Origin of the sequence: Streptomyces candidus (genome assembly GCF_014207445.1) — a bacterium.
Taxonomy (GTDB): domain Bacteria; phylum Actinomycetota; class Actinomycetes; order Streptomycetales; family Streptomycetaceae; genus Streptomyces; species Streptomyces candidus.
Genome location: NZ_JACHEM010000008.1, coordinates 228136 through 285806, shown reverse-complemented (window position 1 = coordinate 285806; position 57671 = coordinate 228136). Strand labels below are relative to the sequence as shown.

The 57671-nt window shown below is 70.7% G+C and carries 48 protein-coding genes (2 of these 48 only partly in view); 20 read left to right on the top strand and 28 right to left on the bottom strand.

What is annotated here, in order from left to right; genetic code table 11:
• On the top strand, window positions 1-587 hold the 3' portion of the coding sequence (locus HNQ79_RS17530) for a heavy metal translocating P-type ATPase (RefSeq protein ID WP_185032038.1). Its footprint begins 1702 nt before the window's first position; the window shows 587 of its 2289 coding nt (coding positions 1703-2289); its start codon lies off the left edge, out of view; the stop codon is at window positions 585-587.
• 464 nt (window positions 588-1051) lie between these two features.
• Here HNQ79_RS17530 and HNQ79_RS17525 read toward each other — a convergent pair whose 3' ends face one another.
• The 4 genes from HNQ79_RS17525 to HNQ79_RS17510 all read right to left on the bottom strand — a co-directional run bounded on the left by HNQ79_RS17525 (window position 1052) and on the right by HNQ79_RS17510 (window position 5574).
• The gene (locus HNQ79_RS17525) at window positions 1052-2347 is read right to left on the bottom strand and encodes a citrate synthase (RefSeq protein WP_185032036.1); all 1296 of its coding nucleotides are present in this window, start codon (window positions 2345-2347) and stop codon (window positions 1052-1054) included.
• Between the two features lie 133 nt (window positions 2348-2480).
• A complete protein-coding gene (gene recD2 / locus HNQ79_RS17520) occupies window positions 2481-4826 on the bottom strand; it encodes an SF1B family DNA helicase RecD2 (protein ID WP_229923131.1) in 2346 nt (781 codons plus the stop codon).
• A gap of 155 nt (window positions 4827-4981) precedes the next feature.
• Window positions 4982-5284: a hypothetical protein gene (locus HNQ79_RS17515; protein WP_185032034.1), complete on the bottom strand. Its 303-nt coding sequence runs from the start codon at window positions 5282-5284 to the stop codon at window positions 4982-4984.
• Window positions 5281-5574 carry a hypothetical protein gene (locus tag HNQ79_RS17510; RefSeq protein WP_185032032.1) on the bottom strand — a complete coding sequence of 98 codons (294 nt, stop codon included), beginning with the start codon at window positions 5572-5574 and terminating at the stop codon, window positions 5281-5283. The genes HNQ79_RS17515 and HNQ79_RS17510 overlap by 4 nt, the downstream gene beginning before the upstream one ends.
• A 135-nt stretch (window positions 5575-5709) precedes the next feature.
• Here HNQ79_RS17510 and HNQ79_RS17505 point away from each other — a divergent pair, with 135 nt between their 5' ends.
• The 3 genes from HNQ79_RS17505 to HNQ79_RS17495 all read left to right on the top strand — a co-directional run bounded on the left by HNQ79_RS17505 (window position 5710) and on the right by HNQ79_RS17495 (window position 7593).
• Window positions 5710-6534: a helix-turn-helix domain-containing protein gene (locus HNQ79_RS17505; RefSeq protein WP_185032030.1), complete on the top strand. Its 825-nt coding sequence runs from the start codon at window positions 5710-5712 to the stop codon at window positions 6532-6534.
• Window positions 6521-6745: a DUF397 domain-containing protein gene (locus tag HNQ79_RS17500; protein WP_185032029.1), complete on the top strand. Its 225-nt coding sequence runs from the start codon at window positions 6521-6523 to the stop codon at window positions 6743-6745. Before HNQ79_RS17505 ends, HNQ79_RS17500 begins: the two co-directional genes overlap by 14 nt.
• A 305-nt stretch (window positions 6746-7050) precedes the next feature.
• Window positions 7051-7593 carry a DUF937 domain-containing protein gene (locus HNQ79_RS17495; protein WP_185032027.1) on the top strand — a complete coding sequence of 181 codons (543 nt, stop codon included), beginning with the start codon at window positions 7051-7053 and terminating at the stop codon, window positions 7591-7593.
• 196 nt (window positions 7594-7789) lie between these two features.
• Here the strand turns inward: HNQ79_RS17495 and HNQ79_RS17490 are convergent, their stop codons facing one another.
• Genes HNQ79_RS17490 through HNQ79_RS17480 form a run of 3 tightly spaced genes read right to left on the bottom strand, consistent with a single transcriptional unit; the run spans window position 7790 to window position 10934 of the window.
• Entirely contained in the window at window positions 7790-8626 is an 837-nt protein-coding gene (locus HNQ79_RS17490) for a sugar phosphate isomerase/epimerase family protein (protein WP_185032025.1), read from the bottom strand.
• Window positions 8623-9777 carry a dihydrodipicolinate synthase family protein gene (locus tag HNQ79_RS17485; RefSeq protein ID WP_185032164.1) on the bottom strand — a complete coding sequence of 385 codons (1155 nt, stop codon included), beginning with the start codon at window positions 9775-9777 and terminating at the stop codon, window positions 8623-8625. The genes HNQ79_RS17490 and HNQ79_RS17485 overlap by 4 nt, the downstream gene beginning before the upstream one ends.
• Window positions 9778-9782: 5 nt before the next feature.
• Window positions 9783-10934, bottom strand: coding sequence for a Gfo/Idh/MocA family protein (locus tag HNQ79_RS17480; protein WP_185032023.1), 1152 nt, complete (start codon window positions 10932-10934; stop codon window positions 9783-9785).
• Window positions 10935-11104: 170 nt separating this feature from the next.
• Here HNQ79_RS17480 and HNQ79_RS17475 point away from each other — a divergent pair, with 170 nt between their 5' ends.
• Both HNQ79_RS17475 and HNQ79_RS17470 read left to right on the top strand, forming a co-directional pair.
• Window positions 11105-12178 carry a LacI family DNA-binding transcriptional regulator gene (locus HNQ79_RS17475; protein ID WP_185032021.1) on the top strand — a complete coding sequence of 358 codons (1074 nt, stop codon included), beginning with the start codon at window positions 11105-11107 and terminating at the stop codon, window positions 12176-12178.
• 132 nt (window positions 12179-12310) lie between these two features.
• The gene (locus HNQ79_RS17470) at window positions 12311-14266 is read left to right on the top strand and encodes a TerD family protein (protein ID WP_185032019.1); all 1956 of its coding nucleotides are present in this window, start codon (window positions 12311-12313) and stop codon (window positions 14264-14266) included.
• 14 nt (window positions 14267-14280) lie between these two features.
• On the opposite strand, the gene HNQ79_RS17465 is transcribed toward HNQ79_RS17470, so the two are convergent.
• Both HNQ79_RS17465 and HNQ79_RS17460 read right to left on the bottom strand, forming a co-directional pair.
• Entirely contained in the window at window positions 14281-15021 is a 741-nt protein-coding gene (locus tag HNQ79_RS17465; RefSeq protein ID WP_185032017.1) for an SDR family NAD(P)-dependent oxidoreductase, read from the bottom strand.
• A 178-nt stretch (window positions 15022-15199) separates the two neighbouring features.
• Window positions 15200-16051, bottom strand: coding sequence for a substrate-binding domain-containing protein (locus HNQ79_RS17460; protein WP_185032015.1), 852 nt, complete (start codon window positions 16049-16051; stop codon window positions 15200-15202).
• 277 nt (window positions 16052-16328) lie between these two features.
• Between HNQ79_RS17460 and HNQ79_RS17455 the strand changes: the two genes are divergently transcribed.
• A complete protein-coding gene (locus HNQ79_RS17455) occupies window positions 16329-17159 on the top strand; it encodes a sugar phosphate isomerase/epimerase family protein (RefSeq protein WP_185032013.1) in 831 nt (276 codons plus the stop codon).
• A 174-nt stretch (window positions 17160-17333) separates the two neighbouring features.
• Here the strand turns inward: HNQ79_RS17455 and HNQ79_RS17450 are convergent, their stop codons facing one another.
• Window positions 17334-19175 carry a glycoside hydrolase family 3 protein gene (locus HNQ79_RS17450; protein ID WP_229923130.1) on the bottom strand — a complete coding sequence of 614 codons (1842 nt, stop codon included), beginning with the start codon at window positions 19173-19175 and terminating at the stop codon, window positions 17334-17336.
• Window positions 19176-19954: 779 nt separating this feature from the next.
• Here HNQ79_RS17450 and HNQ79_RS17445 point away from each other — a divergent pair.
• Window positions 19955-20590: a hypothetical protein gene (locus tag HNQ79_RS17445; protein ID WP_229923129.1), complete on the top strand. Its 636-nt coding sequence runs from the start codon at window positions 19955-19957 to the stop codon at window positions 20588-20590.
• A 50-nt stretch (window positions 20591-20640) separates the two neighbouring features.
• On the opposite strand, the gene HNQ79_RS17440 is transcribed toward HNQ79_RS17445, so the two are convergent.
• The 9 genes from HNQ79_RS17440 to HNQ79_RS33810 form a co-directional block, all read right to left on the bottom strand.
• Window positions 20641-22092, bottom strand: coding sequence for a S28 family serine protease (locus HNQ79_RS17440; RefSeq protein ID WP_185032009.1), 1452 nt, complete (start codon window positions 22090-22092; stop codon window positions 20641-20643).
• A 109-nt stretch (window positions 22093-22201) separates the two neighbouring features.
• A complete protein-coding gene (locus tag HNQ79_RS17435) occupies window positions 22202-22591 on the bottom strand; it encodes a hypothetical protein (RefSeq protein WP_229923128.1) in 390 nt (129 codons plus the stop codon).
• Between the two features lie 139 nt (window positions 22592-22730).
• Window positions 22731-26495, bottom strand: coding sequence for an ABC transporter ATP-binding protein (locus tag HNQ79_RS17430; RefSeq protein ID WP_185032007.1), 3765 nt, complete (start codon window positions 26493-26495; stop codon window positions 22731-22733).
• A gap of 97 nt (window positions 26496-26592) precedes the next feature.
• Window positions 26593-27597 (bottom strand): serine hydrolase, encoded by a 1005-nt coding sequence (locus HNQ79_RS17425; RefSeq protein ID WP_185032005.1) that lies wholly within the window; start codon window positions 27595-27597, stop codon window positions 26593-26595.
• Window positions 27598-27740: 143 nt separating this feature from the next.
• The gene (locus HNQ79_RS17420; protein WP_229923127.1) at window positions 27741-28544 is read right to left on the bottom strand and encodes a M48 family metallopeptidase; all 804 of its coding nucleotides are present in this window, start codon (window positions 28542-28544) and stop codon (window positions 27741-27743) included.
• A gap of 5 nt (window positions 28545-28549) precedes the next feature.
• The gene (locus HNQ79_RS17415; RefSeq protein ID WP_185032003.1) at window positions 28550-32173 is read right to left on the bottom strand and encodes a type I restriction endonuclease subunit R; all 3624 of its coding nucleotides are present in this window, start codon (window positions 32171-32173) and stop codon (window positions 28550-28552) included.
• A gap of 187 nt (window positions 32174-32360) precedes the next feature.
• On the bottom strand, window positions 32361-32705 hold the full coding sequence (locus tag HNQ79_RS17410; protein ID WP_185032001.1) for a hypothetical protein: 345 nt from the start codon (window positions 32703-32705) through the stop codon (window positions 32361-32363).
• A complete protein-coding gene (locus HNQ79_RS17405) occupies window positions 32702-32866 on the bottom strand; it encodes a hypothetical protein (protein WP_185031999.1) in 165 nt (54 codons plus the stop codon). The genes HNQ79_RS17410 and HNQ79_RS17405 overlap by 4 nt, the downstream gene beginning before the upstream one ends.
• Before the next feature lie 205 nt (window positions 32867-33071).
• The gene (locus HNQ79_RS33810) at window positions 33072-33209 is read right to left on the bottom strand and encodes a hypothetical protein (protein WP_229923126.1); all 138 of its coding nucleotides are present in this window, start codon (window positions 33207-33209) and stop codon (window positions 33072-33074) included.
• Between the two features lie 129 nt (window positions 33210-33338).
• On the opposite strand from HNQ79_RS33810, the gene HNQ79_RS17395 reads away from it, so the two are divergent.
• The 3 genes from HNQ79_RS17395 (at window position 33339) to HNQ79_RS34775 (ending at window position 34836) form a co-directional block, all read left to right on the top strand.
• A complete protein-coding gene (locus HNQ79_RS17395) occupies window positions 33339-34130 on the top strand; it encodes a helix-turn-helix domain-containing protein (RefSeq protein ID WP_185031997.1) in 792 nt (263 codons plus the stop codon).
• Window positions 34127-34348, top strand: a complete 222-nt coding sequence (locus HNQ79_RS17390) for a DUF397 domain-containing protein (protein ID WP_185031995.1) — start codon at window positions 34127-34129, stop codon at window positions 34346-34348. Before HNQ79_RS17395 ends, HNQ79_RS17390 begins: the two co-directional genes overlap by 4 nt.
• 122 nt (window positions 34349-34470) lie before the next feature.
• The gene (locus HNQ79_RS34775) at window positions 34471-34836 is read left to right on the top strand and encodes a DUF397 domain-containing protein (RefSeq protein ID WP_373312401.1); all 366 of its coding nucleotides are present in this window, start codon (window positions 34471-34473) and stop codon (window positions 34834-34836) included.
• Here HNQ79_RS34775 and HNQ79_RS17380 read toward each other — a convergent pair.
• The 7 genes from HNQ79_RS17380 to HNQ79_RS17350 form a co-directional block, all read right to left on the bottom strand.
• On the bottom strand, window positions 34755-35990 hold the full coding sequence (locus HNQ79_RS17380) for a restriction endonuclease subunit S (RefSeq protein ID WP_185031993.1): 1236 nt from the start codon (window positions 35988-35990) through the stop codon (window positions 34755-34757). The two genes, HNQ79_RS34775 and HNQ79_RS17380, sit on opposite strands and share 82 nt — an antisense overlap.
• On the bottom strand, window positions 35980-38601 hold the full coding sequence (locus tag HNQ79_RS17375) for a type I restriction-modification system subunit M (protein WP_185031991.1): 2622 nt from the start codon (window positions 38599-38601) through the stop codon (window positions 35980-35982). Before HNQ79_RS17375 ends, HNQ79_RS17380 begins: the two co-directional genes overlap by 11 nt.
• A gap of 94 nt (window positions 38602-38695) precedes the next feature.
• Window positions 38696-39367: an RloB family protein gene (locus tag HNQ79_RS17370; protein ID WP_185031989.1), complete on the bottom strand. Its 672-nt coding sequence runs from the start codon at window positions 39365-39367 to the stop codon at window positions 38696-38698.
• Window positions 39368-39371: 4 nt separating this feature from the next.
• Window positions 39372-40640 (bottom strand): AAA family ATPase, encoded by a 1269-nt coding sequence (locus HNQ79_RS17365; protein WP_185031987.1) that lies wholly within the window; start codon window positions 40638-40640, stop codon window positions 39372-39374.
• A 105-nt stretch (window positions 40641-40745) separates the two neighbouring features.
• On the bottom strand, window positions 40746-42449 hold the full coding sequence (locus HNQ79_RS17360) for a thiamine pyrophosphate-binding protein (protein ID WP_185031985.1): 1704 nt from the start codon (window positions 42447-42449) through the stop codon (window positions 40746-40748).
• A gap of 605 nt (window positions 42450-43054) precedes the next feature.
• The gene (speB, locus tag HNQ79_RS17355) at window positions 43055-44026 is read right to left on the bottom strand and encodes an agmatinase (protein ID WP_185031983.1); all 972 of its coding nucleotides are present in this window, start codon (window positions 44024-44026) and stop codon (window positions 43055-43057) included.
• A gap of 269 nt (window positions 44027-44295) precedes the next feature.
• Complete coding sequence (locus tag HNQ79_RS17350) at window positions 44296-44958, bottom strand: Uma2 family endonuclease (protein ID WP_311772300.1); 663 nt, start codon at window positions 44956-44958, stop codon at window positions 44296-44298.
• Between the two features lie 182 nt (window positions 44959-45140).
• Between HNQ79_RS17350 and HNQ79_RS17345 the strand changes: the two genes are divergently transcribed.
• From HNQ79_RS17345 to HNQ79_RS17335, 3 genes are read left to right on the top strand one after another with little or no spacing between them, the layout of a single operon-like run.
• Window positions 45141-46298 (top strand): acyl-CoA dehydrogenase family protein, encoded by a 1158-nt coding sequence (locus HNQ79_RS17345; protein ID WP_185031979.1) that lies wholly within the window; start codon window positions 45141-45143, stop codon window positions 46296-46298.
• Between the two features lie 23 nt (window positions 46299-46321).
• Entirely contained in the window at window positions 46322-47230 is a 909-nt protein-coding gene (gene tesB / locus HNQ79_RS17340; protein ID WP_185031977.1) for an acyl-CoA thioesterase II, read from the top strand.
• Window positions 47231-47262: 32 nt separating this feature from the next.
• The gene (locus tag HNQ79_RS17335; RefSeq protein ID WP_185031974.1) at window positions 47263-48240 is read left to right on the top strand and encodes a cation diffusion facilitator family transporter; all 978 of its coding nucleotides are present in this window, start codon (window positions 47263-47265) and stop codon (window positions 48238-48240) included.
• Here HNQ79_RS17335 and HNQ79_RS17330 read toward each other — a convergent pair.
• Window positions 48210-48989 (bottom strand): phosphatase, encoded by a 780-nt coding sequence (locus HNQ79_RS17330; RefSeq protein ID WP_185031972.1) that lies wholly within the window; start codon window positions 48987-48989, stop codon window positions 48210-48212. The genes HNQ79_RS17335 and HNQ79_RS17330 overlap by 31 nt on opposite strands.
• 157 nt (window positions 48990-49146) lie before the next feature.
• The gene (locus HNQ79_RS17325) at window positions 49147-49764 is read right to left on the bottom strand and encodes an SACE_7040 family transcriptional regulator (protein ID WP_185031970.1); all 618 of its coding nucleotides are present in this window, start codon (window positions 49762-49764) and stop codon (window positions 49147-49149) included.
• A gap of 333 nt (window positions 49765-50097) precedes the next feature.
• Here HNQ79_RS17325 and HNQ79_RS17320 point away from each other — a divergent pair, with 333 nt between their 5' ends.
• From HNQ79_RS17320 to HNQ79_RS17295, 6 genes are all read left to right on the top strand, one after another.
• Window positions 50098-51726 carry a carboxyl transferase domain-containing protein gene (locus HNQ79_RS17320; protein ID WP_185031968.1) on the top strand — a complete coding sequence of 543 codons (1629 nt, stop codon included), beginning with the start codon at window positions 50098-50100 and terminating at the stop codon, window positions 51724-51726.
• A gap of 6 nt (window positions 51727-51732) precedes the next feature.
• Window positions 51733-53706 (top strand): acetyl-CoA carboxylase biotin carboxylase subunit, encoded by a 1974-nt coding sequence (locus HNQ79_RS17315; RefSeq protein ID WP_185031966.1) that lies wholly within the window; start codon window positions 51733-51735, stop codon window positions 53704-53706.
• Window positions 53707-53720: 14 nt separating this feature from the next.
• Entirely contained in the window at window positions 53721-54644 is a 924-nt protein-coding gene (locus tag HNQ79_RS17310; RefSeq protein ID WP_185032157.1) for a hydroxymethylglutaryl-CoA lyase, read from the top strand.
• A gap of 8 nt (window positions 54645-54652) precedes the next feature.
• Window positions 54653-55807: an acyl-CoA dehydrogenase family protein gene (locus HNQ79_RS17305; protein ID WP_185031964.1), complete on the top strand. Its 1155-nt coding sequence runs from the start codon at window positions 54653-54655 to the stop codon at window positions 55805-55807.
• A gap of 137 nt (window positions 55808-55944) precedes the next feature.
• Entirely contained in the window at window positions 55945-56976 is a 1032-nt protein-coding gene (locus HNQ79_RS17300) for an ABC transporter substrate-binding protein (RefSeq protein WP_185031962.1), read from the top strand.
• Between the two features lie 215 nt (window positions 56977-57191).
• Window positions 57192-57671: the 5' portion of a siderophore-interacting protein gene (locus tag HNQ79_RS17295; protein WP_185032155.1), read on the top strand. Its footprint extends 351 nt past the window's final position; only the first 480 of its 831 coding nucleotides appear in the window; it begins with the start codon at window positions 57192-57194; its stop codon lies off the right edge, out of view.

The window sequence follows — 57671 nt, the reverse complement described above, 5'->3', positions numbered from 1 at the left end:
CCGTCACGGTCGCCTGGGACGGCGAGGCGCGCGGGGTGCTTGCCGTCGCGGACACCGTGAAGGCCACCAGCGCGGAAGCGGTGCGCCGGCTGCGCGCGCTCGGCCTCACCCCGGTACTGCTGACCGGCGACAACCACGCGGTCGCCCGCGCCGTCGCCGCCGAGGTCGGCATCGACGCCGCCGACGTGCACGCGGGGGTACGGCCCGAGGACAAGGCCGCCATGATCACCCGGCTGCGGGCAGCGGGCCGTACGGTCGCGATGGTCGGCGACGGCGTGAACGACGCGGCGGCCCTCGCCACCGCCGACCTGGGCCTCGCGATGGGCACCGGCACGGACGCGGCGATCGAGGCCGGGGACCTGACGCTGGTACGCGGGGACCTGCGGGCGGCTGCGGACGCGATCCGGCTCGCCCGGCGCACCCTGGCCACCATCAAGGGCAACCTGTTCTGGGCCTTCGGCTACAACGTGGCCGCGCTGCCGCTGGCCGCCGCCGGGCTGCTCAACCCGATGATCGCCGGATTCGCGATGGCTTTTTCGTCCGTCTTCGTAGTGACAAACAGCCTTCGGCTACGTACCTTCACATGATGTACACGAGCAACCGCGAGAACACCTGAACAACCGCACGGACACCGCCTCCGGGAGCCCGTACCGAGTGACACGGATCACTTCACTCGGGGGGTAACCATCGGCGGGGGTCGTGAGTCTAGGAAGCGATGCCAAGAACGTCTTGGGGGACGTTCGAGCACGGGGCGTCTTGGGGGACGTCCCGGGCAAGCGTTGGCCGGGACACGTACGGCGGGGAGCTTTGAGCGGCCCTCCCGTTCGGTACGCGTCCCGGCGAACCGCGCGGAACGGGAACCGCAGGAGCAGTTCGAGCGTTGCGCGAGCAGGCACACAGACCTCTGGCGGCGAAAGCCGGCAGACGCCCGGTAGGGATCCCGTGGGGGGAATCCGAACCGGGGAAACAGAGAAGCGCCCCGTATCGCCGACCCGTGGGGGGATCGACGGCGGGGCGCTTTTCGCTGCGCTCAGGAACGCGTGACCGAAGGTCAGCGGCCCTCGACCGGCACGAAGTCGCGAAGGACCTCGCCCGTGTAGATCTGGCGCGGGCGGCCGATGCGCGAACCCGGCTCCTTGATCATCTCGTGCCACTGGGCGATCCAGCCGGGCAGCCGGCCGATCGCGAAGAGCACGGTGAACATGTCGGTGGGGAAGCCCATCGCCCGGTAGATCAGACCCGTGTAGAAGTCGACGTTCGGGTAGAGGTTGCGCGAGACGAAGTAGTCGTCGGAGAGCGCGTGCTCCTCCAGCTTCAGCGCGATGTCCAGCAGCTCGTCGGACTTGCCGAGCGCCGAGAGGACGTCGTGCGCCGCAGCCTTGATGATCTTGGCGCGGGGGTCGAAGGACTTGTACACCCGGTGGCCGAAGCCCATCAGGCGGACGCCGTCCTCCTTGTTCTTCACCTTCTGGATGAAGGCGTCGACGTCGCCGCCGTCGGCCTGGATCGCTTCGAGCATCTCCAGGACGGACGCGTTGGCGCCGCCGTGCAGCGGGCCCCACAGGGCGCTGATGCCGGCGGAGATCGAGGCGAACATGTTCGCCTGCGAGGAGCCGACAAGGCGCACGGTGGAGGTGGAGCAGTTCTGCTCGTGGTCCGCGTGCAGGATGAGCAGCTTCTCCAGCGCGGAGACGACGACCGGGTCCGGCACGTACTCCTGGGCGGGGACCGAGAAGGTCATGCGCAGGAAGTTCTCGACGTACCCCAGGTCGTTGCGGGGGTAGACGAAGGGGTGCCCGATGGACTTCTTGTACGCGTACGCCGCGATCGTCGGCAGCTTCGCCAGCAGACGGATCGTCGACAGGTGGCGCTGCTGCTCGTCGAACGGGTTGTGGCTGTCCTGGTAGAACGTGGACAGCGCCGAGACGACCGAGGACAGCATCGCCATCGGGTGCGCGTCGCGCGGGAAGCCGTCGAAGAACCGCTTGACGTCTTCGTGCAGCAGCGTGTGCTGGGTGATCTCGTTCCGGAAGTCCGACAGTTCGTCGTCCTTCGGCAGCTCGCCGTTGATCAGCAGGTAGGCGGTCTCCAGGAAACTGCTCTGCTCGGCCAGCTGCTCAATGGGGTACCCGCGGTAGCGCAGGATGCCCTGCTCGCCGTCGAGGTAGGTGATGGCGGACTTGTAGGCGGCTGTGTTGCCGTATCCGCTATCGAGGGTCACCAGACCGGTCTGGGCCCGGAGCTTCCCGATGTCGAAGCCCGTGTCGCCGACGGTGCTGTCGATCACCGGGTAGGTGTACTCGCCATCGCCGTACCGCAGTACTACAGAGTTGTCGCTCTCGCTCACGTCATCCCTCACCGACGTAGTGCCTCTTCTTCGAGGTGCCCTGACTGTCTCTACCATCCCCCACTTGGCTCAGCAGAGTGCACTCGGGGTCGGCCATCAGGCCCATTCGCGGCACTGAGTGCCGCCAACCTGCTCATCCTGCCCCCTTCGCCCCGGTTCCGGAACCCCCAGGTGATGTTTCCCACCGATGGCCCCCGCCCGGTTGCCGGGGCTGCGGTACGTGGGTTCCGCCCGCGAGCCGGTGATCGAGTGCGGTGCACCGCCGACCTGCCGAAACGGTGCGTACCGCCTGTCCGATGGCCTTGCGCGACCCCACGAGGACGACGAGCTTCTTCGCCCGGGTGACGGCCGTGTAGAGCAGGTTCCGCTGGAGCATCATCCAGGCGCCCGTGGTGACCGGGATCACCACGGCCGGATATTCACTCCCCTGGGAGCGGTGGATGGTGACGGCGTACGCGTGCGCCAGCTCGTCCAGCTCGTCGAAGTCGTACGGGACCTCCTCGTCCTCGTCGGTCCGTACGGTGAGCGTCTGCTCGACGAGGTCGAGGGCGGTGACCACCCCCACCGTGCCGTTGAAGACGCCGTTCTCGCCCTTGTCGTAGTTGTTGCGGATCTGGGTGACCTTGTCGCCGACCCGGAAGGTCCGTCCGCCGAACCGCTTCTCGGGGAGATCGGGGCGGGCCGGGGTGATGGCCTGTTGCAGCAGCCCGTTGAGGTTCCCCGCGCCGGCCGGGCCCCGGTGCATGGGGGCCAGCACCTGTACGTCCGTCCGCGGGTTCAGGCCGAACTTCTGCGGAATGCGGCGGGCCGCCACGTCCACCGTCAGCCGTCCCGCCTCCTCGGTGTCGTCCTCCACGAAGAGGAAGAAGTCGCTCAGCCCCTGGGTGATCGGATGCGAACCGGAGTTGATCCGGTGGGCGTTGGTCACCACGCCGGACTTCTGCGCCTGCCGGAAGATCTGCGTCAGCCGTACGTGCGGTACGGGCCCACCGTCGGCGAGCAGGTCCCGCAGCACCTCCCCCGCCCCGACGGAGGGCAGCTGGTCCACGTCCCCCACCAGGAGGAGGTGGGCGCCGGGCGCCACCGCCTTCACCAGCTTGTTGGCGAGCAGCAGGTCCAGCATCGACGCCTCGTCGACCACCACCAGGTCGGCGTCCAGCGGCCGGTCCCTGTCGTACGCGGCGTCCCCGCCGGGCTTCAGCTCCAGCAGCCGGTGGACGGTGGACGCCTCCGCCCCGGTCAGCTCGGACAGCCGCTTGGCCGCCCGCCCGGTCGGCGCGGCCAGCACCACCTTGGCCTTCTTCGCCCGCGCCAGCTCCACCACGGACCGTACGGTGAACGATTTTCCGCAGCCCGGCCCGCCGGTGAGCACGGCCACCTTCTCCGTCAGCGCCAGCTTCACCGCGGCCTCCTGCCCGGGGGCGAGGGACGCCCCGGTCCGCTTCGCGAGCCAGCCGAGCGCCTTCCCCCACTCCACGTCCCGGAAGGCGGGCATCCGGTCCTCGTCGGTGCGCAGGAGCCGCAACACCTGACCGGCCAGAGAGAGTTCGGCACGGTGGAAGGGAACAAGGTAGACGGCGGTGACGGGCTCACCGTCCGGTCCCTCGGGGCCGGGCACCTTCTCCCGTACGACCCCCTCCGGGTCCTCCGCCAGCTCGGCCAGGCAGTCGATGACCAGCCCCGTGTCCACCTGAAGCAGCTTCACCGCGTCGCTGATCAACTGTTCCTCGGGGAGGAAGCAGTGCCCCTGGTCGGTGGACTGCGACAGCGCGTACTGAAGCCCCGCCTTCACCCGGTCCGGGCTGTCGTGCGGGATGCCGACGGCCTGCGCGATGCGGTCGGCGGTAAGGAAGCCGATGCCCCAGACATCGGCGGCGAGGCGGTACGGCTCGTTCTTCACGACGGAGATGGAGGCGTCCCCGTACTTCTTGTAGATCCGCACCGCGATGGAGGTGGAGACCCCGACGCTCTGGAGGAAGATCATCACCTCCTTGATGGCCTTCTGCTCCTCCCAGGCGGCGGCGATCATCTTCGTCCGCTTGGGCCCGAGCCCCGGCACCTCGACGAGACGCTTCGGCTCCTGCTCGATGATGTCGAGGGTGTCGACGCCGAAATGGGTGGTGATCCGGTCAGCCATCACCGGCCCGATCCCCTTGATCAACCCGGAACCGAGGTAGCGCCTGATGCCCTGGATGGTGGCGGGCAGCACGGTCGTGTAGTTGTCCACGTGGAACTGCTTGCCGTACTGCGCGTGGGAGCCCCAACGCCCCTCCATCCGCAGCGACTCACCCGGCTGCGCACCGAGCAGCGCGCCGACGACGGTCAGCAGGTCACCCGCCCCGGAGCCGCGCCCGGTGTCCACCCGGCCGACCGTGTACCCGGTCTCCTCGTTGGCGTAGGTGATCCGCTCCAGGACCCCTTCGAGCACCGCCCCACCCGCCGCTGCGCCGGGCGCTGCCCCACCCCCTGTACTGGTCATGATCCGACCGTACCGCCGGGGTGTGACAGCGGGGGCGGGCTGTGGACAACAGTCTCACCCGCTTGCGGTGGCCGCAGGGGGTCCTTCACGGTCGCGCGCCACAGCCTCCATGAGGCGCTGGGCGCCGTTCGCTCCGCTTTCCTCCGTGACGCGCCCTATGGGCGATCATCGCGGCAAGGCGGAGGCGCCGTGCGCGCCCCTCTGCTCTCGGCGACTCGTACGACGTCACGGAGCGACTCGGACAGCCGGCCCGCCAGGAAGCGCAGCTCGGCCTGGGTGACGCGTCGCTCGACGAGCATGTCTTCGGCGTGCCGGAGGAGGTCGCCCGCCATGCCGAGCTGGATGCTTTCGATGGTGTCCGCGACGCGGGAGACGGGGCCCAGGGCGTCGTCGGTGTGCACGTAACAGGGCTTGCCCCCGTCACCGGTCCACGGCAGCAGCCGCCAGGAGCCGCTCACCGGACGGGCCCCGGCTCGCGGGAGTCGTGGACAGCGCTGCCCGACGCGCCGCTCGGCCCGCCGACGTACGGGCAGGAGTACGGGAAGGCGTACGCGTACACGGGCGGCTGCGGGAGCGGCGGCTCCGCGCAGCAGCACTCCGGGACGGACGACGGCGGGAGCGGCTGCGGCTGCTGGTAGGGGTGGGGCTCCGGCCGGGCCTGCGGCTGGGGCTGGAATTGCGCCTGGGGGTGCCGCTGCGGTTGCGGGCGGCGCAGTCGCCCGAGGAGGCGGGCGAGGAGGTGCTTCATGGCGGCCTTTCCTTACGTCCCCGAGGTGCGGGGAACACGTTCTGTGGCGAATCACTCACAGCGTGCGTCGGCCTCTTCTACGCTGCTAGGGGTCAGAGCTTGACAAGGTCCCCGTCAGGTCCGGGAGTTGAGGCAGTGGACAAGAAGGACAAGCCGAGGTCACCACGGGAGAAGTACGGCGAGGAGCTCAAACTCCGGCGGACAGTGGCCGGGTTGACCCAGGAAGCACTGGGCGAGATGGTCGTGTGCTCCCCGACGCTGATCAGCCATTACGAGTCGGGGCGCCGGCTTCCCAGCTCCGAGGACGCCCGGCGGATCGACCGGGCGTTGGGTACGGACGGGTTCTTCGAGCGGTGGCTTGAGGATTTGGAAGCGAAGTACGCCGACCACTTCGCCGGAGTGGTCGAGCTGGAAAAACTGGCCTCCGCGATACGCCAGTTCGCGCTCTCGCTCGTGCCGGGACTGCTCCAGACCGAGGATTACGCGCGGGCGCTTTTCCGTTCGTACCGCCCGAACCACACGGCGGAGGAACTTGACAAAGAAGTTGTCATTCGAACGGAGCGTGCCCGGGTATTGGACGGGCCGGGCTCGCCGGAACTGTGGACGCTGCTCGACGAAGCTGTACTCCGCCGCCAGGTGGGCGGACCGGAAGTCATGGCTCGGCAGCTCCACAAGATCGCGGACATGGCGGAGGCGGGTCGGATTCGCCTGCACGTCCTGCCGTTCGGAGCAGGGGCGCACTCTCTCCTGGAGAGTCTGCTCACCATGATGGCGTTCGAGGACGGGGCACCCGTGGCGTACGTCGAAGGTCTCTACACCGGGCACTTGATGGATGAACCGGCCCTGGTGAGCGCCTGCCAGACGGCCTACGATCTCGCACTGAGCGACGCCCTGTCGCACCGAGAGTCAGTGGCCCTCGTCCGGGCAGCAGCAGAGGAACACGCACATGATCAGCAATGAGCGCACCGTCTCCGACGCCTCCACCCTCACCGGTTGGTACAAGTCCAGCTTCAGTGGCGGTGGGCAGGGCGAGTGCCTGGAGGTAGCCCGGGGCTACGGCGACGTACCCGTGCGCGACAGCAAGGCACCCCAGGGGCCCGCGCTGCGCTTCGCCCGGGACGGTTGGGCCTCGTTCGTCAGGGCGCTGAACGAAGGGCAGATCGCCAGCTGAACCGCAGCAGCACCCGGGCCCCGTCGGACTTGACGGGGCCCTCGTCAGGTTTCGCGCCGTAACCGCTGCCCTGCCACCACACCGGTAAAAGCCAAAGGACCCGGTCCGTCGACCGGGCCCCCCAGCGTCCCCTCCCCCTACACAGGCTTCCGCGCATCCCCCCGGATCCCCTCCCCCGGAAGCCCTGATGCCACGTATGACCCGTCAAGGGGCGGAAGGGTTGTACGGCGGAATGAAAAAGTTCTGGCCGTCCGGGAAGCGCTCAGAAGGTGCCGACATTTGGGCGCGGACGTAGCGTTTCCGACATGAACAACGACTCCTTCCAGCAGGAAGTGCTCAACGAGCTGGGTGACGACAAGCTCTCCGAGATCGCCGGCGTGCTCGGCACGGACGCGGCGGGTGCGCAGAACGTCGTCACTTCGACGGCCGACGCCTTCGCGGGCGGACTCGCCCAGAAGGCGGAGACCGCCACTCCGGAGGAGGCCGAAGAGGTGAAGGCCGCCTTCGCCGAGGCGGCCGAACCGCCGCTCCAGGGCGTCGCCACGCTCGGCGGCGGCATGGGTGGGCTGCTCGGCGGCGGCATGATGGCCGGCGTGCTCGGCAAGCTCGCCAGGCCGGTCGCCAACGCGGTGGCGAAGAAGACCGGCCTTCCGGCGGCGGGCGTCACCCGGGCCATCGAGATCGCCTTGCCCGTGGTGGTGGCCGTACTGACCAAGCGGGCCACGCAGCGCGGGAATCCCGGCACCCCGACGGCCGGCGCGGCTCCGGGAAGCGCGGGTGGCACGGGCAACGCCGGGGGCGGCCTGGGCGACCTGCTGGGCCAGATCCTGGGCGGTGGCAGGAAGTAGGTCGCCGCCGCAGGCAGGACGGGGCTCGGGTGCGGCTGCGTACCTGCCCGGACCGGCTGGTCGGAGCACGTGCCCGGACCCGATGGTCGCAGCACGTGCCCGGGCCGGCCGGTCACCACGCGCTCCCGGACCGCCCGGCCACCACGCGCTCCCCGACCGCCCGGTCAGAGCACGCGCCCGGGCCCGCCGGTCAGCGTCACAGCACGTGCCGCCGGTACCTCTCCACCACCTCCGCCAGGGCCTCCGCCCCATCCCGCGCCCACAACTCCTCGTTGAAGATCTCGACCTCCACCGGGCCCCCGAAGCCGGTCGCGTCGACCTGTTCGCGGAAGCCGCGGAGGTCGATGCTGCCGTCGCCCAACTGGCCCCGGCCCAGCAGCACTCCGGCCGGGAGTGGGGTGATCCAGTCGGCGACCTGGAAGGCGTGGATGCGGCCGCCGGCCCCCGCGCGCACGATCTGCGCGGGCGCCAGGTCGTCCCACCAGAGGTGGTATGTGTCGACGACCACGCCCACCTCGGCGGCCGGGAAGCGTTCGGCGAGGTCGAGCGCCTGGCCGAGGGTGGAGACCACGCAGCGGTCGGCCGCGAACATCGGGTGCAGCGGTTCGATCGCGAGCCGCACCCCTCGCTCCCGCGCGTACGGTCCCAGGACGGCCAGTGCGTCGGCGATCCGTTCCCTGGCCCCCACCAGGTCCTTGTCGCCGGGCGGGAGTCCGCCCGAGACCAGGACGAGGGTGTCCGTGCCGAGGGTGGCCGCCTCGTCGATAGCCGTGCGGTTGTCGGCGAGCGCGCGCTCGCGTCCGGTCCGGTCGGGCGCAGTGAGGAAGCCACCCCGGCAGAGGCTGGTGACGGTGAGGCCGTGGTCGCGCATCAGCTTGGCCGCGCGTTCGGTTCCGTACTCCTGGACGGGGGCCCGCCAGAGGCCCACCGCACCGATCCCGGCCGCCGTGCAGCCCTCGGCGAGTTCCGGGAGCGACCACTGCTTGAGGGTCTCCTGATTGATGCTCAGGCGGGAGAGGTCACCGGTCGTCACTGGGCTACTCCGTTCACGTCCAGCAGTGCCCGCATCCGGGTCGCCGCGAGGCCGGGGTCGAGGAACAGGCCGACACCGTCCGCCAGTTGGTAGGCGCGCGCCAGGTGCGGCAGGGAGCGGGCCGACTGGAGGCCGCCGACCATGGTGAAGTGGGACTGGTGGCCGGCCAGCCAGGCGAGCAGGACCACGCCCGTCTTGTAGAAGCGGGTCGGCGTCTCGAAGAGGTGGCGGGAGAGTTCGACGGTCGGGTCGAGGAGCTTGCGGAACCCTTCGCGGTCCCCCGTGTCCAGGACCCGTACGGCCTCCGCCGCCAGCGGGCCGAGCGGGTCGAAGATGCCCAGCAGGGCGTGCGAGAAGCCCTGTGCGTCGCCTGCGATCAGTTCCGGGTAGTTGAAGTCGTCGCCGGTGTAGCAGCGGACGCCCTCGGGGAGGCGGCGGCGCAGGTCGATCTCGCGCTGGGCGTCGAGGAGGGAAACCTTGATGCCGTCGATCCTGTCGGAGTGGGCGGCGACGACTTCGAGGAAGGTTTCGGTCGCCGCGTCCAGGTCGGACGTCCCCCAGTAGCCCTCCAGCGCGGGGTCGAACATCGGGCCGAGCCAGTGCAGGACGACGGGCTCGGTGGCCTGGCGGAGCAGGTGGCCGTAGGTGGCGAGGTAGTCCTCGGGTCCCGAAGCCGCTGCCGCCAGGGCGCGCGAGGCCATCAGGATGGCCTGTGCGCCGGTCTCCTCGACCAGGGCGAGCTGCTCCTCGTACGCGGCGGTGACCGCCGCCAGGTCGTGCTCGCCGGGCGTGAGTTGGTCCGTACCCACACCGCACGCGATCGTTCCGCCGACCGCCTTCGCCTCGGCGGCCGAGCGGCGGATGAGTTCGGCCGCGCCCGCCCAGTCCAGGCCCATGCCGCGCTGTGCGGTGTCCATGGCCTCGGCGACGCCCAGGCCGTGCGACCACAGGTGGCGGCGGAAGGCGAGCGTGGAGTCCCAGTCGACGGCGGCCGGGGAGTCCGGTGAGGTGTCGGCGTACGGGTCGGCGACCACGTGGGCGGCCGAGAAGACCGTACGGGAGACGAGGGGGGCGCCCCCGGCGACGTACGAGGAGGGCTCGGTGCGCGGGGTGTAGGAGTACGTTCCGCCGCCCGCGACCGGCAGGGTCAGCGCGCTCACAGGGTCAGCTCCGGAACGTCGTAGCGGCGGCCCTCGGCCGAGGACTTGAGGCCCAGCTCGGCGAGCTGCACGCCCCGCGCGCCCGCGAGGAGGTCCCAGGTGTACGACTCGTCCAGGACGACGTGGCGCAGGAACAGCTCCCACTGGGCTTTGAAGCCGTTGTCGAAGACCGCGTTGTCCGGGACCTCCTGCCACTGGTCGCGGAAGGACTCGGTGACCGGGAGGTCGGGGTTCCAGACCGGCTTGGGGGTGGCCGAACGGTGCTGGACGCGGCAGTTGCGCAGCCCCGCGACGGCGGAACCGTGCGTGCCGTCGACCTGGAACTCGACCAGCTCGTCGCGGTTGACCCGTACCGCCCAGGAGGAGTTGATCTGCGCGACGGCACCGCCCTCCAGCTGGAAGATGCCGTACGCGGAGTCGTCGGCGGTGGCCGGGTAGGGCTTGCCCTCCTCGTCCCAGCGCTGCGGGACGTGCGTGGCGACGTGCGCGCTGACGGTGGTGACGCGGCCGAACAGTTCGTGCAGGACGTACTCCCAGTGCGGGAACATGTCGACGACGATGCCGCCGCCGTCCTCGGCCCGGTAGTTCCAGGACGGGCGCTGCGCCTCCTGCCAGTCGCCCTCGAAGACCCAGTAGCCGAACTCGCCCCGCACGGACAGGATTTCACCGAAGAAGCCGCCGTCGATCAGGCGCTTCAGCTTGACCAGGCCGGGGAGGAAGATCTTGTCCTGGACGACGCCGTTCTTGACGCCGGCGGCGCGGGCGAGGCGCGCCAGTTCCAGTGCGCCGTCGACGCCGGTGGCGGTCGGCTTCTCGGTGTAGAGGTGCTTGCCGGCGGCGATCGCCTGCTTCAGGGCGCTCTCGCGGGCGGAGGTCACCTGGGCGTCGAAGTAGATGTCGACCGACTCGTCGGCGAGGACGGCGGAGAGGTCGGTGGACCACTCCCCGATCCCGTGCCGTTCGGCCATCGCGCGCAGCGCGTGCTCGCGGCGGCCGACGAGGACCGGCTCGGGCCACAGGAGGGTGCCGTCGCCGAGGTCGAGGCCGCCCTGCTCGCGGAGGGCCAGGATGGAGCGCAGCAGGTGCTGGCGGTAGCCCATCCGTCCGGTGACGCCGTTCATGGCGATCCGCACTGTCTTGCGTGTCACGTCAGTTCCTCCGTACAGGCCGTACTCGGCGTGGCTCGCCGGGCGCCGCTGGGCGATCCGCACTGGCGAAGCACTCTTAGAAAGCGCTTTCTATGCGCTATGAAGCATGAAGCTAGCCTGAGCACCGCAGGACGAACAAGACCTGGAGCCCCCTGAATGAGGACAGCCGAATGACAGTGACGTTGGCGGACGTGGCACACCGGGCACAGGTGTCCCCGGCCACGGTCTCCCGGGTGCTCAACGGCAACTACCCGGTGGCGGCGGCCACTCGGGAGCGTGTGCTGCGCGCGGTGAAGGACCTCGACTACGTCGTGAACGGCCCGGCCAGCGCGCTGGCCGCCTCGACGTCCTCCCTGGTGGGCATCCTGGTCAACGACATCGCCGACCCCTTTTTCGGCATCATGGCGAGCGCCGCGCAGGCACAGATCAGCGGCGCGGAGGGCACCCCGGGGGCGATCGGCGGCGAGAAGCTCGCCGTGGTCTGCAACACCGGCGGCTCGCCGGAACGGGAACTGACCTACCTCACCCTCCTCCAGCGCCAGCGCGCGGCGGCGGTGATCCTCACCGGCGGCGCGATCGAGGACCCCGACCACTCGGCGGCGGTCGCGGCGAAGCTCGCCAGACTCGCGGAGGCGGGCACCCGGATCGTGCTGTGCGGGAGGCCGCCGCTGCCGCCCTCGGCGGGATCCCCCGTCACCGCCACCCTCTCCTTCGACAACCGCGCCGGGGCCCGCCGCCTCACCGGGCACCTGCTCGCCCTCGGCCACACCCGCATCGGTTACGTCGCGGGCCCCGCCGAGCGCACCACGACCCGCCACCGCCTGGAGGGCCACCGCGCGGCCCTCGCCGCAGCGGGCGTCGCCGACGATCCCGCCCGCACCCTGCACGGCGCCTTCGACCGCGCCTCCGGCATCGCCGCCGCCACGCGACTGCTCGACGCCGAACCCGGCCTGACGGCCGTCGTCGCCGCCAACGACACCATCGCCCTGGGCGTCTGCACCGCCGCCCGCGCCCGTGGCCTGCGCGTCCCCGAGGACCTCTCGGTCGCGGGCTTCGACGACCTCCCGTCGGCGACGGACACGGTCCCGGCCCTCACGACCGTACGACTGCCACTGATCGAGGCGGGCGCCCGGGCGGGCCTGCTGGCGGTCACCCGGGAGACGTCCCACGGCCCGGACGGCGTGGAGACGGTCCCGGCGGAGCTGGTGGTACGGGGGTCCACGGGGGCGATTCGTGGAGCCTGACGCCGGGGACAGGGCAGGCGTCGACATGGACCGACCGGCCGGAGAAGTCCGATGGAAGAGACACAGTGGAGAAAGGCGGACGAAACGGCATTCCGCTTGAGGCGGCCCCTTCTCCACTTCATCCTTCTCCCCATGACCTTCACCTCTCCCCCCTCTCTCGGTGCACTCCATTTGCCGGATCTGCCGGACTACCTGCACGAGTGGGCACTGGTGGACGTTGAGACCTCGGGGCTGACTGCCCGCCGCGACCGGGTGCTGTCGGTCGCGGTGATCACCTTGGGCCCCGACGGGGAGCAGACCGACGAGTTCTCCACCCTGCTCAACCCCGGCTGCGACCCGGGGAGGGTCGACATTCACGGCCTGACTCCGGAGCGACTGTCCGGAGCTCCGACGTTCAATCAAGTCGCGGAGCGGATCGCGGCGATGCTCCAGGGCCGGGTGATGGTCGCGCACAACGCCCAGTTCGACTACGAGTTCCTGGCGCACGAGTTCGCCAGGGCCGGGCTGTCGCTGCCGGTCGCCCGGCGCCTGTGCACACTGTCCCTCAACCGGCAGTTGGACCCGCCCACCACCGACCTCAGGCTCGGGACGCTCTCCACCCACTACGGCCTTCCCCAACTGCGCGCCCATGACGCCCTCGACGACACCCGGACGCTGGTCGGAATCCTGCGGGCGTCGCTGGCCGAGGCTGCGCACCTGGACGTCCCGCTGCCCTTGGTGCCCTGTCCTCCCCGACAGGACGCGCAGTTCACCCCGAAGCCACCCAAGGCGTCGTGCGCCTACCGCAACCCCGGCCGGGTCACGCAGGGCGGGCCGCTGGTGCAGGGCATGAAGGTCGCCGTCACCGGCGACACCGACACCGGACGCACGGAGCTGCTGGCCCGGGCGGTAACCGCAGGACTGAACGTGATGGGCTCGGTCAGCAAGCACACCAGCGCCCTCGTCACGAACGACAGTGCCACCGGTTCCGCGAAGGCTCGCCGCGCGCTCGCCGAGGGCGTTCCGGTCATCGACGAGCGCTCCTTCCTGCGGATGCTGGGCGATGTACGGCCGGGCACACCGCACGACGCACCGGCAGCGGTGCCGGGCCCCGCGCCGGAGACCGCCGTCCTCGCCCCCGCTTCGGGAACGGCCCTCTCCTCCGCGCCCGAGCCGGAGTGGGAGATCGCTCCTGCGCAGGGCGGCTCCGCATCCGCCCCTGTGCCCGCCCAGGCGTCCGCTTCTGCAGCGGGCTCCTCGCAGCCCCGCGGTGCTGGCCGGCCCGCGAAGGCGGCCAGGCTCCCGAGGCCCACCGGGCCTCTCTCCGGCCGGCGCGTCCTGGTCCTCGGCGGCTCGCACCCGGAGGCGGCCTCGTACCGGATCCGAGTGGTCGAACTCGGCGGCTCGGCCGCCGTGAACCTTTCCGCGAGCGTCACTGATGTCGTCGTGCTTCCCGGCGGCCATCAGGATCGCCGGATGGGACGGATTGCCCAACTCGCCGTTCCCGCACACGAACCGGACTGGCTGGACGGAACGGTCGCCCCGTACGAACCCGGAGCGTTCCACCGTCCGCACGCACCGCAGACCGTGCCGCGGGGCGGTGTGACGGACCTGCCCGCGCTCAGGGCGGGGACGCCGCTCTCCGTCACCGCCACGTGGGGGTCGCGCACGGCGTGCGCGATCGACGTCGTCGCCTTCGTCCTGGACGACGACGAGCAGGTCTCCTTCGACGAGGACTTCGTCTTCTACGGCGCCCCGGAAAACCCGGCAGGGACGGTGCGCTTGTTCACCGGCGGTCCCGCCGAACAGACCGTCACCATCGATCTGGCGGCCTTGCCTCCGGCCGCCCGTCGGGTGGTCGTGGCAGCCGCCGTCGACGGCGAGGACACCTTCGGTGACGTGGGTCCGCTCCAGGTCGCGGCGTCGTGGGGCAACGTGGAGGCGCCCCTCGCACGTGCCACGCTGGACGCCGCGACCACCGAACGGACCTTGCTGTTAGCGGAGTTCTACCTCCGGGCAGGACAATGGCGATTCCGGGCCGTGGGCCAGGGATACGACCACGGCCTCGAAGGCCTGGCGCGGGGCTACGGCGTCGACGTGGCCGACTGACCCTTCCTGCGGGCCTACCGTCCCCCCGCCACCCGAAGCACCGTCCCCGACGTGTACGAGGCCTCCGGAGAGAGCAGCCAGGCGATGGCGGCGGCGATCTCGGAGGCTTCGCCGGCGCGGCGCAGGGGGAGGTCGGGGGCCATGCGGGCGGGGCGGTCGGGGTCGCCCATCGCGGCGTGCATGTCGGTGTCGACGAGGCCGGGGGCGACGGCGTTGACACGGATGCCGTCGGGGCCGAGTTCCTTGGAGAGACCGACGGTGAGAGCGTCGACGGCGGCCTTGGAGGCGGCGTAGTGGACGTACTCGCCGGGGCTGCCGAGGGTGGCCGCACCGGACGAGATGTTGACGATGGCGCCGCCGCCGGCCGCCGTCATGTCGCGGGCGGCGCGGCGGCAGCACAGCAGGGTGCCGAAGACGTTGACGTCCAGGACACGGCGTAGGTCCTCGGTGGTGGCGTCGGCGAGGGGGCTGAGCCTGCCGGTGACGCCCGCGTTGTTGACCAGGCCGGTGAGCGGGCCGAGTTCGGCGGCGACGGTGTCGAAGAGCCGGTCGACGTCCGCCTCGACGGAGGTGTCCGCGCGGACGGCGAGGCAGCGGACGCCGGTTGCCCGGACCGCCGCCGCGCTCTGCTCGGCGGCGGCCTCGTCCCGTACGTAGGCGAGTGCGATGTCGTGACCGTCGGCGGCGAGGCGCAGGCAGGTGGCGGCTCCGATGCCTCGGCTGCCACCGGTGACGAGGGTGATCGGACGGGCCACGTGCTGCCTCCTGGTGGAGTGGATTCCGGTGCGACGCACGGGGTGACGCATGCGGTGTGCGACGCACGGGGTGCGTGTGCGGTGCGCTGCGCGTGCGACGCGGGGGCGGTCCGCGTCGTCGCGCGGCGCGCTCCGGACATGATCCAACAGGAGGCGACCGGGTCTGCCGGGAGGGTGTTCAGCCCTGAAGTGCCTGCGTGATGCCGGTGTAGAAGAGGGTGTGGGAGGTGGCGCTCGCCGGGAGCTCGGGGTTCCAGGGCAGGATGCGGACGCCGTCGCCGAGCAGGGCAGGGTCGAGGAGCGCCGCGTTCGCCCGTACGTCGGCGAGGACCAGCCGGGGGCCGAGCGCGGCAGCCGTCGGCCAGTCCACGGTCGCCCAGTTCGCGCCGCCCTCCGGCGGCGGGCTCAGCAGGGGCACCCCGAGGGCGGTGAGGGCGCGCAGGTCCGGCCAGGTGTGCGGGCGGGCGAGGTGCACCTCGGTACCGCTCGCCGGGGACAGGGCGAGCAGGGGCGGGGCCGCAGGACCGGCGAGCGACTTGAGCTTGGCCTGTGCGTCGGCGAGCTGGTAGGCGGACTCCGGGGGTTCCGCGCCGCCGAGGCTGTGCGCGAGGGCGCCGAAGGCTTCCCGTACGTCGGCCAGGGAGCGGCTCTGACCGACGTCGATCACGACGACCGGGATCTGCTCCTCCAGGTGCTTGACCGCGTCGGGTTCCATGCCGTAGACCGCGCCGCCGCCGTAGGTGACGGCGACGAGGAGGTCGGCGCCGGAGGCGAGGATCCCGTCCGGGTCGAGGGAGGCGCCCGCGCCGAAGTAGGTCAGGCCGTCGAGCGGCAGGGAGCCGCATTTGGCGGGGTCGGGGGCGGGGCCGTCGTGGTGGGAGCCGAAGATTCCGTGCGGGCGCAGGCCGTGGTCCCAGAGGGACGCGCCTGCCTGGAGGTACGCGGCGATACGGGTGGGGCGGTCGGCGGCGGACGCCAACTGGCCGCGGGAGTCGGTGAATTGCCAGGCGCCGGAGGTTTCGGAAGTCATGGGCGTGTCCTGCCCCGTACGGCAGTCCCCTACTCTGCCCCCGCGCCTCCGCCGGCCGAGCGGCCGGGGGCGGGACCGGGCCCGGCGGACGGCGGGGCGCCCGCGGTGGTTTTCGGCCGGAACCGGGTACCGGAAGGGGGCGCCCCGGAACCGGCGGCCCGGCCCCGGCCGGCCCCGCCGCACCCGAGGCCGTACGCACCACCGCAGGACGAGCCGTACGCACCACCGCAGGAACAGCCGTATCCACCACGGCAGGAACAGAAGGAGTTGTCGCCCAGTGAAGCTGGCCTTTTCCACCCTCGGCGTCCCCGGCATGCCGATGTCCGACGTCGCCGCGCTCGCCGTGGGCGCCGGTTTCCAGGGCGTCGAGCTGCGCGCCCACCCCGAGGAGCCGGTGCATCCGGGGATCGGGCCACAGGCGCGCGCGGCGACCGCTGCGACGTTCGCCGACGTGGGGATCGAGATCCTCGCCGTCGCCGGGTACGCGAAGGTCGCCGTCCCGGGCGAGGACGAACCGGTGCTGGCGGAGGTCCGGGGCCTGCTGGAACTGGCGCGGGACCTGGGCGCTCCGTACGTACGGGTCTTCCCCGGCGCCGGGGACGCGCGGGACGTCGCGGAGAACGCCTCCGCCGGCGGCTGCGAGAGCGGCGACGACCGGGCCGCGCGGCGGCTGGGCGCGGCGGCGGAGATCGCCGAGGAGTACGGCGTGCGCATCCTCCTGGAGACCCACGACTCGCACCGCACCGGCGTGGACGCGGCCCGTGTCGTGGCCGCCGTCGGCCACAAGAACGTCGGCGTCCTGTGGGACGTCATGCACACCTGGCTCGGCGGTGAGGACCCCGCCACCTCCCACGGCGTGCTCGCCCCGTACCTCGGTTACGTGCAGTGCAAGGACATCGCGTCGGCCGACGACACGACTCCGCTCCCCCTCGGCGCCGGGGTGCTGCCGCTCGCCGAGTGCCTCTCCCTCCTCACCCCGAACGACTGGGTGTGCTGGGAGTACGAGAAGCGCTGGTACCCGGGGGCGGCGGAGCTGCCGGGTCTGCTGGCGGCGGGACGGGAACACCTGGCCCTGCTGGCTTCCGCCAAAGGCTCCTCGGCCCGCTGAACCGGAACCGGGCCAGCGGGCCGAGGAGCGTGAAGGGGGCCACCGGGGAGGCGGGGTGGCGGCTGAGCAGGAACCCCCACGCCCCGAAGCCGAAGACGGTGACCACCCAGGCCACGTAGAGGGCCCCGCCGTCCCGCGCCTCCCCCGTCCTCGGCCCTGAGCCCGTCCCCCGCCTCAGTACCCCAGCCCGTGCCCCACGGGGAACAGCACCGTCCCCGGGTCGTCCGCCCTGTGCACCGGGACGGGCAGTCGTCCCGTCGGGCGGATCCGTCCCGCCAGTACGCGTGCCGCGGCTCGCGTCTCGACGTCCGTCCAGGAGTACGCGGCGAGGTGGGCGCGCGCGCCGAGGCCCGTGGTGCGGGCCACGTCGTAGGGGTTCTGGATCGCGATCGTCGTCACGGGGACGCCCGTCGCCGCGAGTTCGGCCACCAGGGTCCGCTGGGTGCTCGTGGCCGACACGTTGCGGGTGGTCACGACGACCGCGTTCGCGCCCGCCCGCGCCGCGGCGACCGCTTCGTCGATCTTCGCTCGGGTGGGGGCGGGGCCGGTGGGCAGCGCCGTCGCGGTGAAGCCGAGCCCGGTGAGCTCGGCGGCCAGGACGGCGGTGGGCGGGCCCGTCGTGCCGGTCGGGGAGGCCGGGTCGACGCCGACGACGAGCACCCGCCGGTGGCGGCGGGGGGACAGGGGCAGCAGCCCGCCCTCGTTCACCAGGAGGGTCGTCGTCGCGTCGGCGATCCGGTCGGCGGCGGCCAGGTGGCGGCGGGTGCCCACGGTGCGGTCGACGGCGCGGCGGGTCACGTACGGCTGGTCGAAGAGCCCGCGCTTCGCCTTGAGCCGGAGGATGCGCAGCAGGGACTCGTCGATCCTTGCCTCGGTGAGTTCCCCGCCCCTGACCGCCGCGAGGACCGCGTTCCAGGCCACGTCCAGGTTCGGCGGGTTGAGGAGCTGGTCGCATCCCGCCTTCAGCGCCAGCACCGGCACCCGGTCGTCGCCGTATTTCGTGCGGACGCCCTCCATGCTGAGCGAGTCGGTCACGACGACGCCCTGGAAGCCCAGTTCCTCCCGGAGGATCCCGGTGAGGATGGGGCGGGACAGCGTCGCGGGGTCCTCCGCCGGGTCGAGTGCGGGGACGACGATGTGGGCCGTCATGATCGAGTCGATGCCGGCGGCGACGGCGGCGCGGAAGGGCGGCGCGTCGAGCGCCTGCCACTCCTCCCGCGTGTGGTCGATGTGCGGGAGTTTGTGGTGGCTGTCGTCCTTGGTGTCGCCGTGCCCCGGGAAGTGCTTGGCCGTCGCGACGACTCTGGCGGACTGGTAGCCCCGCACCTGGGCGGCGACGAGGGCGGCCACCGACGACGGCTCGGAGCCGAAGGAGCGGACGCCGATGACCGGGTTGCCGGGGTCGACGTTGACGTCCGCGTCGGGGGCGTAGTTCTGCCGGATGCCGAGGGCGGCGAGTTCGGCACCGGCGATACGGGCGGCTTCGCGGGCGTCACGGGTGCCGCGCCGGAACGCGCCCGCGCCGAGCGCCATCGCGCCGGGCAGCAGGGTGGCGGGTCTGCCCACCCGCGCGACGATGCCGTGCTCCTGGTCGGTGGAGGTCAGGAGCGGGATGCGGGTGCGGTCGGCGAGGGCGGCCTGCTGGATGCCGTTGGAGAGGTCGGCGATCTGGTGCGGGTCGCGGGTGTTGTGCGCCCACGCGAAGTAGATGATGCCGCCGACGTGGTACTTCGCGATCAGCTCGGCGGCGGTACGGACGCCGATCTCCTTGAGGTTGGCGTCGACGTCCGCCTGGTCGGGGGCGGTCGCGGAGTGTCCGTACACCCGCATCACGAAGAGCTGGCCGACCTTTTCCTCCAGGGTCATGGAGGCGATGAGGTGGCGGAGGCGGTCGGCGGTGGGCCGGTCGGCCGCCGCGGCGGGGCCGACGGTGCCTCCGGTGACGGCGACGGCCGCCGCGGCGGCGCTCGCGGTGAGGAGGGTGCGGCGGGAGGGAGCGGAGGTGCGGTCCGGCACGGGTACCCCTTCGTGAAGCCCTTGAAGGAAACTTCCAGCGGGGTCACACTGGCTCGAAAGTAAGTACCCGTCAATAACCGTGCAGAGCGTGGTGCGGGGACTTTCCGGGAGTGGGGGCCGGGGGGGAGGGGGCCGCCACCGGCGCATATGGAGGGGGCGCGCCGGTGGCGGCGTACTGCCGGCCGCGGACGGTTGGAGAGGGGAGTCAGCGAACGCAGCCAGCAGCGAGGGCCGACACCGCCCTGCGGAGACTCTCCGGCGGTACGGCAATGGGACGACGCGGGACGCGAGCGGGTTCCCGGGTCCTCCGGGAAAGTCGCCGCTTCTCGCACATTGGTGCGAGTGCGAGGGATGGGCCGGGCGGGGTGGGTGAGGCGGTCGTGCGCGCCGCAGGAGGGGCGGCGTGTTCCCCCTTACGGCGGAACCGACCCCGCGCACCTGGCGTACGCCCCCGGGGCCGGGCCAGTCCGGGCGAAGCGTCGGGGGGGCGGCACGTGAGCGAGAACAGGGCCGGGGGCGAAGGCGGGGGCCGGGCCGGGGCGGCCGGGAACACGGGCATGGGCCCGCCCGGGAGCAGGAGCGGGAGCACGGGCACGCCCGGAGGCAGCGCCGGGGGCACAGGCGTGGGCTCACCCCGGAGCGGGAGCACGGGCGCGCCCGGAAGCAGCGCCGGGAGCACAGGCGTGGGCTCACCCCGGAGCGGGAGCACGGGCGCGCCCGGAAGCAGCGCCGGGAGCACAAGCCAGGGCGAGGGTGGCCCGCCCGGGAGCCGGCGTCGGGTGCGGCAGGGGCTGCGGGTGCTGGGGGTCGGCCTGTGGGCGGCCGGACTGCTGGCAGCCGGTTGCCAGGGGGGTGACGGGGGCGGGGAAGCGGGCGGGGTCGGTCGGGGTTCCGGGCAGGCCGGCGGCCTGGTGCCCACCGCGCCCTCCGGGTACGGGGACGTCTTCCTCGGCGTCGGCGAGTGTGCTTCGTACGGGGCCGCGCCCCGCGAGGTGCCGTGCAACAGCGAGCGGGCCGCCGCACGGGTGACCGAGCGCCACAACGGCGAGAGCGGCGACGGGCGGGCGTGTCCGGCCACCACCGACTTCGTCCTGCACCTCTCGGAGTCACGGCCCAGCAGCGACGAGAACGGCGACGGCGTCGTCCCGCGCGGCTACGCCTGCATGCGCAACCTCCAGGCCCCGCACCCCGGCGACCCCGGTGGTGGCGGCGGCCCGCACACGGTCGTCGGGGACTGCGTGTACGAGGCGGGCGGCGGCCGGGTGAAGGAGACGGCGTGCGACGGTTCGGGCGACCGCTCCCCCGCGTTCCGGGTGGAACGGTCGGTCGGCACACGCGCCCAGTGCCCGCCCGCCACCCGGCTGTACGTACAGCTGGGCGGCGGGCGGCCGGTCGGGTGCGCCCGGCCGGTGTGAGGTCCGGTGCGCAGCCGGCCGGGCGTCAACGGGCGTGCGCACCGGTCACGTTACGGTCGCAGGCCGTGCTCCCTGTTCACCTCGACCCGGTCCAGCCTCGCGTCGTACGCCGTCAGCCGCTTCGCCTTCGCCGGGTCGGCCTGGACGGCGGCCGGGGCGACTCCCGCCCACTTCTGGATCCGGGCGACGGCCGCCGCCTGCTGGTCCGCGGGGAGTCCGGCGACGCGTGCGCCGTGGTTGGCGCCCGGCACGGTGTAGACGTGGTTGTCGTTGCGGGCGCCGCGCGCGGGGGCGAAGCGTTCGCTGCCCCACGGGTCGTTCTGCCCGTACACGAACATCATCTGCCGCGCCTCGCGTCGCACCCAGCCGTCGATGTCGCGCATCGCGCCGTCCTGCCACTTCATCGGGATGTCGCGCGGCACGTACACGCGCGGCTGGAAGTAGTCCGGGCCCCACTTCAACAGGCCCTTGAGATGCGGGTACTTGTACTGCGGCGCGCCGAGCTGGGTGCCTGCCTGGTAGTAGTACGGCGTGTACGTGGCGAGGTCCTGGTCGCTGGAGGAGCTGAAGCCGGACTTCGCGTCGATGTAGTCGAAGATCTGGTCGTCGGTGGCGGTCTTCGCCTCGGGAACATCGGCGCACTCCTGCTCCGAGCTGTACTGCCAGAAGCCCCAGACGAAGTCGAGGACGGTGTTCTCGAAGCCCTTCTCGACGCTGCCGATGGTCTTGAAGGTGGAGCCGTTCTCCTTGGCGAGGGCCTCCGCCTTGGCCAGCAGCGGCTTGCGGCGCACCAGGGCCTCGCGCTGGAGGTTGTTGAGGCGGTCGCGGCACTCGCGGGTCGAGACGGTGCGGAAGAAACGGTCGTACGCGCGGTCCTCCTCGTTGCGGGCGTCGTTGGGGGCGACGTACGCGACGACGCCGTCCATGTCGCGCGGGTGGAAGCGCTCGTAGTAGGTGGCGGTCATGCCGCCCTTGGAGCCGCCGGTGGACAGCCACTTCTTGGAGTAGATCGACTTCAGTGCGGTGAAGACGCGGTGCTGGTCGTCGGCGGCCTGCTTGATGTCCAGCTTGGACCAGTCGGCGGGTGCGGGGCGCGAAGGGGTGAAGTACCGGTATTCCAGGGAGACCTGGTTGCCGTCGACGAGCGCGGTGGGCTCGGACCGGCCGGGCCTGGTCGAGAGGTGGTAGCCGCTGGTGAAGAAGACGGTGGGGCGGGACACGTCCTTGTGCAGGATGCTCAGCCGCTGCTGGAAGGTGCCGCGCCAGGGGTGGCGGTGGTCGATCGGCTGCGTGTAGTTGAGGACGAAGTAGCGGTAGCCGTCGTAGGGCTTCTCCTCGACGAGGGACATGCCCTTGATGGCCAGGATGCGGTCCTTGATGTCGGTCGCGACGGGGGCCTGGGCAGCCGCCGCGTCGGGTTCCGCGGCGAGGGCCGGGCTCACCGCACCTATGGTGCCCACAAGAACCGCTCCCGCGAGCATCCCTCTGAAGGTCTTGCGCATTCGCCACTCCCCTTGCCTGTCAGCACACGGACAACAGGGGTGAACCTAGCGCTCCCCAATCCCCTTTGTCAGCAGAGGATTTGGGCATTTTCGCAAGAGGGCGACCGGTTCAGCACAGGATCCATCCGGAAGAGGCCCCCTTGGCCCCCACCGAACCCGTCACCCGTACGCACCGGTTGACCGCGAACACCTTCACCGGTCCCGCGTGGCGGGTGTACACGCCGGAGTCGACGGCGGCCCTGCTCCCCCGCGCCTGGATGGTGACGCGCATCTTCTGCCGTACGCCTGCCCGCTTGGCGACCGTCTGGGCGCACACGTACTGGCGGGCCTTGTGGACGCGGATCTCCCCCGTCGCGAAGCCGTACGTCTTGACCCGCGCCCCCGCGCAGGCTCCGGCCGCCGCCTCGGCGTGCCCGACGGCCGGGCCTCCGAGGACCAGCACTCCGGCCGCCGTCGCCACCGCGAGCGCGTTGAGCAGCCTGCGTTTCATCAGTTCCATCGGCTTCATCCCTGCCCCGCCCGCCCCATCGAACACACTCGCCCATTCCCCCGCCGGGATCGTATGTGCGTACGACGCGTGCTGGCCACGCGTCGGTTGCAGAGTGCACCCGGCTCACGGGGCGGGGGCAGGCCGGCGGTCAGACCGCCGCCGGCTCGTCCTCCCCCACGAAGGTCCGCCACAGCCGGGCGTACTTCCCGTCCAGCGCGAGCAGCTCGTCGTGCGTGCCGTCCTCGGCGACCCGCCCCCGGTCCATGACCACGACACGGTCGGCACGGGCGGCCGTGGTCAGCCGGTGGGCGACGACCAGGGTGGTACGGCGGCCCGCGATCCGGTCGGTGGCCTGGTTGACCTGGGCTTCGGAGGCCAGGTCGAGCGCCGCGGTCGCCTCGTCGAGCAGCAGCACGTCCGGGTCGACCAGTTCGGCGCGGGCGAGCGCGATGAGCTGCCGCTGACCGGCGGAGAGGTTGCGTCCGCGTTCGGTGACGGCGTGCAGGTAGCCGCCGTCCAGGGTCGCGATCATGTCGTGCGCGCCGACCGCGCGGGCCGCCGCCTCCACCTCCGCGTCCGTGGCGTCCGCCCGCCCGTAGGCGATGGCGTCCCGTACCGTGCCCGCGAAGAGGTAGGCCTCCTGCGGGACGACGCCCAGGCGGTGGCGGTAGGCGGTCATGTCGAGGTCGCGCAGGTCGGTGCCGTCGACGGTGACCCGGCCGCTCGTCGGGTCGTAGAAGCGGGCCACCAGCTTGACGAGGGTGGACTTGCCCGCGCCGGTCTCGCCGACGAACGCGACGGTCTGACCGGCCGGAATGCGCAGGGAGATGCCGGTGAGGGCCTCCTCCGGCTTGTCGGCGGAGCCGTACGCGAACGACACGTCCTCGAAGGCGATCTCGCCGCGCAGCGACGGCACGTCCTTCGGCGAGTCCGCGCGCACGGTGGACGTCGGTTCCCGCAGCAGTTCCTGGATCCGCCGCAGGGAGACGGTCGCCTGCTGGTAGCCGTCGAAGACCTGGGAGAGCTGCTGGACGGGGGCGAAGAACAGGTCGATGTAGAGGAGGTACGCGACGAGCGCACCGGCGGTCAGCGTCCCCGCCTCGATCCGCCCCGCGCCGACGATCATCACGGCGGCGGCGGCCACCGAGGAGAGGAACTGCACGAACGGGAAGTAGACCGAGATCAGCCACTGGCCGCGCACCCGCGCCTGCCGGTAGCTGCGGCTGTTGGCGGTGAACCGCTCGCGGCCCGCCTTCTCCCGCCCGAAGGCCTGCACGATGCGCAGTCCGGCCACCGACTCCTGGAGGTCGGCGTTGACGACGCCGACCCGGTCGCGGGCCAGCTCGTACGCCTGGACGCTCTTCCTGCGGAAGAAGTACGTGCCGATGACCAGCAGCGGCAGCGTCGCGAAGACGACAAGCGCGAGTTCCCCGTCGATGACCACGAGCGCCGCCATCACGCCGAAGAAGGTGACGACGGAGACGAACGCGGTGACCAGGCCCGTCTGGAGGAACGTGGACAGGGCGTCGACGTCGGTCGTCATCCGGGTCATGATGCGCCCGGTCAGCTCCCGTTCGTAGTAGTCGAGTCCGAGCCGCTGGAGCTGGGCGAAGATCTTCATCCGGAGCGAGTAGAGGACCCGTTCGCCGGTCCGCCCGGTCATCCGGGCCTCGCTGATCTGCGCACCCCACTGCACGAGGACGGCGAGCAGCGCGAGGCCCGCGGCCGTCCACACCGCGCCGAGCGCGAGCTGGGTGACACCCTCGTCGATGCCGTGCCGGATCAGCAACGGCAGGAGCAGGCCCATACCGGCGTCGACGGCGACCAGGCCCAGGCTGACCAGCAGCGGGAGGCCGAAGCCGCGCAGCAGCCTGCGCAGGCCGTAGGAGTCCTCGGGGGCGGCGGCCCGTGCCTCGTCGATGTCCGGCACGCCGTCGGCCGGGGGCAGCGCGGCGACCTGGGCGAGCAGTTCGGGGGTGGCGGGCATGCCGGGCGCGTGGTCGGTGGCGGACGTGGCCGTGCCCGTCCTGGCGGGGTCGGACTCGTCGCGTATCCACAGGTCGGGGGTGATGCCGCGCTCGGCGTCGAACTCGGCGTCCAGTTCGGCCTGTACCGACCGGTCGTCCTCGACGGGAGCGGCGGGGAGCGTGTGGCCGGGCGAGACGCCGCCCAGTTCGTCGGGGTCGGTGAGCAGCCGGCGGTAGAGGGCGGAGCGGCGCTCCAGCTCCGCGTGGGTGCCGATGTCGGAGAGCCGGCCTCCGTCGAGGACGGCGATGCGGTCGGCGAGGTTCAGGGTGGAGCGGCGGTGGGCGATGAGGAGCGTCGTGCGGCCCGCCATCACGCTCCTGAGCGCCTCGTGGATCTCGTGCTCGACGCGGGCGTCGACGGCGGAGGTGGCGTCGTCGAGAACGAGCAGCCGGGGGTCGGTGAGGATGGCGCGCGCCAAGGAGAGCCGTTGCCGCTGGCCGCCGGAGAGGGTGAGGCCCTGTTCGCCGACCTTGGTGTCGTACCCGTCGGGGAGTTCTTCGATGAACCCGTCGGCCTGGGCCGCGCGTGCGGCGGCGCGTATCTGCTCGTCGGTGGCGTCGGGGAGGCCGTAGGAGAGGTTGGCGCGGACGGTGTCGGAGAAGAGGAAGCTGTCTTCCGGTACGAGCCCGATGGCGGCCCGCAGCGAGGAGAGGGTCAGCTCGCGGACGTCGTGGCCGCCGACCAGCACGGCCCCGTGCGACACGTCGTAGAACCGGGGCAGCAGCAGCGAGACGGTCGACTTGCCGCTTCCGGAGGACCCGACGACGGCGACGGTCTCGCCCTCGCGGATCTCCAGCGAGAACCCGTCCAGGACGGGGCGGTCAGCCTCGTACCCGAAGCTCACGTCGTCGAACTCGACGGTGGCGGGGGCGTTGGCCGGGAGTTCCTTGGTGCCGTCCGCGATGGCCGGCTCGGTGTCGATGAGTTCCAGGACGCGTTCCACGCCGGCCCGCGCCTGCTGGCCCACGGTCAGCACCATGGCGAGCATGCGCACCGGGCCGACGAGCTGGGCGAGGTAGGTGGAGAACGCGACGAAGGTGCCCAGGGTGATCTGCCCCCGGGTGGCGAGCCAGCCGCCGAGCGCCAGCATGGCGACCTGGCCGAGGGCGGGGACGGCCTGGAGGGCGGGGGTGTAGCGGGAGTTCAGCCTGACGGTGCGCAGCCGGCCGGCGAAGAGGCGGCGCGAGACTTCGCGCAGCTTCCCCATCTCCTGCTCCTCCTGCCCGAAGCCCTTCACGACGCGGACGCCGGAGACCGCCCCGTCGACGACTCCGGCGACGGCGGCGGCCTGGCCCTGGGCGTACCAGGTGGCGGGGAACAAGCGCTTCTTGCTCAGCCGGGCGATGAACCACAGGGCGGGGGCGACGGCGAGCGCGACCAGGGTGAGCAGCGGGGACAGCCACGCCATGATGCCGAGGGAGATGACGAACAGCAGGATGTTCCCGATGGTCATCGGGAGCATGAACAGCAGGCCCTGGATCAGCTGGAGGTCGCTGGTGGCGCGCCCCACGACCTGTCCGGTGGACAGCTCGTCCTGGCGGCGGCCGTCGAGGCGGGTGATCGTTCCGTACATCTCGGTACGGAGGTCGTGCTGCACGTCGAGGGCGAGCTTGCCCCCGTAGTAGCGGCGGACGTACGTGAGGACGTAGACGACGACGGCGGCCGCGATCAGCAGTCCGGTCCACACCGCGAGCGACCTGGTGCCCTTTCCGATCACGTCGTCGATGACGATCTTCGTGATGAGCGGGACGAGGGCCATGACGGCCATGCCGCCGAGGGAGGAGCCGAGGGCGAGCAGGACGTTGGTGCGGTAGCGCCAGGCGTAGCCGATCAGCCGGCGGGCCCAGCCCGGTTCTCGTACGGTCCTCTGGTCTTGCTCTGCCACGTGCTGCCTCCCGGTCGTTCCGTGTCCCACCGGAAGGCAACAACGTCGCGAACTGCGGATTTCATCCCACCGCAACGGGGCGCGCGGGAGTGGGGACCTAGCGCGCGGTGGTCCCCGGCGCGCGCTGCGGACCGTCGGCCGGCCCGTTCTCCGGCAACGGCGGCATCACTTCCTGCGGTACGGCGGGCGGGACGACGACCTGCGGCGCGGACTCCCGGAGCGTGCTGCTCGTGGCGGCCGGGTTGAGATCGCGGTGCACGGCCCTGGATACGGCCTGGATGGTGTCCACGCCCTGCTGCATGTTCTGGTTGCCGTGCGTGAGCACCGTGATCGTGTAGTCGTGGCCAAGGCCGGTGAAGGCGCCCAGGGAGTGCACCCGCCAGCCGTTCGTGGCGCGCGACAGCCACCCGTTCTTGACGTGCACCTTGCTCCGTGCCGGGGCCCCGGCGGGGGTGCCCCAGCGCTGGCCGGACACGACGGCGGCCATCCGGTCCAGGATGTACGCGCGCGAGCTGTCCTTCAGGACGTTGTTGCGCAGGGTGATCGTGCCGAGGAGCTTGGACTGCTCGGAGGCGTTGATCCGGGTGAGCCCCCAGTAGCCGTTCGCTCCCGGCTTGGTCCCCGTCATCCCCGCGGCCTTGAGGAAACCGTTGATCTTCCCTACGCCGAGCTGCTTCCACAGGGTGGTGGTGGCGTTGTTGTCGGACTTGGTGATCATGGCGGTGACGAGGTCGCGTTCACGGGCGGTCAGCGCCCGGTTGGTCTTCTGCGCGTCCCACAGCAGGGCGGCGAGGACGGTGACCTTGACGATGCTGGCGGAGTCGTAGGAGTTCCAGGCGCGCAGCGAGCAGTAGGTGCGGCTGGAGTGCTCGTACACGGCGACCGAGACGGTGCCGGGGCGACCCCGCAGGGCGGCGGTGATGTCGTTCTTGAGCTTGGTGGCCAGCCCTGCCTTGTTCGAGCTGCACGCCACCTGGGGTGCGGCGGCCGTGGCGGGGGTGGCGGCGGCCAGCGGAAGGAGAACTCCGGTGGCGAGCGCGGCGGCGGTGACGCCTCTAGCTATCCGGTTCTTGCGTGTGGTGCGTACGGCGCGTGCGGTCATGTCCCCGTGTCCCGTCCCCTAAGAACCAGTGATGCGGAAGCGCACTGTCGGCGCTTCCGCATCAGATGACTCAACAGGAAGGGAAAAGTTGTACGGATTCTGTGTACGCGTTCGGTAACAGGTGTACGCACGTCCGCCGGTGGTCAGGGAGCAGCGACTTCTCCCATCCACATACGCCGCCCCAGCTCGTCGAGCTCCCTGCGGCGTTCCTCGTACTCCGGCAAGGCAGTACCGAGCAGCCTCCAGAAGTCCGAGCGATGTCCGGGAACCCGGACGTGTGCCAGCTCGTGGGCAACCACGTAGTCCACGAGGTGCATCGGCAACTGGAAGAGCGGCCACCCGAGGCTCATCCGCCCCCGTCCTCCGGCAGTCCCGGGCCGGTACGAACCCCAGCGCTCACCCAGGTCCCTGACGTCCAGCTCCGGCTCGTCAACCCCCATCCGTGCGGCCCACGGCTGGAGCCTGCCGCCCACCCACGCGCGGCCGGCCCTGGTGTACCAGCCGACGAGAGCGGCTCTGCCCAGTTCCGGGTCGGCGGCCTGGCTCCGCCCCATCACCAGGCGGCCCGCCACCAGCCGCACCATGCCGTCCCGCACCTCTCCCTCGGCGACCGTCAGCCGGTACGTCCGCCCCAGGTACCGGAAGACTTCGCCGTCCACGAGCCGCTTGGCCGGATTCAGCGGGCGGGTCCGTTCCCGCACCCCGACCTTCGACACCACCCACGCCCGGTGTGCCCGTACGAAGTCCTCGGCGTCCGCCACGCCCCCTCCGGCAGGCGAGTGCAGGGTCAGCCCGGCATCCGACTCAACGGTCAGCGCGAACCGCTTCCGGCGCGTGCTGGCCCGCACCCGCAGCGAGAGGTCTCCCACGCTCAGGAGATCACCGTCGACCAGCATGGCGGGCGAGCGGGACTCAGGGCTGGCAGGGGGTTCGGCGGGTGAAGTCACCCGCCCTATTCTCCCCGGGCCCGGCGTAGAAACTGCTGCCGGTTGTTCTGGGCATACCCGGCGAGTCGCTCCGCGATGTTCTTCAACGGAGACCAGTCGCCCGAGGCGGGCAGCAGCCCACCAGCCAGCAGTTCCCGTTGGATTCCCCCGGCGAGGATGTGCAGGTCCTGGCTTTGCCCCTGGTAAGAGGCCGAGGAAATGGTGCGCGCTGCACTGTCACACACGGGGCCGATCAACGGCCGGATGTCACCGCCGCGCAGGCTGACGCCGTTGTTCTCGTCCAGCAGGCTGGCGACCAGCCGGTACACCCGCTGCTCCAGCGGAGAGAGCCCGGCAAGCGCCGGGTCCTCCTCTTCCTCCTGCCTGGCCTCGGCGATCAGCGTGCTGAACTGCTCGATCTGCTCCTCGAAGCGGCCGGGGATCTCCTGGAGGATCTCCTCCAGACGCTGGGACAGCCGCTCGTACTTCCCCGGGTCCTCCTGCTTGACCCGTTCCTCCAGGTGGAAGCGCAGGGCGTGTCCCATCTCGGCGGCGGCCTCCTGCGGCGGCAGGGCACGCACCACGTCGTCGAAGGCCGTGGCGGTGAGGGAGACGGGCGGGATGACCTGCTCGATCTCCGGTCCCTCCAGGTGGTCGACGATCATCTCCCGGACCTTGCGGCCGTACTGACGCATGGTGAAGGTGCCACCGGGCGCATCCCGGTGGAGGCGTCGTACGCGCTTCTGGAGCAGGCCCCAGCGGCGGGCGTCGGCAACGTACGGGAGCGCCTTCTCGTGCGGGAGCGAGCGTTCCAGGACGGCGAGGAATTCGTGCAGCAGGTTGTCGTAGTCGAAGCGTGCGACCTCGTCGAGAGATTCGGCTGCGGCGTGCAGCTGGGTGACGTCGTCGAGGATCTCGTCCGTGAACCCCCGGGCGAGCAGGAAGTCCCGTACCTCCTCCGCCGCCGGAGCGAGGCCGCCGATCTCCTCGGCCAGGCTGCGCATGGTGTCGTTGACGTCGGCGTTCCGGTAGTCGGCGAGCGCGCTGGAGAGGTGCTCGAAGACGCCGTAGTAGTCGACGACGTAACCGACCTTCTTGCCCGGCGCCGGCCGGTTGACCCGGGCGACGGCCTGGAGGAGTTCGGCGTCCCTGATCGGGCGGTCGAGATAGAGCACCTGCTCGCGGGGGGCATCGAAACCGGTGAGCAGCATCGACTTCACGATGAGGAAGGCGATCGGGCTCTCGGGATGCACGGGGTCGGGGAGGGACGAGGCCTTCGTATCCAGCTGCTGCGGCTGCTCGCTCTGTTGGGACTCGTCGGCGGGCGCGTCCGACCACGGGAAGTAGGCCCCGTCGTCGTCGGGCTCCGGCGGGTCCTGGGCGGGCGGGTTGAAGGGGGTGGTGGCGACCCATTCGGGCTCGGGCTCCAGGTGGGGCATGGCCTCCTGGAAGCGAGCGATGTACGCCTTCTGCCGGTTCGCCTCGGTCCAGTGCAGCCACTTGCGAGCTTTGCGTTCGGAGCCCGCGGAAATGACGGGCACGAAGTCCATACGACGCAACAGGGCCCGGTACTGGTGTGCCTGGTAGAGGTAGCGAAGCCTGCGCGGCAGCTCCTCCATCGGGGTCCCCCGGACCGACTCCGGGTCGAAGGAGGCGAGCTCCTCCAGCAGCGCGTCGCGAGCGTCCCGCAGGGCATGGTGGTACGCCACCGCGGCCTTCCGGCTGACCGCCGCCACCTGAGCCTTGAAGCCGCCGCCGGACAGCACCGAACACACGTAGTGCTCCAGCATGTCCGCGGCCTTCTTCTGGATCATCGGCCACGACTCGGCGACGTCCCGCCCACTGGGCCAGCGCTTCATGAGCGCGGCGCGTTCCTCGGGCGTGCGGTCGCGGATCAGGTCCTCGAAGTCGCGGTCCAGACCGTCCTTGTCCCGAACCTTGCCCTCGCCGGTCCGCCCCTCGTACCGGATGCGTACGACGACCCCGTCGTGCTCGGCGTCCTCCATGCGGTACGTGTCGAGGAAGCCCTTGTCGTCACCGCCGCTGAAGATGCGCCGGGTGTCCTCCTCTTTGCCGGTGACGATCGGCGTGCCGGTGAAACCGATCTTCGCGGCGCGGGGGATCGCCTTGCGCAGGGCCGCGTGCAGGGACTTGGTGTGCGAGCGGTGGGCCTCGTCGACGAGGACGAGGATGTCGGACGAGGTGTTGCACTCGGGGAAGTTCACCACCGGCGGCTCGCTCTCCGCCTGCTTCCCCCTCCCCTGCTCCTTGCTCTTGCGGGCGCTCTCGGCCTCCCGGTACTCCCCCGCCAGGTCGCGCTCGTCACCGCCCTCCTTAGCGTCCCCGGTGAAGGCGAATCCGCGCCCGTACTTCTGGATCATCGCGAAGACGACCCGCCGCCCGCCCTCGCTCAGCAGCCCCTCCATCTGCGTGCCGGTCTCGGCGGTCTCTACGTCGGACTCGCTGAGCCGGAGGGTGGCCGAAAGCTGGTCCTGGAGCTGGGTGCGGTCGGTGACGACCACCACCGTGAACTCGCTCAGCAGGTGGTGCAGATGAACCCGGCGCACCAGAAACGTCATGGTCAGGCTCTTGCCGGAACCCTGCGTGTGCCAGATGACACCACCGCGCTCGTCCTCCTCGACCGCCCCGCCCCGCACGCGCCCGGTGAGCAGCTTGCGTACGGCCTTCTCGGCGGCCCGGTACTGCTGGTGACGGGCGACGACCTTGACGGTACGGGAGGCGCCGGTCGAGGTCTCGACCGGCAGCGGGATGATGTAGTGCCGTACGACGTTCAGCAGCGCGGCGGGCCGCAGCACCACCCCGACCAGCTTGTGCTGCTCCGTCAGCTTCGCGGGCTCCTTGCCCTGCGGCGGCTCGTCCATCAGCCCGGCGGCACGCAGCTCACGCTGCAGCGTGCTCTCGTTCTCCGGCTCGATGCTGCGCCACGGGTGGAAGTGCTCGGGGGTGGAGCTGACGGTGCCCAGGTGCGCGGTCTCGCCGGTCGCGGCGACCAGGAGCTGAACGGTCCGGAAGAGTTCGGGCACGCCGCCCGGGACGAAGAGCTCGGTGCCCTTCCGCTCGTCGTCGTCGATCGGGTCGCCGGCGTAGTGCCGGAGGTCGAGGACGGCGTCACGGACGGGCTCGGCGAGGTCGGGGCTCTTGCACTCGACGGCGACGAGGGGGATGCCGTTCACGAAGAGGACGACGTCGAGTATCGACGGGTCCCCGGAACGGTTCTTCACTCTCAGCTGGTCGACGACGACGAAGCTGTTGAGGCCGATCTTGTCCGGGTGCCATTCCACGAGCTGGATGGTGGCGGAGGCTCCACCGTGCCCGGCGGAGGGGGCGGACAGGAGGACTCCGCTGAGCAGGAGGTCGGTGACGGCGAAGTTCGCGTCCCCAATGCCTTTGCCGAGGGAGACCCCGCAGAGCTCGCCGATGGTGCGCCCGACGTCGCTGTCGTCCATCCACGGCTGACCGTCGGACGCCCGGATATTGATACGGCGCAGGGCTTCCCCGAGCCGGTCGGCGAGCACTGGCCGCGCGACGTCGAGCGTGCCGATCTCGCTGCCGGGGACATGGGTCCACCCCATGGCCTTGAGCTGCGCGACGAACGGCCGCTCCACCTCGTCCCGCTCCACCTGCGCCATTGCCGTCCCCGTGCCTCTCGCCTGCCGTGTACCCGCGCGCGTTCCCGCTCAGTTGATCCATTCTGCGCCTCGGGCGGGAGGAGGGGGAGGGTTCAGGTCACACGGGGCATGCGGAAACCCGGGGACGTGCCCGGACATTTTCGGGTACGTCCCCGGGGGGCGGGGGTGCGTGGAGTGGCGGCTTGGGTCAGACCTCCAGCTCGGGGCGGTCGTCTCCGTCCTCCTGCGGTACGGGGATGCGCGCACCCCGGCTCACCGCGATGCGCCGCACGTCGCGCAGGGACTGGGCCATGCAAGCGGCCAGGAACTGGAGCTGTACGGCGGTGGCCTTGCGGTCCGCGAGGAGGTCGGCGGCGTGGTCGAGGAGTTCGGCGGACATGGTGAGCTGGACGCTCTCGATGTCGTCGGCCATGCGGGAGATGTGCCCGGTGCCGGAGCCGTTGCTGTCGCCGAGGAGATAGCAGGGTTTGCCCTCGGGGCCGACCCAGGGGAGCAGACGGCGGGCGCGGCGGGGGTGGTCGTCGGTCCTCATGCGGTTACCTCGCGGCCGTGGATGATGCGCGGGCCGATGTCGATTCCGTACAGGGCGAGGAGGAGTGCGAAGCGGCGGGCGCGCTGGCGGCGGGCTTCGTCGCTCCGGCTCCGGATCGGGGGCCGGAGAGCCGACCGGGCGAGACGGGAGATAGTGTTCAAATTGTCCTCAACACTTGCCAGTTGATGGCCACGCCCCTGGACGCTCGCTACGTCGCGGGGGTACGTACGTGCGGGGCCGGTCCTTCGGGGCGCTGGGGTGCTCTACGCGCTCGCGCCCTTGGCGATGACGGCGGTGAGCGCGCGGGCGACGGGCGGAGATCTGGCCGAGTTCAATGAGACCGTGCGAGGGAAAGCCCCCGGGGGATCACGGGTTGACGTCCATGGCCGGGAACTGAATCCCGGCCGCGCGGAGGGCACGGGCCAACTCGTCGCGTGCGGCCTCGGCTTCACCGCGCCTTCCGGCCTCCGCGCCCTGTGCGCCCCGGTCTGCTTCTCGCGCCATTTCCTTCACCCTGGCCTTTCGCCTGGACCGCTCTCGTTGTGTAGCGATCCACTCACAGCTTGAGACGAGGCGGGCTACGCTCGCTAGGGGGTCAAGGGTGACGAGGCTTTTCGCGCACGGGAGTTGACCATGAGCAACATCTATGGGGATTGGTTGAAGGAACAACGCGAGGCGGCCGGCCTGACGCAGCAGCAGCTGGCGGACCTGGCAGTCATGACGCGTTCGCACATCTCGCACATCGAGGCGGGGCGGCGGATTCCGTCGAAGGAGGACGCGAGGCGCCTGGACAAGGCGCTGGGTACGGGAAATGTGCTGACTAGCTTCCTGCCGCAGGACGATGCGGCGGTCGCCGACTACTTCGAGGCCGCTCGACAGCTCGAACAACAGGCAACTGCAATCCGCGAGTTCGGGCTCTCGCTTGTTCCTGGCATCCTCCAGACAGAGAGGTACATGCGCGCCGTTCTGAACACGGCGTACCCCCCTCGGAGTGAAGCAGAGTGTGACAGGCTCGTTGTCACACGGCTTGAGCGGGCAAACATCCTCACGGATTCGGTGTCACCCGTAGTGTGGGCCCTGCTCGACCAGGCAGTACTGGCCCGTCCCGCCGGCGGCCCCGCTGTCATGGCAGAACAGCTCATGCACATCGTGCACTTGGCGGAGATCCGTCGAGTGCGAGTCCATATCCTACCGTGTGGGCTAGGCGCTCACCCGCTCCAGCACAGCATGCTGTCGCTGATGTGGTTCGAGGACCAGCCCCCAGTGGCCTACTCCGAGGCCTTGGGCACAGGCAAGCTGCACGACGCTCCAGCCGTGGTCGAATGGCTCCAAGGCGCATACGATCTTGCGCTTGGCGATGCCCTGCCACTACAAGAGTCACTCGCCCTCATGAGGGCGACGGCAAAGGACTACGGACACCCATGACTGAGCACACCATCCGGGACGCTGCCGCCCTGAGCGGCTGGCGCAAGTCGTCTTATAGCAGCAACGAAGGGGGCAGTTGCGTCGAGGTATCGGATGGCTACCACTCAGGCGTGCCCGTCCGTGACTCGAAGGCCCCCCAAGGGCCAGCTCTGGTCTTCCCGGCCACTGGGTGGACTTCATTCATCACAGCAGTCAAGAGCGGCGAGCTCTCCGCCTGAACAACTCACAACACTGAGCAACCGGCCCCTGCTGCACCGGCGGGGGCCTTCATCGTGTCCGGATTGGCTCTGTGTACGACGAGGCGTGCGACCGTGAGAGCAGCGAAGGGAGTAGGGACACCATGAATGAACTCACCGTCGGGGCCATCTCGCCCCAGGCCAGGTGGCGCAAATCTTCCTACAGCGGTTCGGAAGCGGACAGTTGCATCGAGGTGCTGGACGGTTGCCCGGCAGGCGCTCCCGTCCGCGCCTCAAAGCTCCCGCAGGGCCAGTCCTGCTCTTCCCTTGGGCCCCCTGGTCCTCGTTCGTCACAGCAGTCAGGACCGGCACCTTCCCCACCTGATCCGACTCCCCCCGATCGGCCTCTGTCGTGCGACAGAGGCCGTGTCACATCCCCGGCAACCGATCAGACCCTGCCGCTCAACAGGTCATCCACAAGCCCAAGCTTAAGAATCCGCAGCTTGTCCAACTCCTCTTGCTCCAGCTGAATCTGCGAATCGCAAACCCGCAAGGACTCGATGACTCGTCGCTGCTCGCCAATAGAGGGGCACGGAATCGGCATCTCCTTGACCTGCGATGAACTGACAGAGGCGAGATTGGTTGTTTGTTTCGCATTGCGCAGAAAATACCCACGCCCGTCAGTCGAAGCGAGATACGAGGCGAGGAACTCAGGAATCAACTTGAGCTCATTGCACCGCACCCGGAAAACATGGTTCTGATGCAAGCATGGCTTAATGCGACCATCCCAAACCCCTCCGCGCCCAAGCTTATCGAGATCCCCTCCCTCCGTTAGCAGAACATCACCGACCTGCAACAGAAACCTTTTAAGTTCCACAGGAGTGACTCGCACAGTCTTCATCTCTTGGGTAGAGATATGACCGTCCTGCACATTGGCCACCCTGAGATATGGGACATCAATCCCGCCTGCACCGGCGACTACACCTCCTAGAGCGATACCTCCACCGACGTGAGCAACGGCCATGAGCGGAATCTTCCGCCAGCCACCCTCTTCCTCGCTGATACCGGCAGGGGCAAATGCAGAATCCAGAACACCCCGTCGAATATTGAGGAGTTTCACGATCGATTTCTCGATGAGACCCTCACAGTTAGACACAGTTCTAATTGCATCAACGATGCGCCGCTGTTCCGTGAGCGACGGAAGAGGAACGGGCTGCTCCAGATAGTCACTGAACCTGAGGTTCACGAGCCCTGTGGTTTGTTGCTGATATCGCCAGATATCAGCAGACCTGTAGACCGTCGTAAGGTAGTGCGTCAGATATTCCGAATCGATGACTTTCGGATCCGGCCGCAAAGTTCGAAAGAAATTCGAACTTGCATACACGGCACCGTCGGTATTCCGGTTGAATAGAGCCACTCGCCCCACCGGAGTCCCGGGACCACCACCTGACGCTTCCACCAGCAAGTCACCAGGAATCAACCGCTTACGCTGAAGGTCTCCATCAGTAAAGATACGCGAGGCCGGGGCAGCCGATCCGAAACCACCTTTCCCATCGATATTGGTTGCCCGCAGGACAAGGACGTTGCCCACGCGAGCATCCGATGGAGAGTCACCCCAAGCGCCGCTGAAATGACCAACCAGAACCGAAGAGAGGGGAACTTGCAGCCGCGCTTTATTCACCATAGCCGAGCCCTTTCAGGAAATCGGCCATTTCGGCCGCAGCTACCTCGCGAGCAAGCGTGATTTCCTGGAAAGAGCTGCAATATTTACCTTCCCATACCGCATATGAATTAGCCAAGTCGGCCCTACGGCGCGCTACATGGCCGTTCAATTTTGAGGCTAGGTCATCCCTTTCGAGCCCCAACACCACCCGCCGCTCCCCCGCCGCATCCAGCGCCCCCCGCGCCCGGAACAGCCTCGGCAGCAGCTCCTCCCCCAACTGCGGCTGGTCCCCGTCCTTCTTGCCCCGCTCGAACCAGAAGTCCGCCTCAAGCCGCTTGATGACCGCGTTCGCTTTCGCCCGGTCCCTCTTCACCTGCGCCAGCTCGGCCAGTTGCTCGATGCTCAGCTCGACCACTTCGCGTGTGACAGCGTCCTCGTCACCTTCGTCCGAGCCATCGTCCGGCCCCTCGCCGCCCTCCGACGCCTCCGGCTCCGCGTTCAGCTCCTTCCAGCGTGCGTCCAGCTCGGCCTTCCGGGCGTCGGCCGCCGCCAGCTCCTCCAGGAAGTCCGGAGCGATCGCCGCGACCACCTTGTGGTCGTACGCCTGACGGCGCTCCGCCCCGCTCCTCTTCCGCAGCTTTTTCGACTTCGGGTCCTGCTCCGGGGCCAGCATGGTGTCGACGTTCTCGACCCAGCCGTCCACCACTCCCCCGAACCCGTTCTCCGACAGCGCCAGCAAGTCGTACTTGGCCTCGTACCACCAGCCGGCCACCGCTCCCGCCAACGCGTACCGGTCCAACAGGCCCACCCTGCCCAGCCGTTCCACGAACGACTCGATCAGCGAACCCCGCACCGCCATCAGCGCCGCTTTGCGCTCCGACGGGGTCAGCGCAGCCAGCCGCTCCGGCGTCGCCGCCACTGCCTCCAGCTGCCGCGCCTCCGCCTCCCACCACGCGTCGAACGCCGCCCGCAGCTCGTCCTCACGAGGGCGCGCCAGCTCAGCCAGCCGCGCCGCGTCCGGGCGCTCGCCCTCCGGCAGGAAGTCCACGTAGTCCGGGTCCACGGGGTCCCGCTCGGCGAACAGGTCGGTCACCACCAGCCCGTACGCGTCCAGCAGTTCCTTCTTCGCCTCGATCTCCGCGCGCGGAACACCACCCACCAAGTGCGCCCGCACATCCTGCGGCTCCGGCGGCGGCGTGTTGTCCACGTACCGGCGGATGTTGAGGTTGTCGTCGTTGTCGCGGAGTTCCTCGCGCGAGACGGCCCGCGAGAAGCCGGGGATTTCCGCGTAGTCACGGAAAGTGGAAGTGATCTTCTCCGCGTGCTCAGGTAGCAGCACATTCTGCGCGGATTCCTTGTGGAATTCCCGGTCCGCGTTGATGAACAGCACCTTGTTCTTACGGCGCTCTTCCTTCAGCCCCGGCGGCCTCAGCACCAGAATGCAGGCCGGGATTCCCGTCCCGTAAAAGAGGTTCGGGGCGAGGCCGATGACCGCCTCGATGGCATCGTCGTCCAGCAGATTCGTACGGATCGTCTGCTCACCGCCCCCACGGAAGAGGACTCCGTGCGGCATGACCGTGATCGTCATGCCGCCCCGCCCTTCCCGCTTCGTCTCCCACAGCATGTGCTGGAGGAACATCAGGTCGGCCTTGCCGCGCTCGCTCGTCTCCCCGTACTTCGTGCGCTCCGACTTGTAGTCGAGTTCGTCGAGTACGTAGTCCATCGAGAACGGCGGATTACTGAGCACCCCGTCGAACCGGTCCGCGTCCGAACTCGGCACATGCGTCGGCGAAGCCAGGGTGTCGCCCGTGGTCAGGTCGAAGCGCCGCACACCGTGCAGCACCATGTTCATCGTCGACATGATCCACGAGCCGCTGTTCGCATCCTGGCCCGCGAAGAACATGTCCGACGTGTCCCCGCCGTGCTCCTCCACGTACTCCTTCGCGTGGATGAGCATGCCGCCCGAACCGACGCACGGGTCGTAGATCCGCATGCCCTGCTTGGGACCGAGCAGCTCGACCATCATGCGGACCACCGCACGCGGGGTGTAGAACTCGCCGCCCTTGCGGCCGGCCGAGTCCGCGAACTCCTTGATCAGGTACTCGTACGCGGCACCGATCAGGTCCGGGAACTCGAAGTCGTTCGTACGCAGCCGGATACGGCCGAAGTGGGCGATGAGCAGCTTCAGCCGCTGGTCGGCCAGCTTCGCCGCACCCGCCGCAGCTCCGGAGCCGCCGATGCGGTTGAAGTCGAGATGGTCGAAGAGGCCCTTGAGCTTGGCGTTCTGGGACTCCAGGGCCTGGAGCGCCGGCCGCAGCCGATCCTCGGTGATGTTGTGGGTGGCGGAGGAGATCAGTTCCCAGCGCGCTTCCGACGGAACGAAAAGCACATCCGCGGGGTACGTGGACTCCTGCTCCAGGTAGCCGTCCAGGATCTCGGCCGGGATGCCCAGTTCCTTGACCGCCTGCTCACGGGCCACCTCCCGCGCGGCCTCGAACTCGTCATTCGCCCGCTTCAGGAAAAGCAGGCCGAAGATGTAGTCCTTGTACTCGGAGGCGTCCATCGTGCCCCGGAGGATGTCCGCAGCGGCGAACAGATGCCGCTCCAGCTGCGCGAGCGTGAGCTTTGCCAACGGTACCGACTCCCTACGACCCTGGAATGACGTAGGAACCTTACGGCCGTCGGCGGCGGGACCGAAATTGCGGGAGCGAACAGAATCGGCACGATCAGTACGTGGTGATTCGGAGCCCCTTCTCGATGAATTCCGGCATATCGGTGTACGGGTCGCGGCGCGAACGCGGCACGTGGGGCTTGTGCTGCGCGTTCATCTTGTGCGCACGGTCCCTGGCCTTCGTGTAGCTGCCCTTGGGGATCTCTTCGGGCTGCACGATCTTGATGTTCGCCGAGGTCTGCACGAACGGCAGCAGCCTCTCCGCCTCATCGCACACTCCGGAGAACTGAGTACTCAGCACAGGCTTGTGGTGGAGCAGCCGCCACACCTCGAAGCACGGATGGGAGAAGGCCACATGAAGCCCGGCGGCCTCGCCCTCGTCGATCGCCTTCTGAACGTGCTCGTGCTGGTCCCGGTCAAAGAGGACCCAGACTTCGGGCAGAGGGGTCTTGTTCTTCTTCGCCGCGCGAGTCTCCTCCCGCAGTGTCCTCTCGGCAGCTTCCACGAGCGTGATCGGCTTGCGGTCGGGACCGGTCGCCTTGCGGTTCGAGATGTGTACGTCGATGGCCGGGGCGGGGAGTTCCTTGTCGGCGAGCCGTCGCTGCCAGATGATGTCGATGTAGGAGGGTTCGGTCGCCTTGCCCTCGGTGAAGACGTAGACGACCGCCTTGCGCTTCGCCCCGTACGACTTCTTGCCCAGCTCTTCCTTGCCCCTCGTCCGCGCCACCTGCTTAGACCCGCCCCTTCTCGTGCACGTGTTCCTTCTCCCGCGCGCCCAGCAGGCGCCGGGTGATCTGCCCCTCCAGGAGGGCGGGGACTCCGCCGAAGGCACCGGCCAGATAGGACCGCATCAGGTCCTCGCCCTCCCCGGGCTCGGCGGCGGTCAGCGGGTAGATCTCGGTCGCGCCGTCGCGGTCCTTCTCCGTCAGCCAGACCTGTTCGGGGTCGAGCAGCCGCTCGCCGCTCGGGGTGGCCAGGACGGAGGGGTCGTGCGAGGTGAAGACCAGTTGTGCGCCCTCGGGGTTGGCCTGCGGATCGTTGAAGAGCCGGACCACCTCGGCGGCGAACCGCGGGTGCAGGCTCGCATCGAGTTCGTCCACGAGCAGGACCGCCCCCTCGTCGAGGGCGAGGAGCATCGGCCCGAGGAGCGCGAACCACGACCGGGTGCCCAGGGACTCGTTGCGCCAGTCGAGGGCAGTTTCTCCGGCGGCGGTGCGGTGGGTGAGGCGGACCGTCGGCCTGCTCTCGCCCTCGCGGACGGCCTGTGCGTCGGTGATGCCCAGGTCGGCGACCCTCAGCAGTTCACGGATACGGCCCGCGCGGCGCCCTGACAGTTCGTCCGTGGTGAACCGCTCGCGCTCGGCCCGCTCGGTCTCCGGGTCGATCTTCCACAAGTTGCGGCGGAACCAGTGGAAGAGCGGGGAGAGTTGGGGGTGGTTGTCCGTACCCGCCGTGGACAGGAGCAGGGCGTTTGCGCGCGTGCGCCGTACGAGCTGTGCACGGTCCTTGACCCGGCTGCCGGGCCAGTCGTACACCTCGGTGCGCGACGCATCGCGGTCCAGCCACACCTGGCGGTGGCCCCGGGGGTAGCTGTGGATCCACTCGGCTTCGATGCGCTCGGAGCCCAGCTCGAATCCGTACGTCCAGCGCACCGAGTCGATGACGAGGTCGACCTCGAAGAAACTCGGCTCCCGCTGGGCCTTCTCGTCGAATGCGAAGGGCTTGCGCGGAACACCGTCGTAGGACGCCCAGCGCGCGTAGGAGTTGAGGACAGCCGTGCGCATGTCCGTCATGGCTGACAGCACACTCGATTTGCCCGAGGCGTTCGCCCCGAAAATACCGATCAGAGGGAGCACTCCGGCGGTCTTGCCGCCCGCCAGTTCCAGCGGACGCACCGCATCGCCCGGCTCGCTCGCGGGATCAATCTCAGGGACGACGAATGACAGCTCCTGCTCGTCGCGCAGGGACCGTACGTTCGCCGCGCGGAACCTCAGCAGCATGCTGTCCTCCTCTCGCGGCACAGAGTAACCGCACGCACAGACATTCGCTTCCCCCGGCCACCGGGCCCACACCTCGTCGTGGACGGCCAGGAGCACGAGCCTCGCTCAGTCACTCCGGTCCCCGCTGAGGTGAGTGGGCGCGAACATCTTCAGTACGGCTGGAAGCACGACGACTGACGGCCCTGGCGCCTTGAGCGCCGCCGCCAGGTCGGCGGCCAGCGTCTCCGGTGTCGTACGGACCCCTGGCACGCCGAAGGATTCGGCGAGGGCGGCGAAGTCGGGGCGGGCGAGGTCGGTGCCCGTGGTGTCCTCGTACGTCTCGCTCATGTACGCGCGGAGGATGCCGTAGCCGCCGTCGTCCACGATCAGCCAGGTGACGGGCAGTCCGTGCTGACGGGCGGTGGCGAGCTCCGCGATCGAGTACATCGCGCCCCCGTCACCGGAGACGGCGAGGACGGGGGTGTCCGGGTCGGCGACGGCAGCGCCCAGGGCGGCGGGGAAGGCGTATCCCAGTCCCCCGGCGCCCTGGGCGGAGTGCATGGTGTTGGGTCGGGCGGGGTCGAAGGCGGACCAGGCCCAGTACGTCAGGATCGTCATGTCCCAGAAGCTGGGGGACGCGGCGGGCAGGGCCTCCCGGATCGAGGCGAGGAGCTGCTGTTCGGCATCCAGTCCCTGGGCGTCGATGCGCGCGCGGATCCGGCCGAGCACCTCCCGTACCGCCGCGGCGGCGCCCTCGTCTGGCCGGTCCTCCTCGATCGTCTCAAGAAGCGCGGTGAGCGCCGGCCGGGCATCGGCGTGGATGCCCAGCGCCGGGTGGTTGGACTCCAGCTTGCCGAGGTCGGCGTCGATCTGGATGATCCGGCCGCGCGGGGCGAACGTTCCGTAATTGCTGCTCAGCTCGCCGAGCCCGGAGCCGACGACGAGCAGGACGTCGGCCTCCTCCAGGAAATCCGTCATGTGCCGGTCCTCCAGCCAGGACTGGAGGGAGAGCGGGTGGTGCCAGGGGAAGGCGCCCTTGCCGCCGAAGGTGGTGACGACGGGGGCGTTCAGCCGCTCGGCGAGCTGCTTCAGCTTCTTCGACGCGTCGGAGCGTACGACGCCGCCTCCCGCGACGATCACCGGGCGGGTGGCGGTCGACAGCAAGTGGGCTGCCACGGCGGTGAGTTCGGGGCGCGGGGGCAGGTCGTGCGGGGTGGCGTCGGGCGCGAGCACGACCGGAATCTGTGTCTCCGCCTCCAGTACGTCCTGCGGGATCTCGATCCAGACCGGACCGTGCGGGGCGCTCAGGGCGGACTCCCAGGCCGCCGCGATCGCGGACGGGATCTGGGACTGAGTGCGCGCGAGGTGCACGGACTTGACCACGTCCCGGAACGACGCCTGCTGGTCGCGCAGCTCGTGGAGGTGCCCGTGCCTGCCACCGCCCAGGCCCGCGGCCGGGACCTGGCTGGAGATCGCCAGGACCGGGGCGGATGCGGCCGCGGCCTCCTGGAGGGCGGGGAGGGAGGTCAGCGCGCCGGGCCCGGTGGAGAGGAAGAGGGGGGCGGCCTCGCCGGTGACGCGGCCGTAGCCGTCGGCGGCGAACCCGGCGTTGTTCTCGACGCGCAGGCCGACGTACGACAGCTGCGACCGCCGCAGCGCGTCGAACAGCGCGAGGGCGTGCTGCCCCGGGAGCCCGAAGACGGTGGTCGCCCCGAGCCCCCGCAGCGTCTCCACCACCAGATCCCCACCGGTACGCCCGGCGGGCGGGGCCAGGGCGGCGACGGTCTGGGCGGGGGTGGGCCGCAGGGGGAGGTCGTGATCGTGGGTCATGGGTCCAGCTTCGCGCATGCGGGGGTGCCGGGCGTCCGGGCGGTCGCCTTCGGCTGTGGGCGGCACCTCAGCCCTGGGCGGCCTCTTCAGCCATGGGCGGCACATTCCAGCCCGTCCGGCGTTTGAGGACGCGCGGCGGAGCCGTGCACCGGGCGCAGCCCGGGACGCCTGCCCCCACCGGCGCGAGCTGCGAAGCGTCTTTGCCCCGCGGCGAGCGGCTTAGGTGGAGGGGCGGGGAGGGGCCTTCTCTGCGAAGCGGCCCACCGGTCCGCAGGGTGCGGGTGCGGTCGCGAGCGTGCGGGCGCGAGGTGGTGCGGTCGCGAAAGGGTGCGCTTCGCGCGGGGGCCGCCCCCTTGCCCACCCGTCCCGCCCCCGGGGGGCGGCCCCGCTACCCAAGGAGGCGGGGGTGACGGGTGGGAAGGGGCGGCCCCCGCTACCCAAGGGGGCTGGGCAGGGGGCAGTCAGGGGCGCGGGGAACTGCGCGGCCAGCCACGGCGCACCCGCACGCAGAAATCCCCGCCCGGACGGGCACCCCGGGGGCACCACCCCGCCGCCCAAGGGGACTACGGAGGATGGGGCCCGCCCCCGCCCCGCACGGGAACCGCTCAGCCCCGCTCAGCCGCAATCTGCCGCGACATGATCGTCGTCAGCTCGTACGCCGTGTGGGACGCGGCGACCGAGGTGATCTCCGCGTGGTCGTAGGCCGGGGCGACCTCGACCACGTCGGCGGAGACCAGGTTGCAGGAGGACAGGCCACGGATGATCTCCAGCAGCTCGCGGGAGGTGAGCCCGCCGGCCTCCGGCGTACCGGTGCCCGGCGCGTGCGCGGGGTCCAGTACGTCGATGTCGATCGAGATGTACAGCGGCCGGTCCCCGATGCGCTGGCGCAGCTGGTCGGCGACCTCATCGACGCCGCGCCGCATGACGTCGGCGGACGTCACGATGCCGAAGCCCATCTTCTCGTCGTCCCGCAGGTCCTGCTTGCCGTACAGCGGACCGCGCGTACCGACGTGCGACAGCGCCTCGGTGTCGAGGATGCCCTCCTCGACCGCCCGCCGGAACGGCGTGCCGTGCGTGTACTCCGCTCCGAAGTACGTGTCCCACGTGTCGAGGTGCGCGTCGAAGTGCAGCAGCGCCACCGGACCGTGCTTCTTCGCCACCGAACGCAGCAGCGGCAGCGCGATGGTGTGGTCGCCGCCGAGCGTCATCATCCGCGCACCCGACCCCAGCAGGTCGTCGGCGGCGGCCTCGATGGTGTCGACGGCCTCGTTGATGTTGAACGGGTTCGCCGCGATGTCACCGGCGTCGGCGACCTGGGCGAGCGCGAAGGGGGAGGCGTCCTGTGCAGGGTTGTACGGACGCAGCAGCCGGGAGGCCTCGCGGATCGCGTTGCCGCCGAAGCGCGCGCCGGGCCGGTAGGAGACCCCGGTGTCGAAGGGCACGCCGACGACCGCGACATCCGTACGTCCGCCGACCTCGTCCAGACGCGGCAGCCGGGCGAACGTCGCCGGTCCGGCGTACCGGGGGATGCGGGACGAGTCGACGGGGCCGCGGGGCTCGGAGGAGGGAGTGTTCATACGGTCGAGCGTAGGCAGGGCTGCGGATTCCGCACATGTACGGATGCGATGAAGCGGGGCGCGGTTTTGGCCGCACCGGACAGATCGACACCGACGGGCCCGCCCGAATCACCCCCGGACCCGCACCGCGGCCCCACCGCAACGGTCCGCCCCCCGGGCCCGCAGCGCAGCCCCACCGCAGCGGTTCGCCTCCGGACCCGCAGCGCAGCCCCCCACCCCGGAGGCCAACGGCTCGGCTCGCACCCCGCCCCGCGCCGCCGCCCCGTCCCTCAGAACTGCAGCAGCGCGTCGAGGTCGATCTCCACCGGGAAGGGCACGGACGTCCTCAGCGTCCCCTGGTGCACGGGCATCTCGGGGCTCGGTGCGTACACACCCGCCCCGTGATGCCGCCAGAACTCGTACACCGCCGGCCTGCCGCCCTCGCCACGCTCGACCCGCCAGTAGTACGGGACCCCGACGGCCGCGTACGTGCCGGGCTTGCGGAACCTGTCGTCCGAGCGCGAACCGTGCGAGACGACCTCGACCGCGAGGGCGAGCCTCCCGATGGGGACGCACTCCAGGACCAGCGGGTCGAGCCCCCGGTGGTCGTAGACGACGACGTCGGGCCGGGGCACATTGCCCTCGTCGAGCAGGACGCAGCGCTGCACCCCGGCGGCGTACGGCTGGGTCCGCGCCTGCCGCAGCGCGAAGGCCAGTCCGTCCCGCACCATGTCGTGCCACTGGTCCGTCATTCCCCGCGGCATGATCGCCCCGTCGACGAGGTCCCAGTCGAACGGCAACCGGAGGTCCCGGACCTGGCCGTATGTCCAGCCGTCCGGCGGCGTGAGCATCCAGTTCTCGGTGTTGGCCCGTTCGCACTGCGCTTTCCGTGCTGCTTCTGCGGCCATCGCTGCTCCCTGGGAGGGGACGGTGTCGGAGTCCGTGGCGCTCACGGCCCCGTACGACGTTACCGCCGCCCGCACGGGTGACGCCTGGTGTGGGCGGTGCGCCCCCCGTGTGGTCCCCCCAACACCCCTCTCCTCTGGACACCCCCATAACCGACCGGTAACTTTTGCCAGACAGCTGAGCAAGCGCTTAGCGCCGCCGCTCCCCGAGCTCCGAAGGAGGCGTTCCCGTGCGCCGTACCGTATTCAACGAGGACCACGAGGCGTTCCGGGACACCATCCGGGCCTTCATCGAGGCCGAGGTCGTCCCCGTGTACGACGAGTGGTTCGCCGCGGGTCAGGCGCCGCGCGAGTTCTACTACAAGCTCGGCGAGCTGGGCGTCTTCGGCATCAACGTGCCCGAGGAGTTCGGCGGCGCGGGCCTGGACACGCACAAGTTCGAAGCGGTGCTGTACGAGGAGACCGCGCGCGCGGGCGTCACCTTCGGCGGCTCCGGGGTGCACGTGCTCCTCGCCCTCCCGTACCTCAAGATGCTCGCCACCGACGAGCAGAAGAAGCGCTACCTGGAGAAGTTCGTCTCCGGCGAGGAGATGTGGGCGCTCGCCATGACGGAGCCGGGCACCGGCTCGGACGTCGCGGGCATGAAGACCACCGCGAAGCTCTCCGAGGACGGCACGCACTACGTCCTCAACGGCGCGAAGACCTTCATCACGGGTGGCGTGCACGCGGACCGCGTGATCGTCTGCGCCCGTACCTCCGCCCCGCGCGAGGACGACCGCCGCTTCGGCATCTCCCTGTTCGCCGTGGACACCAAGTCCGAGGGCTACTCCATCGGCCGCAAGCTGGACAAGCTGGGCCTGCGCACCTCCGACACCGCCGAGCTGGCGTTCGTCGACGTGAAGGTGCCGGTGGAGGACCTGCTGGGCGAGGAGAACAAGGGCTTCGGCTACCTGGGCCACAATCTGGCGTCCGAGCGCTGGGGCATCGCGTTCGGCGCGTACGCCCAGGCGAAGGCGGCCGTCCGCTTCGCCAAGCAGTACGTGCAGGAGCGCACCGTCTTCGGCAAGCCGGTCGCCGCGTTCCAGAACACCAAGTTCGAGCTGGCAGCCTGCCAGGCCGAGGTGGACGCCGCGGAGGCGGTCGCCGACCGCGCCCTGGAGGCGCTGGACGCCGGTGAGCTGACGGCCGCGGAGGCCGCGTCGGCGAAGCTGTTCACCACCGAGGTCGCACACCGCGTGATCGACAAGTGCCTCCAGCTGCACGGCGGTTACGGCTTCATGAACGAGTACCCGATCGCCCGCCTGTACGCCGACAACCGCGTGAACCGGATCTACGGCGGCACCAGCGAGGTCATGAAGATGATCATTGCCAAGGACATGGGCCTGTAGCACTCACCTGCTACAACTCGACCATGTCGCACTCATCTCCCGGGGGACACCCCCCGCACCCCCGAGAGGCACTTGACGCCCTGCTCGATCTGCTCGACCTGGAGCAGATCGAGCAGGACATCTTCCGGGGCGTGAGCCGCTCGGCGGTCGTCCCCCGCGTCTTCGGCGGCCAGGTCGCCGCGCAGGCCCTGGTCGCCGCCGGCCGGACGGTCCCAGCGGACCGGCTCCCGCACTCGCTGCACGCGTACTTCCTGCGCGCGGGCGACCCGGCCGCACCGATCGTCTACACCGTCGACCGGATCCGCGACGGCCGCTCCTTCACCACGCGCCGGGTCGTCGCCGTGCAGCACGGGCACCCGGTCTTCCACCTCTCGGCGTCCTTCCAGACGTACGAGGAGGGCCTGGAGCACCAGGCGGCGATGCCCGCCGCCCCGGACCCGGAGGCCCTGCCCACCTCGGCCCAGACCCTGCCCCGGTACGCGGACCGCTTCCTCGACCCGAGCGCCGCCGACCGCATCCTGGAGGCCCGTGCGGCGATCGACCTGCGGTACGTCGGCCCGCCCCCGTACGCCACGGCCGGTGAGCCCCGCGAGCCCCGCTCCCAGGTGTGGTTCCGTACCAACGGCAAGCTCGCCGACGACCCCCTGCTGCACGTCTGCCTCGCCACGTACGTCTCCGACATGACCCTCCTGGACTCCGTCCTGCTGGCGCACGGCCGGGGCGGCTGGGCGACGGGCGACGTGGTCGGGGCGTCGCTGGACCACGCGATGTGGTTCCACCGCCCGTTCCGCGCGGACGAGTGGCTGCTCTACGACCAGGAGTCGCCCTCCGCGTCGGGCGGCCGGGGCCTGGGCCAGGCCCGCATCTACACCCAGGACGGCCGGCTCGCGATCTCCGTCATCCAGGAGGGCGTGGTGCGGGTCCCGCGCTGAACCTTTCGCCCGCCCCGTATTACGGTCCATACATGAGCGAAAAGGGCGAGGAACCCCCTGCGGGCGAAAAGAGCGGCGAGAGCACCTTCACGGTCGTCGTCGCGGCGGTCGCCAACCTCGGCATCGCCGTCGCGAAGGCGGTCGCGGGCGCGATCAGCGGTTCGAGCGCGATGCTGTCGGAGGCGGCCCACTCGGTGGCCGACACCGTCACCGAACTCCTCCTGCTCACCGCGCTCAAACGCAGCGGCAAACCCGCCGACGCCAGGCACCCGCTGGGGCACGGCCCGGAGCGGTACATCTGGGCGATGCTCGCCTCCGTCGCCACCTTCGTCGGCGGCGCGGTCTTCTCGGTCTACGACGGCATCCACACCCTCACCCACGGTGAGGAGCTCGGGAACCCGCTTGTCTCCTACATCGTCCTGGCCGTCGCCTTCCTCCTGGAGGCGTACTCGCTGCGCACCGGCGTCAAGCAGGTCCGGGGCGAGGCCGCCCGGCTGGGCGTTCCCGCCGGCCGCTACTTCCGGCTCACCCCGGACACGGCCGTCAAGGCGGTCGTCATGGAGGACTCGGCGGCCCTGGCCGGTCTGCTGCTGGCGGCGGCCGGCCTGGGAATGGGCCAGCTCACCGGTTCCGGCGTGTGGGACGGCCTCGCCTCCGTGCTCATCGGACTGCTCCTGGTGTACGTGGCATGGGTGCTGGGCCGCAGCAACGCCCAGCTCCTCATCGGCCGCGCCCTGCCGGCCGAGATGCGCGCGGGGGTACGGGAGGAACTCCTCTCCGTCCCGCACATCGAGGACGTCCTCGACCTCACCACCCTCATCCAGGGCCCGTCGGAGGTCCTCGTCGCCGCGAAGATCGACTTCCGGGACGTCTCCTCCGCCGCCGAGGTCGAATGGGCCTGCGAAGAGGCCGAACAGCAACTCCGCGAGCGCTACCCGGCCATCACCCGCGTCTACCTCGACCCGACCCCCCGCCGGGGTCAGAGCAGGCCGGCCGCGTCCAGCAGGTAGTCCGTCATCGGCTCGTAGTAGTACGGGTCGACGACGTGGTCGTCGAGCGGAATGGTCACCGCCATGACCCCCTCCGCCTCCCCGAGGAACAGCGCCGGGTCGTTGCAGTCCGCGTAGCCGATCGAATCGACCCCGCGCTGCGCGGCGCACCCCGCCCACCCGTGGTCGGCGAACACCAGGTCGGGCAGGGCCTCGCCGTTGCGCTCCAGCCCGTCCAGGATCGCGGTCATCGGCGCGGGCGAGTGCGTGTGCCACAGGGTCGCTCCCCGTTCAAAGACCGCCACGTCCGCGAACTGCACCACGAACCCCTCGTCGGCGGTCAGCCCGCCGGGAATCCGCACCACGTCGCACCCGGCCGCCCGCAGCGCCCGCGCGGTCGCCCCGTGCACGTTCAGCAGCGAGCCGGGGTGCCCGGTCGCGAACAGCACCCGCTGCCGGTCGTCCACCGCCTTGCGCAGCCGCGCCGCCGCCCGGTCCAGCGCGTCGACGGTCAGCTCGGGGTCGATGGTGTCCTGCCCGTGCCGGTGCTCCGGGTCGTCACTCACCCCGCACCGCTCGGCCATCACGGCGAGCACGTCCTGCTCGTCCGCCCACCGGTCCCCCAGCTCGATCCCGAGCCAGTAGTGGCGGTCACCGTTCGCGAGCTTGCGGTAGTGGGAGAGGTTGTTGTCGCGCGGGGTGGCCACGTCCCCGGCGATACGCGTACGGACGAGATGGTCGACGAGGGCGGCGCGGCTGAGTATCGGCATGCGTTCCATTCTGCCGGGCGCGCGCGGGGACGGGCCGGGAGTTCCGGCGGGTGGACGAAACGGCGCACGGGCGGCAACGGCCCCGGCATGGCCGCTTCCCTCGGCCCGACCCCCTCGGCGCCCCCGGGCCGGCGCGCCGCGGTCACCCGCTCCCCGCTCAGGCGCCCGGCACGCCCAGCGCCCCGAACGCCCCGTGGGCCAGCCGGCGCAGCAGTGCCTCCGTCGCACCCCGGCCCGGGAGGCCCGAGCCCAGGTGGGGGGTGGAGTTGAGCAGGCCGAAGACGGCGTGGACGGCGGCGCGGGCTTCGGACTCGGGGGTGGCGGGGTGCAGATCGCGGACCGTGGCGACCCACAACTCCACGTACTGGCGCTGGAGTTGTCGCACCCGGTGCCGGTCGTCGTCGCGCAGGCGGTCGAGTTCGCGGTCGTGCAGGGTGATGAGGGGGCGGTCGTCGAGGGCGAAGTCGATGTGGCCGTCGACGAGGGCGGCGAGGAGGGTGTCGGGGTCTCCCGCCGAGGCCTCCACCCGGGCCCGACCGCCCTCCAGGAGGCGTTCGCTGATGCCGACCAGGAGTTCCGCGAGCATCGCGTCCTTGCCGGCGAAGTGGCGGTAGAGGCCGGGTCCGCTGATGCCGACCGCCGCGCCTATCTCGTCGACGCCCACCCCGTGGAAGCCGCGCTCGGCGAAGAGGCGCGCGGCTTCCCTGAGGATCTGCTCGCGGCGGGTCGGGGCCGCGACCCGCGACGTTCCGCCGGGGGCGGCTCGGGTGCTCATGGGGGCATTCTAGACCGTGCGGTTAGCGCTCGTTAACTCGTGCGTCATCCGGTCGCGGGGAGGCGGCGGCCGGTCCGCGCCACAGGGTGAACGTGCGCAGCAGCCACTCGTCCGCTCACGGACATCCGATGATCATGACGGGTCCACCCCTTTCCCCGGCACCCGCCCCGCCCCTCCCGCCAACTCCCCCTCCGCCCGCCCCGGCCACCCCTGGACAGGGCCGTTAGCGCTCGTTAACCTCGGAAGGACGTTAACGGTCACTAACCGCGCGCGGCGCGTACCCATCCCCGCCCGCGCGGCACGCACATCCGGCGGGCAAGGGAGCTCGACAGAATGCAGCAGCAGCCACCCCAGGCACCGGTGCTGACCAGCACCGCCGATCCCTCGTCGGCGGCCTGGCAGGCCAACGAGGCAGCCCATCGCGAGCTCGCGGACGACCTCCGCACCCGGCTCGCCGCCGCCCGGCTCGGGGGTGGCGAGAAGTCCCGGGCGCGGCACGTCGCACGCGGCAAGCTCCTGCCGCGCGACCGGGTGGACACCCTTCTCGACCCGGGCTCGCCCTTCCTGGAGCTGGCCCCGCTCGCCGCGAACGGGATGTACGAGGACCAGGCACCGGCGGCCGGGGTGATCGCCGGCATCGGCCGGGTCAGCGGGCGCGAGTGCGTGATCGTCGCCAACGACGCCACCGTCAAGGGCGGCACGTACTACCCGATGACCGTCAAGAAGCACCTGCGGGCGCAGGAGGTGGCGCTGGAGAACCGCCTCCCCTGCCTGTACCTGGTGGACTCCGGCGGGGCCTTCCTGCCCATGCAGGACGAGGTGTTCCCCGACCGCGAGCACTTCGGGCGGATCTTCTACAACCAGGCCCGGATGTCGGGGGCCGGGATCCCTCAGATCGCGGCCGTGCTCGGGTCGTGCACGGCGGGCGGGGCCTACGTTCCCGCGATGAGCGACGAGGCCGTGATCGTCCGGAACCAGGGCACGATCTTCCTGGGCGGCCCGCCTCTGGTGAAGGCCGCCACCGGCGAGGTCGTCACCGCCGAGGAACTGGGCGGCGGCGAGATCCACTCCCGTACGTCCGGCGTCACCGACCACCTCGCCGAGGACGACGCGCACGCGCTCAGGATCGTGCGGAACATCGTCGCGACGCTCCCCGCTCGGGCTCAATTGCCGTGGACCGTACGGGAGGTCGAGGAGCCGAAGGCCGACCCGGCCGGGTTGTACGGCGCCGTTCCTGTCGACTCCCGCACCCCCTACGACGTCCGCGAGGTCATCGCCCGCGTCGTCGACGGCTCCCGCTTCCAGGAGTTCAAGTCGGAGTACGGGCAGACGCTGATCACCGGCTTCGCCCGCGTCCACGGACACCCGGTCGGCATCGTCGCCAACAACGGCATCCTGTTCTCCGAGTCCGCCCAGAAGGGCGCGCACTTCGTCGAACTGTGCGACCAGCGCGGCATTCCGCTGGTCTTCCTCCAGAACATCTCCGGCTTCATGGTGGGACGCGACTACGAGGCGGGCGGCATCGCCAAGCACGGCGCGAAGATGGTCACCGCCGTCGCGTGCACGCGGGTGCCGAAGCTGACCGTCGTCGTCGGCGGTTCGTACGGCGCGGGCAACTACTCGATGTGCGGGCGGGCGTACTCCCCCCGCTTCCTGTGGATGTGGCCCAACGCGAAGATCTCCGTCATGGGCGGCGAGCAGGCCGCTTCCGTACTGGCCACGGTCAAGCGCGACCAGATCGAGGGCCGGGGCGAGCAGTGGCCTGCGGACGCCGAGGAGGAGTTCAAGGACCCGATCCGCGCCCAGTACGAGACGCAAGGCAACGCCTACTACGCGTCCGCCCGCCTCTGGGACGACGGCGTCATCGACCCCCTCGAAACACGTCAGGTCCTCGGCCTCGCCCTCACCGCCTGCGCCAACGCCCCGCTCGCCGACCCCGCCTTCGGCGTCTTCCGGATGTGAGAAGTGATGACTTCCTTGTTTGACACGGTTCTGGTCGCCAACCGGGGCGAGATCGCGGTTCGCGTCATCCGCACCCTCCGTGAGCTGGGCATCCGCTCCGTGGCCGTCTTCAGCGACGCCGACGCGGACGCCCGGCACGTACGCGCGGCTGACACGGCGGTACGCATCGGCCCGCCCGCCGCCGCCGAGAGCTACCTGCGCGCCGACAGACTGATCGAGGCGGCCGTGCGCACGGGCGCGCAGGCGATCCACCCGGGGTACGGCTTCCTCGCGGAGAACGCCGAGTTCGCCGCCAAGTGCGCGTCGGCCGGGCTCGTGTTCATCGGCCCGCCCGCGTCCGCGATCTCCCTCATGGGCGACAAGATCCGCGCGAAGGCGACGGTGCGGGCGGCGGGCGTCCCGGTGGTACCGGGCTCGTCGGGCTCCGGACTGACGGACGCCCAACTGCGCGACGCCGCGCGGGAGATCGGCATGCCGGTGCTCCTCAAGCCGTCGGCCGGCGGCGGCGGCAAGGGCATGCGGCTGGTCCGGGACGAGGCCCTGCTCGCCGACGAGATCGCCGCCGCCCGCCGCGAGGCCCGCTCCTCCTTCGGCGACGACACCCTGCTGGTGGAGCGGTGGATCGACCGTCCCCGCCACATCGAGATCCAGGTACTGGCCGACGGCCACGGCAACGTCGTCCACCTCGGTGAGCGCGAGTGCTCGCTCCAGCGCCGCCACCAGAAGATCATCGAGGAGGCCCCGTCGGTCCTGCTCGACGAGGCGACCCGGGCCGCGATGGGCGAGGCGGCGGTCCAGGCGGCGCGGTCCTGCGGGTACTCGGGGGCCGGCACGGTCGAGTTCATCGTCCCGGGCGACGACCCGGCCTCGTACTACTTCATGGAGATGAATACCCGTCTCCAGGTCGAGCACCCGGTCACCGAACTGATCACGGGCATCGACCTGGTGGAGTGGCAGCTCCGGGTGGCGTCGGGGGCCCCGCTCCCCTTCGCCCAGAGCGACATCGCCCTCACCGGGCACGCGATCGAGGCCCGCGTCTGCGCCGAGACCGTGTCCGTGAAAGCGGGCGCGCGCGGCTTCCTCCCGTCCGGCGGCACGGTCCTGGCCCTGCACGAACCGCAGGGCGACGGCGTCCGCACCGACTCGGGGCTCTCCGTCGGCACCGAGATCGGCAGCCTGTACGACCCGATGCTGTCGAAGGTCATCGCGTACGGGCCCGACCGGACGAGTGCCCTGCGCAAGCTGCGCGCGGCCCTCGCGGACACCGTGACGCTCGGCGTCCAGACCAACGCGGGCTTCCTGCGCAGGCTCCTCGCCCACCCGGACGTGATCGCGGGCGATCTGGACACCGGCCTGGTGGAACGGGACGCGGAGTCGCTGACCGGCGACGGCGTGCCGCAGGAGGTGTACGAGGCGGCGGTCGCCGTCGCCGAGGACGCCCGGACGCCGCGTCCCGACGCCGGGGGGTGGGTCGACCCGTTCTCCGTCCTCGACGGGTGGCGGATGGGCGGCGTGCCCGCGCCGGTGTCCCACTGGCTGCGAGTGCCGGGACTTGAACCCGTCACGCACGTGGCCCGGGGCGTGCACCGGGTGGAGCCCGGCCGGGTGACCGTGGAACTGGACGGTCTCACCCACACCTTCCGCACCGCCGCGTCGCCCGACGGCGTCTGGCTGGGACGGGACGGCGACGCCTGGCACGTCCAGACGTACGACCCCGTCGCCGCCACCCTCTCCGGCGCCGCGCACTCGGGCCTCGACGCCCTGACCGCGCCGATGCCCGGCACGGTCACCGTCGTCAAGGTGGCCGTGGGCGAGCACGTGGCGGCGGGGCAGAGCCTGCTGGTCGTGGAGGCGATGAAGATGGAGCACGTCATCTCCGCCCCGCACGCCGGCACCGTCACCGAACTCGACGTGCGGGCCGGTGCCACCGTCGCCATGGACCAGGTCCTGGCGGTCGTCGCCCCCGAGGAGGAGTCGTGACACACGGCCTGCCCATGACCGTACGGGACCCCGAACTGCCCGCCCGCGTGCGCATTTACGAGGTCGGCGCCCGCGACGGCCTGCAGAACGAGAAGACGGCCGTCCCCACCGGAGTGAAGGCGGAGTTCATCCACCGGCTGGCCGCCGCCGGCCTGGCCACGATCGAGGCCACCAGCTTCGTCCACCCCAAATGGGTGCCCCAACTCGCGGACGCCGAGGCGCTGTTCCCGCAGCTCGGCGACCTCGCGGGCAGCACGAGGCTGCCCGTCCTCGTCCCCAATGAGCGGGGCCTGGACCGCGCGCTCGCCCTGGGCGCGCGCGACGTCGCCGTGTTCGCCAGCGCCACCGAGTCGTTCGCCAGGGCCAACCTCAACCGGACGGTCGACGAGGCACTCGCCATGTTCGAGCCGGTCGTCACCCGTGCGAAGGCGGCGGGTGCGCGGGTGCGCGGCTATCTCTCCATGTGCTTCGGCGACCCCTGGGAGGGCCCGGTTCCGGCCGCCCAGGTGGTGGCCGTGTCCCGTCGCCTGACCGACATGGGGTGCGACGAGCTCTCCCTCGGCGACACGATCGGCGTCGCCACCCCCGGCCAAGTGACCGCATTGCTCGGCGACTTGACGGGCGCCGGCATCGCCACCGACCGCATCGGCGTGCACTTCCACGACACCTACGGCCAGGCCCTGTCCAACACCCTGGCCGCACTCCGGCACGGCGTCACCACCGTCGACGCCTCCGCCGGAGGGCTCGGCGGCTGCCCGTACGCCAAGTCCGCCACCGGCAACCTCGCCACCGAAGACCTCGTCTGGATGCTGCACGGCCTCGGCATCGACACCGGGGTCGACCTCGCCCGCCTCACCGCCACAAGCGTGTGGATGGCGGAGCAACTGGGCCGGCCCAGCCCGTCCCGCACCGTCCGCGCCCTCTCTCACCAGGAATGAGCAGCCAGATGGACCACCGCCTCAGCTCCGAGCACGAAGAACTCCGCCGCACTGTCGAGGAGTTCGCGCACGACGTCGTCGCCCCGAAGATCGGCGACCTGTACGAGCGGCACGAGTTCCCGTACGAGATCGTGCGCGAGATGGGCCGCATGGGTCTGTTCGGACTGCCGTTCCCGGAGGAGTACGGCGGCATGGGCGGCGACTACCTGGCCCTGGGCATCGCGCTGGAGGAACTGGCCCGGGTGGACTCGTCGGTGGCGATCACGCTGGAGGCGGGGGTCTCGCTCGGCGCGATGCCGGTCTTCCGGTTCGGCACGGAGGAGCAGAAGCGGCAGTGGCTGCCGAAGCTGTGCGCGGGCGAGGCGCTCGGCGCGTTCGGCCTCACGGAGCCGGGCGCGGGCTCGGACGCGGGCGGCACCCGGACGACCGCCGTCCGCGACGGCGACGAGTGGGTGATCAACGGCTCCAAGTGCTTCATCACCAATTCCGGCACCGACATCACCGCACTGGTGACGGTCACCGCGGTCACCGGCCGCAAGCCGGACGGAAAGCCGCTGATCTCCTCGATCATCGTCCCCTCCGGCACCCCGGGCTTCACCGTCGCCGCCCCCTATTCGAAGGTCGGCTGGAACGCGTCGGACACCCGGGAGCTGTCCTTCTCGGACGTACGGGTCCCGGCCGCCAACCTGCTCGGCGAGGAGGGCCGCGGCTACGCCCAGTTCCTGCGCATCCTCGACGAGGGCCGGGTCGCCATCTCCGCACTGGCCACCGGACTCGCGCAGGGCTGTGTGGACGAGTCGCTGAAGTACGCCGCGGAGCGTCACGCGTTCGGCAAGCCCATCGGCGACAACCAGGCCGTCCAGTTCAAGATCGCCGACATGGAGATGCGCGCCCACATGGCACGCATCGGCTGGCACGACGCCGCGTCGCGCCTGGTCAACGGCGAGCCGTTCAAGAAGGAGGCGGCCATCGCGAAGCTGTACTCCTCCACGGTCGCCGTCGACAACGCCCGCGAGGCCACCCAGATCCACGGCGGATACGGCTTCATGAACGAGTACCCGGTGGCCCGCATGTGGCGCGACTCGAAGATCCTGGAGATCGGCGAGGGCACGAGCGAGGTGCAGCGGATGCTGATCGCGCGGGAGCTGGGGATGAACGCGTAACCGGTGCGGAGCCCGCGTACGGGCGGAACAGGGACGGCACTTTCCAGCCACTGGGAAGGTTAGGCTAACCTTCCCGCAAAGCTTCCGGAAAGCGTCCGGAGGATCCGCTGTTCCGCCCGTACGAAAGCCGAGTCGCCATGCCCTCCCAGTCCCGCCTCTCCCGTCCCACCCGTCGCGGCCTGCTCGCCGTCGGCGGTGCGCTCGGCGCCGGCGCCGCACTGGCCGCGTGCGGCGGCGAGAAGACCTCCGGCGGCAAGGCAGAGAAGGCCGCCGAGAAGTCCGGCCCGTGGTCCTTCACCGACGACCGCGGCCGGAAGGTCGAGACGAAGGCCGTCCCGAAGAACATCGTCGCCTTCACCGGCACGGCCGCCGCCCTGTACGACTACGGCATCGAGGTCAAGGGCGTCTTCGGTCCGACGAAGACCAAGGACGGCAAGGCCGACGTCCAGGCCGGCGACATGGACGTCGCCAAGCTGGAGATCATCGGCAACGTCTACGGCGAGTTCAACGTCGAGAAGTACGCCAAGCTCGTACCGGAGCTGCTGATCGCGCCCATGTGGGAGAAGGACGTCCTGTGGTACGTCCCCGAGCAGTCCGCGAAGAAGATCGACTCCCTCGCCCCCTCCGTCGCCCTGTGGGCGTCGAACACCAACATGGAGAAGGCCCTGGCCCGCCACGCGGGCCTGGCCGCCTCCCTCGGCGCCGACCTCAAGGCGCAGCCGACCGTCGACGCGAAGGCCCGTTTCGAGAAGGCCGCCGCCCGGCTGCGCGCCGCCGCCAAGGCCCGCCCGGAGATCAAGGTCATGATCGGTTCGGCGTCCGCCGAGCTGTTCTACGTCTCGCTCGCGAAGATGAGCGCCGACACCCTGTACTTCCAGGAGCTGGGCGTGAAGTTCGTCGAGCCGAAGGTGGACGCCCAGGGCTTCTTCGAGGGCCTGAGCTGGGAGCAGGTCGGCAAGTACGAGGCCGACGTGATCATGATGGACAACCGCTCGGCCGTGCTCCAGCCGAAGGACCTCACCGCCAAGCCGACCTGGGCGCAACTCCCGGCGGTCAAGGCCGGTCAGGTCATTCCGCGCGTCACCGAGCCGATCTTCTCGTACGCCAAGTGCGCGCCGGTCCTTGACGACCTCGCCAAGGCCATCGAGACGGCCAAGAAGGTCTCCTGACCCCGGGGCGGCCCGCTTCGGCGGGGCCCGGCGCGCACGCACCCCCCGGCCGGCCCCGCCGCCGTACCCCGGCCCCGCCGCACCGCGCGCCGCGCCCGGACCCGCCCCGCCGTCGCACCCCACCGCTCCGCTCCCCCGCCAGGAGGCAGCCCGTGACCGACCTGTCCGACCAGCCGGCGCAGAACGCGCAGTCCGACCGGACGCTCCCGTACCGCATGTTCCGCCTGACCGTGCTGCGCACCGAGCGGCTCAGCCCCTCGCTGCTGCGGGTCACCTTCGGCGGGGACGGCCGGGACGGCGGCAACGGTCTTGACGCCTTCCGCTCCGGCGGCCGGGACCAGTCGCTCTCCCTCTTCCTGCCGCACCCGGGCCAGCCGGAGCCCATCCTTCCGCCGGAGACGGACCCGGACTGGTTCACCTCGTACCGGACGATGGACGCCGACGTCCGCGCGGTCATGCGCTCGTACACCGTCCGTGCCCAGCGCACACAGCCGGCGCCCGAGATCGACATCGACTTCGCCCTGCACCCCGACGGCGGCCCCGCCTGCCGCTGGGCGGAGCGGGCGGCCCCGGGCCACCGCGTGGCCGTCCTCGGCCCGGCCGTCCCGGACAACACCGGTGTCCGCTTCCGCCCCGCCCCCGACACCGACCAGGTCGTCCTGTGGGCCGACGAGACGGCCCTGCCCGCCGCGTCC

Bases quoted from the DNA above. Each gene is read 5' to 3' on its own strand.
- recD2 (WP_229923131.1), bottom strand. From the start codon at position 4,826: ATGACCAGTACAGGGGGTGGGGCAGCGCCCGGCGCAGCGGCGGGTGGG.
- HNQ79_RS17510 (WP_185032032.1), bottom strand. From the start codon at position 5,574: ATGAAGCACCTCCTCGCCCGCCTCCTCGGGCGACTGCGCCGCCCGCAA.
- HNQ79_RS17500 (WP_185032029.1), top strand. From the start codon at position 6,521: ATGATCAGCAATGAGCGCACCGTCTCCGACGCCTCCACCCTCACCGGT.
- HNQ79_RS17495 (WP_185032027.1), top strand. From the start codon at position 7,051: ATGAACAACGACTCCTTCCAGCAGGAAGTGCTCAACGAGCTGGGTGAC.
- HNQ79_RS17475 (WP_185032021.1), top strand. From the start codon at position 11,105: ATGACAGTGACGTTGGCGGACGTGGCACACCGGGCACAGGTGTCCCCG.
- HNQ79_RS17470 (WP_185032019.1), top strand. From the start codon at position 12,311: ATGACCTTCACCTCTCCCCCCTCTCTCGGTGCACTCCATTTGCCGGAT.
- HNQ79_RS17460 (WP_185032015.1), bottom strand. From the start codon at position 16,051: ATGACTTCCGAAACCTCCGGCGCCTGGCAATTCACCGACTCCCGCGGC.
- HNQ79_RS17440 (WP_185032009.1), bottom strand. From the start codon at position 22,092: ATGCGCAAGACCTTCAGAGGGATGCTCGCGGGAGCGGTTCTTGTGGGC.
- HNQ79_RS17435 (WP_229923128.1), bottom strand. From the start codon at position 22,591: ATGGAACTGATGAAACGCAGGCTGCTCAACGCGCTCGCGGTGGCGACG.
- HNQ79_RS17425 (WP_185032005.1), bottom strand. From the start codon at position 27,597: ATGACCGCACGCGCCGTACGCACCACACGCAAGAACCGGATAGCTAGA.
- HNQ79_RS17415 (WP_185032003.1), bottom strand. From the start codon at position 32,173: ATGGCGCAGGTGGAGCGGGACGAGGTGGAGCGGCCGTTCGTCGCGCAG.
- HNQ79_RS17410 (WP_185032001.1), bottom strand. From the start codon at position 32,705: ATGAGGACCGACGACCACCCCCGCCGCGCCCGCCGTCTGCTCCCCTGG.
- HNQ79_RS33810 (WP_229923126.1), bottom strand. From the start codon at position 33,209: ATGGCGCGAGAAGCAGACCGGGGCGCACAGGGCGCGGAGGCCGGAAGG.
- HNQ79_RS17395 (WP_185031997.1), top strand. From the start codon at position 33,339: ATGAGCAACATCTATGGGGATTGGTTGAAGGAACAACGCGAGGCGGCC.
- HNQ79_RS17390 (WP_185031995.1), top strand. From the start codon at position 34,127: ATGACTGAGCACACCATCCGGGACGCTGCCGCCCTGAGCGGCTGGCGC.
- HNQ79_RS34775 (WP_373312401.1), top strand. From the start codon at position 34,471: ATGAATGAACTCACCGTCGGGGCCATCTCGCCCCAGGCCAGGTGGCGC.
- HNQ79_RS17380 (WP_185031993.1), bottom strand. From the start codon at position 35,990: ATGGTGAATAAAGCGCGGCTGCAAGTTCCCCTCTCTTCGGTTCTGGTT.
- HNQ79_RS17365 (WP_185031987.1), bottom strand. From the start codon at position 40,640: ATGCTGCTGAGGTTCCGCGCGGCGAACGTACGGTCCCTGCGCGACGAG.
- HNQ79_RS17360 (WP_185031985.1), bottom strand. From the start codon at position 42,449: ATGACCCACGATCACGACCTCCCCCTGCGGCCCACCCCCGCCCAGACC.
- speB (WP_185031983.1), bottom strand. From the start codon at position 44,026: ATGAACACTCCCTCCTCCGAGCCCCGCGGCCCCGTCGACTCGTCCCGC.
- tesB (WP_185031977.1), top strand. From the start codon at position 46,322: ATGTCGCACTCATCTCCCGGGGGACACCCCCCGCACCCCCGAGAGGCA.
- HNQ79_RS17335 (WP_185031974.1), top strand. From the start codon at position 47,263: ATGAGCGAAAAGGGCGAGGAACCCCCTGCGGGCGAAAAGAGCGGCGAG.
- HNQ79_RS17330 (WP_185031972.1), bottom strand. From the start codon at position 48,989: ATGCCGATACTCAGCCGCGCCGCCCTCGTCGACCATCTCGTCCGTACG.
- HNQ79_RS17325 (WP_185031970.1), bottom strand. From the start codon at position 49,764: ATGAGCACCCGAGCCGCCCCCGGCGGAACGTCGCGGGTCGCGGCCCCG.
- HNQ79_RS17320 (WP_185031968.1), top strand. From the start codon at position 50,098: ATGCAGCAGCAGCCACCCCAGGCACCGGTGCTGACCAGCACCGCCGAT.
- HNQ79_RS17315 (WP_185031966.1), top strand. From the start codon at position 51,733: ATGACTTCCTTGTTTGACACGGTTCTGGTCGCCAACCGGGGCGAGATC.
- HNQ79_RS17310 (WP_185032157.1), top strand. From the start codon at position 53,721: ATGACCGTACGGGACCCCGAACTGCCCGCCCGCGTGCGCATTTACGAG.
- HNQ79_RS17305 (WP_185031964.1), top strand. From the start codon at position 54,653: ATGGACCACCGCCTCAGCTCCGAGCACGAAGAACTCCGCCGCACTGTC.
- HNQ79_RS17300 (WP_185031962.1), top strand. From the start codon at position 55,945: ATGCCCTCCCAGTCCCGCCTCTCCCGTCCCACCCGTCGCGGCCTGCTC.